This window comes from Acinetobacter lwoffii, from assembly GCF_024129355.1.
GTDB classification, from domain to species: Bacteria; Pseudomonadota; Gammaproteobacteria; order Pseudomonadales; family Moraxellaceae; genus Acinetobacter; species Acinetobacter lwoffii_I.
Genome location: NZ_JAMXXP010000011.1, coordinates 1 through 57,671, shown reverse-complemented (window position 1 = coordinate 57,671; position 57,671 = coordinate 1). Strand labels below are relative to the sequence as shown.

The following is a 57,671-nucleotide window of genomic DNA, read 5'->3' as shown; positions in this document are numbered from 1 at the left end:
TTTGAGCCATCAGATTGAGCATCATTTATTCCCAGACATGCCCGCCAATCGCTATGCGCAGGTTGCGCCAAAAATCAAAGCGCTCTGTGCAGAATATGGCATTCATTATAACGAAGCCAGCTTTATGAAACAGTTTTCTACTGTATGGGTAGGTCTCGCTAAATGTTCTCTACCGAATCACTGGACTGAGCAGGTGGTTGAAAAAACCCATGCTGCCAAATCTGTATTCAACTACTTTAAAGCGAAACTATTGTCATAATTTTTTAAGCGTTACTTATTCACCGTTTTGGTAATCCTCAATAGATTTGGATGGTCTATTGAGGAATTTTTTTTGAGTTTTATCAGATTCAATATCATTAGAATGATTCTGTTTATGAATAAAATATGGATACAGATTTCAAAAAATGACGAAAGCAAAACAGATCCAGTACTGCTGAAACGCTTTGCCTACAACAACCTGCTTCAGCCCTAAGTGCTTCTCTCTATAATGGCCGCGTCGTTACACTTAAGGTCTCGGTTTTGAAACATCTTAAATATTTTTCAGCAATTCCATTATTAGTACTTTTAACTGCTTGTAACACCACTGAAGCACCCGCACCAGATTATCAGGGCAACTGGAAAAACACCGTGGAAAATCCAAAACTTGAAAATATTCTGGTTATTTCAAAAAATGGTGAAAATTATCTGATTACCAATACGATCAAAGATAAGGAAACCGGTAAAACCGAGAAAAAGAATCCAATGCCCGCTGCAGTGAACGAAAATGGCATGCTTCAGTTGAACGCAGGTGCAGGTATGGTCGATTTCGCAATCGATGAGAAAACCGGAAATCTGGTTGGTTCTGGCTCAATCTATAAAAAAGCCAAATAGGCAGTAAGATTTTTAAGCCACAAATAGTATTCAAGATGTCATGAATAAGGATATTTCATGGCATCTTTTTTAGTGGATGTTTTTATTGAATGAAACTCAATAATTCAGCAAAATCCTCGACAAAATAATTCGCTTTGGCTTTGATCAAATCTATTTCATGAGCGGAGTGCTGATCATAAATTGCCACCACCTCGATGCCTGCATGATTTGCTGCTTCTACACCGACCAAAGAGTCTTCAATAATTAGACATTCCTCAGGTCGAAGGTTAAACACTTGCAAAACATTCAGGTAAACCTCGGGATGAGGTTTAATGTTCTGGACATTTTCACGGGTGAGAATCAAGGCAAAATTATCCTCAAAGCTGATTTTAGAATTAATATTTCGATTGTTATCCTGATAGCGCTGTACATTGAATAAACTGGTGGTGGTGGTCAAAGCCAGAGATATCTGTTGCTGTTTTAAAGCCTGAATCAGGAGATCTGCCTGAGGTTTTAACTCGACGATATCATCCAGAAAATGTCGGGAAATTGTATAACGGCGATTTTTTACCTCTTCTTTAGCTGGTTTAAAACCGTATTGTTCTTTTAAAAATCCACAATATTCCAGATAAGGATCTGACATATGTCTCAAGGCGGTAAGCTGAAGATCGCGCTGTTGCTGAATCTCATGTAAATCGACTTTTCTGTTGGAGAGCTCATCAATCAGGGCTGCATCGACCTGATTCCAGATGCCCACAGAATCAATCAACGTACCATCCAGATCAAAACAGACCAGTTTTTTACCCTGAAACATAGAAGATTTCTCTGTATTTTTACCATTTATTCAGTGCGGCTGAGTATATCGCATACGATTTAAATGTTTAACTGACCTGAGCAAACCGGGCTGGAAATTTTACACTAAGGTACTTTTTAATGGATTTATTCATCTGGCAAAAGTATTTATTTACGGAAAATTACAGCGAGTTTAATCCTGAAAATAGTTGCGAAGTGTTATATTTTAATCTGAACCTCAATAGACTTATGCGGATGAAAGACCTGTCCGAATGATGAGAAAGTTAAAGGAAATGTATTTCTGTGTTTGAACTTGACTGTAAATTGCTCAGTATTTTTTATTATGTCTATAAATTTAAAAACGTATCCCAGGCAGCCGATCATTTAGATATGAGCCAGCCTGCGGTGAGCAATCTGCTGAATAAAATTCGCCAGCATTATGGTGATCCTTTATTTTTACGTATTGGCAATGAAATGCTGCCGACAGACCTGTCCAAACAGCTCTTTCCCTTGGTCAGTGAAGCACTGAGCAAAGTTGAAGCAATCAATAATTTTACGATCAATTTTGATCAGGTCACTTCACAGCAGCGCTTTACACTGGCGATGACCGATGTATCGCATCTGGTGTTATTGCCAAAAATTTCACAGTATCTGAAGCAGCATGCATCCCATATCCGTCTGAATGTGCGTCCGATTACCTCTGAAACCAGTTATCAGATGGCCAATGGCGAGATTGATCTGGCTTTAGGCTTCTTGCCAAATCTGGAGAATGGCTTTTATCAGCAGAAACTGTTTGAACAGTATTATGTGGTGATCGCGGCGAAAGACCATCCGCGACTAACGGGTGACTGCATCACGACCGAAGAGTATTTACGTGAAACCCATATCGATATTGATGCCGGGATGGGGCATTACCATATTGAAAATGAATTGCTGAATCTGGAACTCAAGCGTGACATTTTGATGCGTCTGCCCAGTTATCTGGGGGTAGGGCTGGTGGTACAAGAAACCGATGCAATTGCGACTGTACCTTATTATTTGAGCGAAGTATTACTATCGCGTGGCAATCTCAAGATTTTTAATGCACCAATTGCGTTCCCGACCTATTCTGTGAAGCAGTACTGGCATATGTCTTGTCATCATAAAACCAGTCATCAATGGTTACGTAATATGCTGCATGAGATTTTAAGTAAATAGCTCTACCGCTTAAATAGTTTGATTGAGTTCTCATCTCTAGATTTTACAATTCCCGGTTCAAGCCGGGATTTTTTTATTTTGGTACATCTTGATGCCTTTTTCAGAGCCTTGCACCTGAATTGATCAGCTCCAACTCAAAAAAAGTATTACGAATATAAAAAATAGTATTACCAGTTTGGCACGTCCTTTGCATCTATCTACTCAATCATAAAGTGATCTAGGGTTCCGATACATGAAGATTCATGTAGGTCTGCGACCGAGAGTTCACGGCGAAAGGAAACACCGCTCGCTACACGGAGGGATAAAAGCCCGGGAGGTAAACCGTAAAGATTGGGATCGATGCATATGAGCACAATAACTTATCACGAAGATCAAGTCCTCTGGACTGAACGTTTACCGGGTGGCCATCACTGGTCAGCACGCATTCAGCGTGGCGCAGTTTTACAACTCAAATCTTTAGGCGCGAATGCCAATGTTTCACTGTTTTGTGTAAATAGCGAAGACAAGCTTGAAGCCTATAACATGCCAGACAGCTTAAAAGCACAACACACGGCATTTTTAAGTACAGGGCATATTTTAGCGTCTGATTTAGGACGTGCGATGATTTCTATTGTTAAAGATGATCATGGTTGGAATGATACGTTTTGTGCGCCAAGTACAGTACAACAAATTGAAGCGCAATTTGGCACCCAAACTTTCCAAGATGCGCGTAATGACATGTACCGCAATGGCAAAGACAGTCTGCTTTTAGAGATGACCAAATTTGGCTTATCTGCGACGGATCTTAGCAATACTTTAAATTTATTCTCTAAAGTTCAGCCAGATGACAACGGCAACTTATCTTATGTGAAGTCTGACAATACCAATCAAGTGATTGAACTACGCTTTGAAATGGATTGTTTGGTGTTTTTATCCAGCGCACCACATGCGCTAGATAACAGTCATGAATATGCGCCTGCCAATATTCAACTCTCACTGTTTAAAGCACTGCCTTTAGCCGACACCGATGTCTGCCGTGATTCATGCCCGCAAAATCAGCGAGCGTTTCAAAATAATAACCGCTACTACGCTTTAACTGCTTAAGGGGAATGATCATGACTGCACTCGTAAATATAGAAAAATCAGTACTTAGCGAAGTTTGTCCTGCCGGTGAAGCATGGATGTGTGAAGTCAAAAAAGGCCAGTATTTCCGTATTGTTGATCTTGAAGGTAATCAAGCGGTGGATACTTTGTTTATTTCCGCACATAACCCTGAAGAGCGTTATAGCGCAACCGATACTTTGGCGATGAACGGTCAAATTTATCTAGAAAAAGGTATGACTTTATATACCAACTTTGGCAATAAAATTGCGAGTATTCATGATGACAACTGCGGTCGCCACGATACTTTAGGCGGTGCATGTTCATGTGAAAGTAACACGGTTCGTTATGCGCATGATAAATATCCAATGCACAGTTGCCGTAACAATTTCATGATTGCATTGTCACAACATCCGATTGCGAAAAAGCATGGTCTGAATGTGCGCCATATCGGTCCAAATATTAATTTTTTTATGAATGTACCTGTAACTTCAGATGGTCACCTGAAATTTGATGATGGGATTTCTGCACCGGGCAAATATGTGGAAATTAAAGCTGAGATGGATTTGATTGTGTTGATCTCAAACTGCCCACAACTAAATAACCCATGTAATGCCTATAACCCAACAAAAATTCAACTGATTGTCCGTGAAGGCGAGGTATAAGACTATGACTTTAAAATATGGGTTTAATAAAGTTCTCATCGCCAACCGTGGTGCAATTGCTTGTCGTGTCATCCGTACCCTTAAAAAATTAGGCATCCAATCGGTTGCGGTGTATTCGGAAGCAGATCGTGATTCCTTGCATGTGACTTTAGCTGATGAAGCGGTCTTTATTGGTGATGCACCTGCAAGCCAAAGCTATCTGAATGTCGATAAAATCTTAGAAGTGGCCAAACATACCGGTGCGCAAGCGATTCATCCGGGCTATGGATTCCTGTCTGAAAATGCCGAATTCTGTAATCTCTGTGAAGCACAAGGCATTGTGTTCTTGGGCCCAAATGCCGAGCAAATGAAAGCATTTGGTCTGAAACACACTGCACGTGAATTGGCGATTCAAGCCAATGTACCGTTATTGCCAGGTAGCCAATTATTGGCTGATGAAGCTGAAGCCCTGCTTGAGGCTGAGCGTATTGGCTATCCTGTGATGCTGAAAAGTACCGCAGGTGGTGGTGGTATTGGCATGCGTTTGGTGTGGAATGCGGAGGAGCTGAAAGAAGCTTATGCAACCGTGTCTTATTTAGCGCAAGCCAACTTTAAAGATGCAGGCCTTTACTTAGAAAAATTCGTACAAAATGCTCGTCATATCGAAGTGCAAATCTTTGGTGATGGCAACGGTTTAGTTCTAGCACTGGGCGAGCGTGATTGTTCGGTGCAACGTCGTAACCAAAAAGTCATTGAGGAAACGCCTGCACCACACTTAAACGATACGCAACGTGCCTACATCCAAAATGTTGCGATTCAATTGATGCAATCGGTGAATTACCGTTCGGCAGGTACGGTTGAATTTGTGATGGATACTGACACACAAGAATTCTACTTTTTGGAAGTGAATACCCGTCTACAAGTGGAACATGGCGTTACTGAACAAGTCTTTGGTGTCGATCTTGTGGAATGGATGGTGACTTTAGGCAGTGGCGATTGGGTTGCACCAACATCAAAATTTGAGTCACAAGGACATTCAATTCAAGTGCGTCTTTATGCCGAAGATCCAATCAAAAACTTCCAACCAAGTGCAGGACTTTTGACGCATGTTGAGTTCGATGCCAATGCGCGTAATGAAACTTGGGTAGAAACAGGTTCAAATGTCTCATCATTCTATGACCCGATGATTGCCAAAATCATTGTCACAGCAGATGATCGTGAATCAGCAATTCAAGCCATGACCGAAACATTGGCTAAAACCCAAGTTGCCGGCATTGAAACCAATCTTGAATATCTACAAAACATTATCGACTGCGATGTATTTAAAGCAGGCACGCAAACTACACGCTTTTTGAATACATTCGAGTGGAAAACCCAAAAAATTGAAGTGTTACAAGCGGGTATTCAAACCGCTGTGCAAGATGTCACAGGTCGTTTGGGCTATTGGGATGTCGGTGTGCCACCATCCGGTGCGATTGATCCACTGTCTTTAAATGTGGCGAACCAATTGCTCGGCAATGCACCCAATACCGCAGGTTTAGAATGTACACTCCAAGGACCAAGTTTAAAATTCCATTGCGATAGCCAAATTGTCTTGGCAGGTGGCGATATGCCATCGACGTTGGATGGTGTTGCTGTCCCAATGTGGCAAACTGTGAATGTGCGTAAAGGTCAGATGCTGAAATGTGGCAAGATCGCCACAGGTTGCCGTACTTATATCGGGATTAAAGGTGGTCTGAATGTGCCTGAATATTTAGGCTCACAAGCGACTTTTACCTTGGGTCAGTTTGGCGGTCATGCGGGGCGTAATTTATTGATTGGCGATATGCTTCCAATCACAGCATTTACATCCAATGAAGTGAACGCATTAAGCGAAGATCAAATCCCGATATTCTCAAATACATGGGAAATTGCGGTGATGTATGGTCCACATGGCGCACCTGATTTCTTTACCAAAAACGATATTGATACTTTCTTTGCCAACGAGTTTGAAATTCACTTTAACTCAAGCCGTACCGGTATCCGTTTGATTGGTCCAAAACCTGAATGGGCACGTCAAGACGGTGGCGAAGCAGGTCTGCATCCATCGAATATTCATGACAATGCCTATGCCATTGGGGCAATTGATTTTACAGGTGATATGCCAATTATCTTGGGGCCAGATGGTCCAAGCCTAGGCGGTTTCGTGTGTCCCGCGGTGGTGATCAATTCTGAGCTTTGGAAATTGGGTCAGCTTAAAGCAGGTGATAAAGTCAAATTTGTGCCTGTCAGCTATCATCAAGCGAAATTGCTGAATGAAAAATATCATGCGCAATTAACTGCTGAAGATACGCAAGCTGTGGCATTTGATGAGTCGTTCTATCCTGAAATCAGCACCTTAAAATCTGCCATTTTAGATACTTTAAAAGGTCAAAATGGTACGCCTGATGTGGTGTATCGTCCTGCCGGTAATAATTATATGTTGGTGGAATATGGCGAACTGGTTTTAGATTTAAACTTGCGTTTCCGTATTCATGCACTGATGCAATGGGTCAAAGAGCAAAATATTCCAGGCATTATTGACCTCACACCGGGTATTCGTTCACTGCAAATCCATTTTGATTCGACCCAGCTCGATCAAATTGATTTATTGCGTATGCTTCAAGTGGCTGAAGAGCAATTGCCTGATGTGACGGAATTGCAAGTGCCATCACGTACTGTGTATTTACCGCTTGCGTGGGAAGATTCACAAACTCAACTTGCCACTGAACGTTATATGCAAACTGTGCGCCCTGATGCACCGTGGTGTCCGGACAATATCGAATTTATCCGTCGTATTAATGGCTTAAAAGATAAACAAGCGGTTAAAGATGTGGTCTATAACGCCAGTTATTTGGTGATGGGCTTGGGCGATGTATATTTGGGTGCGCCTGTGGCAACGCCACTTGATCCGCGTCAGCGTTTGGTGACAACTAAATATAACCCTGCACGTACTTGGACACCTGAAAATGCCGTCGGTATTGGCGGTGCGTATATGTGTGTGTATGGGATGGAAGGTCCGGGTGGTTATCAGTTTGTCGGTCGTACTTCGCAAATGTGGTCACGCTACCGTAAAAACCCAGACTTTGAACAAGGTATGCCGTGGTTACTGCGCTTCTTTGACCAAATTAAGTTTTATGAAGTGTCTGAGTCCGAGTTGATGCACATGCGTGAGGACTTTAAAGCAGGTCGTTTAAAACTACGCATTGAAGACGGTGTACTCAACCTTAAAGAGTACAATGATTTCTTAAATGAAAATCAAGAGTCCATTTCTGCTTTTAAAGCGGTTCAACAAGCCAACTTTGATGCAGAGCGCCGTCGCTGGCATGAAGCAGGTCTTGCGGAATATGTGTCTGAAAGTTTAGATGCTGTGGATGATGGTGAAGGTGTAGAAGTGCCTGAAGGTGGTTGTGCGGTGGAATCACATATGCCGGGTTCGATTTGGAAAATTGAATGTCAGTCAGGCGATATTGTGGAAGAAGGTGCGACCTTAGCTGTGATTGAAGCGATGAAGATTGAGATACCAATTATTGCACCTGAGCGTATGCGTGTGGATGCAATTACCATTGAAAAAGGGCAGACGGTAAAAACGGGGCAGGTGTTGTTTACGTTGGCACCAGTGGCTTGATGAATTAATAATAAAAAAGACCGCTTAGGCGGTCTTTTTTATTTATGAAGCTAGATTATATTTTTGTTCTCGTAATTTAAAGGCTCTATCTCCACCTTCAAGAATTTCACATATATGTGACTTAATTGTTTTCTGATTCAAGGTAGACGTGCATGTTGGATCAAAATCAAGTGACTCAATACTTCCAAATTTATATTGAAACTTATGCTTATTCATATTTGGACTATGAGTCCCATGTTGGTTGGCAACAATAATTAGCTCACTATCTGCATTTACCACGACATTAGCGTTGTGAGTCACAAGAATAATTTGTCTTTCCTTTTTCTTTTGTTTTAGAAAAGCTACCAATTCAGAGTATATTGCACGATTATCTAAGTCATCTTCAGGTTGGTCGATGATAATAGGGCACTTACTTTCACTACAATCTAAAGTCATTTTTAACACTACAAAAGCTTTTTTGCCTTGTGACATTTCATTGTAGTTGTCATCATCATAGATCACGTCAAATTTTATTTTAAACCATGAATTATCAAAGAATTCTTTAGTAAATGTTTCTAAAGTAGTACCACCTCTAAAACGAACTTCTCCTTCTTCTAAGGATTCTACTATTTCATGGTATTTATCTAATAGTTCTATTTGAGAAGTAACTTGCATTTCAGCAAATAGCTTGGCTTTTTCAGGCTGTTGGTTAATTGTTTTTTTGATAAATTCATTGAACTTGAATTTATCAAATATATTCGTTGCAATTATTTGTAGATCTTGGCTGATTGTAATTGATGATATAGCCTGTATTAATTCGGAAGCTACATTGGACATTGATAACCAAATTGTACGTTGAAACTCAGTTGTCAGACTTTCCAAAGATTTTTTTAATTCAGCAATTTTTTCTAAAATATCATCAATTTCTTGAATCTTAGCTTTTTCAATATTTAGCCTTTCTAATAATGGTTTTATAGCGTCAGAAGACCTTAGATAGACTTCGACTTTTTGAAATATGTTAGTACTTTTGATACTTAAAATTTCTTGTTCAACTTTTAGGATCTGATCAGAAATAGTTTTCTGGGATAGCTTTTTGAATTGCTCAAATTGAGTAGCTGTAAATTTTTCTATTTCACTTGCAAAAGATTCAAAGTGTGATTTTACTAGCACATAATTTAAACTAAGTTCAAATGGGTTTAACAGTTGATAGAAATCAGAACTGTGCTTATCTTCAAGTAGTTCTTTAAAAGTAATAAGACCTTCAAGATTTTTATTAAGAATTGTCAAAGTTTCATTCGAAGTATTAAAACTTGCCATTTCTTCTTGAGTTATATTTCCAATATCATTATTTTGGATTTGTATGGATAATTCATTAACTTGATTTTGAATATCATCCTTATTACCTTTCTGTGTCAATTGTGATTGATAGTCAGTTAAAGAGCTTAAAATTGAAAAATAAGTAGATACTTTTCCTGAAATTTCATGTCGTAAAAAATCACTTTGTTCTTTAAATTTAGAGAAAAGCTTATTGTCTTTTTGCTGTATCAAGTCTTTAACTATATCTTCAATACCTTGATCTTTTGACTTTGAATACATATGTCCTTGGTAAAAATATTCAATGGGTCTACTATAATCCTCCTTACCATCTTGCCAAATAATTCTAAAATTTGAACAAAGCTCATCAATATGCTGAGATTGTTCAAGGGAGTTTAGTGCGGTAGGTTTTAATTTATTTGCTAGACATTGTAATAGGGTGGACTTACCTGATGATCGCCCACCGATGATAGAAGTTAAATTACCATTAAAGTAAATTTTTTCGTTTGCAACATTAGTATTATTTAACTCGATATAATCTATTACTTCATATGAGTTTTTTATTTCAGGGCAATGTTGTCCGATATGAACACGACTTTCAGGTTCGTGAATAATTTGCTTTAAACCTTCAAAAGTTGGTTCAGCTTTAATCCAGCAATATTTTTGATCTGTTGGTTCAAATAAAGTATCTAGATCGTGAGCATCACTTCCATGTATACATGGCTTATAAGTACCATAATTATCAAGAAAGATAGATTGATCTGCAGTATTTTTCCCTAGAAAAAAGGGTTTATCAGTCAGAGTTGAAGAAAAAATGATGTCTGAAACTTTATATAGAGATTCTCTTAGTACCTTTAAAGTGGCTCCATCTTGTTGGCTATTCAAGAACTTTTCGTGACCTTGAAATGCAGAGGCGCCATCTTTATTTGAATTAGCTACCGCAACCAAACAATTTTTTCTGAAATTTGGATATTTTTTAAATGCTTTAATAATATCACTAGAATTAAGAACAAAAGAGGAAATACCATTCCTATATGCAGATTCATCACTGATATATTCTATGACTCCTTTCCTTCCTAATCGTTTAAGGTCATAAGGTGTTAGCTTGTATTGTTCTTCTTCAGTAACTGTAAATGTCAATGCATCACAGTACTGGTTTTCAAAATCTTCAATAATTTCTGGATTTAGTAGAAAATGCATATTTATAGCACTGCCTTTATCCGTGCTAGGTATAATTCTTAACTCTATATTCGGGATCAAAAGAATTTCACAAATCCTTTCTTTTTTTATTTTGTCGAAATCTGTTCTAGTATGAATTTGATCTTGAAAGTCTTTTACTTTTTTATAATTTTCAATACTAAAATAATCAGTGATGCCAATAGCTTTGATATTACATTCTACAGCTTTGTTGAAAAGTTGAATGCAGTAATCTTCAAAAGAAATATTGCCAAATTTATCGCTTTTTGCTGTACCTTTTGTATGTACGTGTAGATCCCAACGTCCCCACTCAGAGCCACGGCTCATCACTTTTCCCCTTAATATAGTTTTAAAGAACAATTGTTTAATTATTAGATTAATTGTAGATAAATATTGTTTGGAAAAGAACCTGTATGGAGGGTTTTTCTCAATTTAAATATATTTTCCGCCGAACAGTTAAATTCTCAATACTATGTAGCTAGAAACTATAAGCCTCAAACTAAATTGATATACATCAAAAGTGGTAAACTTATTGGGCAAGTTCAAAAAGCAAATCTAGCCACACTTTGATGCACAATCGAACCCCAATGGTGCAAAATGGCCTATTTTTTAGGCATCCTTAAAAAATAAATCATTGTTGTTTTGCCTTATTTTACATATGTAATTAATTTTCCACGTATTCTGCTTAAATCTATTCTATTTTATATTGTGGCATGCTTTATGCTTTTATTTATATACAACATAAATAGAGGAGAGTAATAAACTTGATCACTCATAATCACAAACATCGGTTAACCATTCATGTATAAAAAGAATAGCAAGGACATGAGCAATCAAAATGGAATAAACCGGTGAAATACAAAACTTACTTTTGCTTTAGAACAAGCCCCATCTCACTGTTATGGGGCTTTTTTTCGCCTTTTTATATCATTTCATTTATCACGTCCAAATAAACAAAACTGGCACGCTTTCTGCATTTTCCTAAGTAATACGAAATTTTGGTTTTGTAATATCCACAGGAGATGCACATGAACAATCCGACATCAAATAAAAAAATGCATCCATGGCTTCACTTTTTGGTTGAGCTGCTCAGCGTACGCGCAGGCTTTCACATTAAACAGTCTTCCCAATACCAACCCAAGGATCAACATCGTGCCTAAACAAAAATTGGCACGGATCAGTATTACCGTGCCAGAAACAACGCTACATGCGATGGATCAAAAAATTGTCGAGCAGCACTATGAAAGCCGTTCGCAGGCTATTGTCGACATGATTAACCGTCACCTGATTGATGATCTGGTGATTCGCGATGAAGTCATGGTTGGCACACTTACCTTGCTCTATGACGTCAGTCTGAAACCGCTGCGCAGTCAACTGGTCGATCTGCAACAGCAGTATCTGGCACAAGTGATCAATTCACTGCATATCCAGCTGGATGATGAAAAAATTCTGCAAGTCATGCTGATGCAGGGCGCGAGCAGTGACCTGAAAGAAATTAGCGAACAATTTATTGCACTGAAAGGCGTGATTAAAGGGCATCTCGAACTGATGGATGCCGTCATGCCGCCTATTCCACAAAATACCGAACACACTTAAGGAGAACAGCTGTGCACAACTTATGGACTGTACAGGACTGGCAACACGCCTACCAGAATAACAATATCCAGCTCAGTGACCTGATTGAGTATGTTGCCGGGTTGAATAATGACGATTATGCCTGGATTTCAATTGCGACGGCAGCCCAATTACAGGCACAAATTGATGCATTGACTGGTGCAGATAGTGCTAGCTTGCCACTTTATGGGGTGCCATTTGCGGTCAAGGACAATATTGATGTTGCAGGGTTCTATACCACAGCAGCATGTAAAGAGGCAGCTTATCTGGCGACTTCCGATGCAACAGCAGTCGCCAAATTAAAAGCTGCCGGCGCGATTGTCGTGGGTAAAACCAATCTGGACCAGTTTGCCACAGGCTTAGTCGGTGTGCGCTCTCCATACGGCGCGGTGAAGAACAGCTTTAATCCTGAATATATCAGTGGTGGTTCGAGTTCCGGTTCAAGTGTTGCTGTGGCAAATGGACAAGTGCCATTCAGTCTGGGTACAGATACTGCAGGTTCAGGACGTGTACCGGCAGGGCACAATAACATTGTCGGACTCAAACCAACCAAAGGCTGGTTCTCGACTTCAGGCCTGATTCCGGCTTGCCGCACCATCGATGTGATTTCGGTTTTTGCTTTGACTGTGGATGACGCCTGGCAGGTAGCGCAAGTTATGCAAGGCTATGATGCCAGCGATGATTATTCCAGAATGCATCCTCAGAATGAACCGAGCCAATTTTCAAAAGGGAAAATTGCCATTCCGGATACACTGGAATTTTATGGCGATGCTGAAACTGAAAAAGCATTCCAGCTGGCGATCGCACGTGTACAAAGCTTGGGTTATACGGTTGAGCCGATTGATTTTGTTCCATTTCAACAGCTGGCGACTGCACTTTACAACCGCTCTTGGGTGGCTGAACGTACCAGTGCCGTGGAAAGAATGGTGCAACGTGAGCAGACCCATCCGGTAATTGGCCAGATTATAGCGCAGGCAGACCGGTTCAGTGCGGTCGATGCCATGCAGGATGAATATGAACGCGCCCGCCTGAGCCGTGTTATTCAAAATACACTGGCAGATTATGATGCCTTGATGGTGCCTACTGCACCCACCATTTATCGCATTGCAGAAGTAGAAGCGGATCCTCTGGTCAAAAACAGCCATATGGGCGCTTATACCAATTTTGTCAATTTTGCCGATCTGTCGGCTTTGGCGCTACCAAATAGCATTCGTGCTGATGGTTTGCCAACGGGCGTGACCTTTCTTGCGTCAGCCTGGATGGATGAAGCACTGGCCAAATTCGGGCAAAAATGGCAGCAAGCAAGCCAGTTAAAGCTAGGTACCTCTGAACTTACTTATGAAAAAACAACTGAAATCTCATCGGGGCACAGCGTCAAACTGGCTGTCGTCGGAGCACATCTGACCGGTATGCCACTGAATTTTCAGCTGACCACACGCAGTGGCACCCTGATCAAGCAGACCCGGACTGCTTCGCATTACAAACTCTATGCTTTAAAAAATACCACACCGCCAAAACCTGGCCTGCAATACAACGCGAAAGGTTTTTCAATTGAAGTAGAGGTCTGGGACATTCCGCGTGCACTGTTCGGAGACATTGTTGCAGAAGTTCCGGCACCTTTGGGGATCGGCAATGTCCAGCTGATTGATGGCACTTGGGTCAAAGGCTTTATCTGTGAAGGCTATGTACTTGAAGATGCAACAGATATCAGTCATTTCGGTGGCTGGCGTGAATTTATGAAATCTAAACAACTTTCAAATACCAAATTTAAATGTGAATGCATAGGGGAAGTCGCAAAATGATCAAAAAAGCACTGATGTCCGTTTCCGTACTGTCTGCAATCCTTTTTAGTGGCTGTGACAATACCGCTAAAGTACCTGAACCAAATGCCAAGGCAGCAGGGAGTGTGAATACTCAGCCCATCCGGATTGGTTATAGTGACTGGCCGGGATTTGTGGCCTGGCAAGTGGCGATTGAAAAAGGCTGGCTAAAAGAAGCAGGGGTAAATGCCAATTTCGAATGGTTTGACTATTCGGCTTCACTCTCTGCTTTTGCCGCCAACCAGCTAGATGCCGTCATGGTCACTAATGGTGATAATCTGGTCACTGGCTCTGGCGGGACCAAGGGTGTGATGATCATGGCGACTGATTATTCAGCTGGAAATGACGTAATTATTGCCAAGAATGGCATTAATTCGATTCAGGATCTGCGCGGTAAAACAGTTGCGACTGAAAAAGGCCTGGTCGATCACTTATTGCTGTCCACTGCACTGGATGATGCCAAGGTTAAACTGAATGAAGTTAAACTGGTTAATACCATGACCAATGAATTGCCACAGGTTTTTGCCACTCCCGATATTGATGCGATTGCAGTATGGCAGCCAGTGGCAAATCAGGCTCTATCTGCAGTGGCCGGTTCCAAGATTATTTTCACCTCTAAAGACAAGCCGGGATTAATCTACGATACCTTGACCGTGAATCCAGCCCATCTGGAAGCCAATAAAGAGCAATGGAAAAAGGTGATTCAGGTTTGGGATAAAACCGTCAAATACATCAATGATCCGGCGACTCGTGAAGATGCTGCACAGATTATGTCCAAACGGGTTGGTGTCGATGCGAAAACCTATATGCAGTTCATTGATGGCACCCATTTACTGGATCTGGCCGCCAACAAGAAAGTCTTTACCAAAGGTAATGGTTTCGACTCGATCTATGGTTCTAGCTATCATGTGAACAAGTTCAATGTGGCTAACGGCATTTATACGACTGAAATGAACGTGGATGGCGTGATTGTTCCAACGCTGGTACAAGAGCTGCAATAAAGCCTGATCTCTTGCATAAAAAATCCCCGGTCTGGGGATTTTTTACTATCAGATGAATATTAAAAAATTAAAGCTGCGTACTTTTGGAAAAGACATTGATAAAAATAATGCCAATAATCATAAATGCCAGACCGATCAGTGCGGGAAGATCCAGTTGCTGTTTAAACACCAAGAGGCCAACCGTTGAAATCAGGATAATGCCGGCACCAGACCAGATTGCATAGGCAATGCCCATCGGAATGGTTTTCATGGTCAGTGACAGGAAAAACAGGGCAACGGCATAACCGGCAATTGTGGCAAGTGAAGGCCAGAGCACGCTAAAACCATTGGAAGCTTTCAATGCAGAAGTGGCAATGACTTCTGCAATAATGGCAATCGAAAGATATAAAAAAGACATATTTCTCCCTATAACACCCGTTCTGCATGCTGCATCAGGTGATCCTGTTCTGACTTCAGCCAGCTTTCAGCTTGTATAGTCGTGGGGGTCGCATATTGAAATTGGTAATCCGGCTGGTATATATCCAGCTCAAAAATCAGGTCGATTTCATGGTCATCGAGAACCACGTGCTGAACCAGACTGTTTTCATTGAGAACTTCAAAATTTTCCAGATTAAAGGTTTTGCCTGTCTCACTGCTGCGCGTGCTGTAAGTTTTAGCTTGACCATCAGCCCCGATAGAAACCTCAAAACTTTCCACCAAGGCAAACACGGTCAGATCGACAGCTTTCAAATCCATTTGAGCTACTGCACTTTGCACTTTCGGCAAACGCGTTAGGGCATAAGCAATATGATCAGCACAAATAATCAGACCACCATCCATTTCCAGTGTCTGACCAGATTGAACATCAATCGCAGATTGCAGTCGCAGCCCTAAAAATAAACCGTGTTGTACCTGCTGGCGCCAGTCTTCGACATAGACATTGCTTGGAGAAAATTCCAGAATGCAGTTGCCAATCGCATGTAACCTGGCTGGTTCCGGCCACTGCACATGATTCTGGTAATTGGCGTAGTCTTTCACGTCCCAGGACAATAGATGGTTGTCGTTATCCCAAAGTGTATTGCCAATCCAGCCTTGGCGTTCCTGAACAGCAGTTCCTGTCTGGCTTTTTAGACGAAGATCAATGGTAAAACTGCGCGACTGGAACCAGTACACAATGGTATTTTCATCGGTCAGGCCATTATAAAAACTGATACTTTTACGCCGGAAAGCACCGTATAAAAAGCCTGGAATAATCTCTGGCTGAGGGATAGTGGGCTTTAAAGTCTTAATCACTTCAAACAGATTCATGATGCTGTCTCCGCCTGTTCTTCAAGTCCAAAAGAGGAAAGTGGTACAGCATTTTTTAAGACCAGCTTACCGCTAGCGACGCGCTGTTTTAAATATTGAAAGGTCTGGGCGGTCTGATTAAACAGATGCTCACCCCCGATCAGGGCAGAATATTTGGAATTTTCAGTGTGAATAACCGGTTCAATAACGGTGTCATAATTGCAGGCGCAAAACAGCGGGAATGAATAACGTTCTTCCGAGACCTTTTTCACGCGGTGCTTGGTGGCGAGATATTTACCATTCGACAGAATTTCCATCATGTCACCGATATTCATCACCAGGGTATTTTCAATCAGAGGAATGTCGATCCATTCGCCGGTTTTATTTAAAACCTGTAAGCCGGGCGCGGTTGGTAACAGCAAGGTAAAGCATTCGTAATCGGTATGTGCGCCAATGCCTTCGGCATCTTGCACTTCCGGATTATAGGGATAATGAATCAAGCGTAGCTGACTTGGTGCATCAGTAATTTTGCTTTCAAAAAAGTCCTCACGAACGCCCAACGCCAGTGCAAAGGCAGAAAAAATCTGCCGGCTGATCTCACGCAGATGACTATAGTATTGGCTGACAATAGACTTGAAATCCGGATGGTCTGGCCATAAGGTGGGCCCAAGTAAAGGACAGTCTTTTCTTACCCCCTGATAATCATAATTGACATCATAGGCTTCTTTTAAGTCATAACTGTTACCGGCAAACTGTTCTTCGCCAATCGGCACATAGCCACTATGGTTTTTTGATTTACCAATATAGTGCTGCATTTTGGTGTCCAGATCCTGAGAAAAATAGGACTGGGCCATTTCAATCAGGGCTTTGGCGTAATCAAAATTAAACTGGCTACCTTGTAGATAGAGAAATCCGACTTCTTTACAAGCCTGATCCAGAGCATTTGCTACTTCAATACGATCGGCTAAATCCGGACTTTGCAGTTTAGAAATATCAACAAGGGGTAGTACATATTGCGCTTGCATGGCAATCACCTCTAATGTTGGTCGTCCAACACAGCGATTCAAACCTTCGGGTCGTCCCAAAGGTATTTTGGATAAGATTATTTATTGCTGCTAACCTTGGTCATACGCGGAATGACCGGTAGTTCTGCCAGTGCCGGATCCAATTCATCTTCTTCAGCATGCACCAGATAATCGACACGCTGTCTTAACTGCTTAAATTCAGGGCTAAGCATGACGTCTGGATGGCGTGGACGAGGTAAATCGACCTCGATGATTTCCTTGATTTCACCCGGATTGGCTTTCAGTGCCACAATCCGGTCGGCCAAAAGAATGGCTTCATCCATATCGTGGGTGACAAAAATGATGGTGATGTCGATATTTTGCCAAAGATCCATCAGATGACGCTGCATTTTTTGCCGGGTATGCGGATCGAGTGCTCCAAAGGGTTCATCCATCAACAGGATCTTCGGTTCATTGACCAAAGCCCGGGCAATCGCGACACGCTGTTTCATCCCGCCAGACAGCTCATGCGGATACTGGTTTTCATACTTTTCCAGACCAATGATATTGATCCATTCACGTGCCTGCGCTTCGGCCGCTGCACTACTTTGGCCTTTCATGCACGGGCCAAACATGACATTTTCCTTGACGGTTTTCCATGGAAACAGGGTATAGCCCTGGAACACCATGCCACGCTCTGGACTTGGGCCGGTAATCGGCTGGCCATCCACCAGAATCTCACCACTGCTATAAGGATCCAGACCGGCGACTACACGGCTAAAGGTTGACTTGCCGCAACCGGAAGGCCCAATCACACAGATGAACTCCCGCTTATGAATTTTCAAATCAAGGGCATTTAAAACCGTACGCTCGGTTTTGCCATGACTGAATGATTGGGTCAGCTGTTTGGCTTCCAGAATCACCGGACGGCTATAAATCTTGTCAAAGTATTCGCGGGTATTAAATTCAGTGTTTTGCATCAGTTAGCTCCCGGTTTCCATTTAAATAAGCGTTGTCCCAGTTTCATTAAGATCACATCACACAGCAGACCAATCACCCCGATAATCAGGATGGCGGCAAAGACATTATCAAAGTTCTGATAGCGGGCTTGCTGGGTAATAAACCATGTGATTCCTGAGGTACTGCCGATTAGTTCTGCTACGATCAGGTAAGTCCATGCCCAGCCCAGCAACACACGCAGATTGCGGTAAATTTCAGGCAGGGCGGCAGGAATCACCACATGTAACAGACTTTTGAGTTTATTTGTGCCCAGAGTAAAACCGGCTTCAATCAGGCTGCGATCCACCAGACGTGTGGTATTGGCAATAATCAGGATTTGCTGGAACAGGGTTCCAATCACAATAATGGCAATTTTGGGTGCATCATTGATTCCGAGAATTGCGACTGCCAGTGCACCAAAGGCCGGAGCAGGCAAATAACGAAAAAATTCGACAAAGGGCTCGGTCAGCTGGGAAATTTTATTGGAAAACCCGCATAAAATACCGAGTGGAATACCAACCAAGGAAGAAATAAAGAACGCAGTAAATACCAGTTTGATACTGTGCCACAGGCTTTCATGAAACCAGGGCGCATTGGCCTGAGCCGGCTCCGTGGTAAAAGCTGTGATCAGTGCAATTGCCACTTGATGCGGTGCAGGCAGATAAATCGGGTTGACCAGAATACCCTGCGGGGGAGCCAGACCTTGATCTACTGCAGATTGCGCAGCAGAAAAAAACTGGTCTTTATCAATACGACTCTCGACCTGTAAATAGGCAACACTACCGGAATCAGTAATCTGGACTTGTGGATGCCAAATAAATGGCAAGTAGCTGACTGCACACCAAATTAAAATTGGTATTAAAAAAGACCCCAAGCCAAACAGTAATTTATTTCTTTGACTGAGTTCACGTGCAACGTAACTCATAGTGTTGCCCCTCAATATTACAAATTTTATAAAACGTAATACTGAATAAGCAAAATGGATGCCATTTCATACCAAATCATGAAATGACTCTTAAAAGGATTTATTTTTTAGAAAAAATTAGCAGACAACTCTTAATCATATTTAAGAAGTTAGATCAGAATGCAGAGATTTTTAATCATTTTCTGGAAAATAGACTCAATAAAAAAGACCCGAAAAATCAGGCCTCTTTTTTCAGTAGCATCATTTAGCCAATAATGTCTGCATGCTGGTTTTGCAAGCTATAGATGCACTGCTGCGCAAGCTGTTTTTTCTCGGCTGCGGTCATTTCAATATCTTCCCATTTCTGCATCTGCTGCAGGAGCCAGATAAAATCATCGACTTTCGGTTCGGCACTTTCCCCAACAAAATTCCGGATGATATTCTTGATCTTGTAAAAGTCATAGACATGCCGCTGGGCGGAACATTCAAACTGAATAATCTGATAGTCTACCAGCATGTCCCATACTTCTGATAAATCACTGCGCTGCTTTAAATCATCCTGCGCTTTTTGTACTGCCTTGACCACTGCCTCTACAGTAAATGGATGCTGTTCTGCCCATTCCTGGGTCATGGCCAAGACTTTATCGGCAACTTTTGGAATGACATTCTGGCTTGCCGCGACGATAAAACTATAGCCTTCAAGTTTGGCCTGAATATTCCAGGGTTCTCCCACGCAAAAGCCATCGAATACCTGTTCCGCGATTCCTTTTACCATGGAAGGCGGTGGAGAGGTCATCAGCTGGATATTCTTGGCCAGTTGTGGATCAGTCAGCGCCAGCCATTCTTTTAAACAGTAATGGTGAATCGAATATTTATAAACATAGGCCAGATTGATGGAATGATTCTGTTGTAAAGCCTGTACCAGTTTCTTTGAGGTATTCTGTTCATCATCCCCAGGCTGGATGCCGAGTTCATAGCACAAATCCTGGCGCAGGCTAATAAAAGCCTGATTCACGCTCAGTACTAGAGGGGTTTGCAAAGCCACCTGTAACTGGTCTGTACCCAGGGCAGCAGCGGGCAGCATGGCAGACAAGCAATGTGCAGCATCCAGAAAGCCATAGGCCAGACGGTCACGCAAACTAGACCAGGAGGCTTCATGGATTAAATTGATGGTTAATCCTTGCTCAGCAAAATACCCCTGTTTTTCGGCCCAGAGAATGGCAACACAATCAAGTAAAGGAATATAGCCAATATTGAGTTCAGTTTTTTCTAATGTGGACATATGCTTTTCCTTATTGGCCCAATAACAGCTTCTGTGCATCCAGTAAGCGTCTGGCCATTTCACCAATGGTAATCCGGTGACTCATGGCATTTTTACGCAATAAAGCAAAAGCTTGCTCTTCCGTTAATGCATGCAGCTGGATGAGCAACGCTTTGGCTTTATCGATATCTTTACGGTCAATCAGTTTGTCCTGGGTTTCTTTTAAATCATTCAGCAGCTTTTTATGCTTGCGAAACTGTTCAATTGAAATTTCCAGAATGCTTTCTAGTTTGGTGGGATCAATACCATCGACAATATAAGCCGTGATTCCGGCATCAATCGCACTTTTGATGGTGTCTTTATTGGAGTTCTGGGTAAACAGCACGGTCGGAAGTTCATATTGGCTGACACAGCTTTCAATAATATCCCGATGCGGATGATCCATATTCAGCAGGATCACATCTGCATGAATACCCTTAACATGTACCATATTCAGGTCATTCAGGATTAAACAGGCCACCACCTGAAAATCATGTGAAAGTAAGGATTCCTGGATGAATTGGGCGCGCTCCAGATCATCATCAATAAGAGCAATTCGTAATTTGGACATGGAATATTTTCAAGTAAGGCCTAAGGAATATTCAAACAGGAGTAAAGCAAAAAACATGCCATTAAATTGGTGCATAAAATTCTATTTTTCTGTTCAATTTAGTGCATAGCTTTAGGGATTTCAGCTGATGGCTGATCAAAATGAAGCGTTTAGGTAGATCATCTGCCTGAAATAAGGCGTTTTCTTATTGGAAAAGTTGGCACGATTTCTGCATTTATTAAATCGTCAAAGATGACTTTCAATACTAACAACGGCCAACGATGTCCGTTCTGATCGTAATTGCACTTTCAAGGAGTGTGATTGGTATTTCGTTCAGCACAGGATAAATGACATGGTCAGTTGTTCAGCAATACAAAACGCACAAGCGTTTCAACCCTTCCTCCAGCATTACAAAGCGCTGGGTTGCGGTATTTACAACATATTCAATCAGCAGACATATCAATGCCTAGACGTGATATGCGGCTTTTTATCATCTTTAAAAAAACAATAGTTGGAGTGCAGATATGAAAATTCTCATGATTGGGCATGGCATGGTGGGGCATAAATTCATCGAATCTGTACTGGAACAGGCCGGTGATGACATTGAGCTGACCATTTTGGCAGAAGAGCCACATTTAGCTTATGACCGGGTACATTTGACTGAATATTTCAGCGGCAAGTCGGTCAAGGATCTGAGTCTGTGTCGTAGTGATTTTGCCGATGCCTATGGCATTGATTTGCGTCTTAATACCAAAGCAGTTGAAATTGATCAGCTCAATAAAACCGTCACCACCAACCAGGGTGATGTGCTGAGTTTTGACAAGTTGATTCTTGCTACCGGCTCTTATGCCTTTGTACCGCCAATCCCGGGTAATGACCGTCAGAATTGCTTTGTTTATCGTACCATTGAAGATCTGGATGCCATTCGCGCAGCCAGTCTGAATGCAAAAACTGGCGTGGTGATTGGCGGCGGCTTGCTAGGACTGGAAGCAGCGAAAGCCCTGCGAGATCTGAATCTGGAAACCCATGTTGTAGAATTTGCTCCGCGCTTGATGGCGGTGCAGATTGATGATCTGGGCGGCCGGGTACTGCGCTCTAAAATTGAAGACCTGGGTGTCAAGGTGCATACTCAAAAGGCCACGTCGAGTATTGAAGATGGTGACAGCGCTCAGCATGTAATGAAGTTCGGAGATGGTTCGGTGCTTGAAACCGATATCATCCTGTTCTCGGCCGGCATTCGTCCGCGTGATGAACTGGCGCGCCAAAGTGGTTTACTGATTGGTGAGCGTGGCGGCATCATCATTAATGATTATTGCCAGACCTCACATCCGGACATTTATGCCATTGGTGAATGTGCACTTTGGGACAATAAAATTTATGGTCTGGTTGCACCAGGCTATGACATGGCGCGGATCGCGGCAAAACATGTCCTAGGCCAAGAAAGTCATGCATTCGCTGGTGCGGACATGAGTACCAAGCTCAAACTGATGGGCGTGGATGTTGCTTCTATTGGTGATGCACATGCCATGTCCCCAGGTGCTTTGAGCTATTTCTATGCTGATGAAGCCGCGCAGGTTTATAAAAAAATCGTGGTGTCAGCAGATAAGACCAAGCTGCTGGGCGCGGTGCTGGTGGGCTGTGCCAAAGAATATAGCGATCTTCTACAAATGATGCTGAATGGTCTGGCTGTACCGGAACAACCGGAAAGCCTGATCATGCCGGGCTTTGATCAGTCGACCTCCAAATCGGGTGGCAGTGGCATCGATTTGTTGCCTGACAGTGCGACCATCTGTTCCTGTAATAATGTTTCCAAAGCTGATATCTGTTCAGCCATTGATGGCGGTGCAACTTCATTGGGTGCACTGAAAAAATGCACGCAGGCTGCAACAGCGTGCGGTGGCTGTGCGCCATTGGTGACGCAGGTTCTCAAATCTGAATTACAGCGTCAGGGTGTCACGGTGAACAATCACCTGTGCGAACATTTTGCCTATTCACGTCAGGAACTATATCACCTGGTTCGTGTGCATGAAATCAAGACTTTCTCTGACCTGATCCAGCAACATGGTCATGGGATGGGCTGTGATATCTGCAAACCGACTGTAGCCAATATTCTGGCATCCTGCTGGAATGACTTTGTCCTAAAACCTAGCCATGCCGGTTTGCAGGATAGCAACGACTACTACCTCGGCAATATCCAGAAAGATGGTTCCTATTCGATTGTGCCACGTGTGGCAGGCGGCGAGATTACTCCGGATGGTCTGATTACCATCGGTCAGATTGCCAAAGATTATGGCCTATATACCAAAATCACAGGCGGACAACGAATTGACATGTTTGGTGCGCAGGTACATCAACTGCCTGAAATCTGGGAAAAGCTGATTAATGCCGGTTTCGAGTCCGGACATGCTTACGGCAAATCCTTACGTACGGTGAAATCTTGTGTGGGTAGTACCTGGTGCCGTTTTGGAGTCGATGATTCTGTCGGCTTGGCGATTTTCCTGGAAAATCGTTATAAAGGCCTGCGTTCACCCCATAAAACCAAAATGGCAGTATCCGGCTGTACCCGTGAATGTGCAGAAGCACAGAGCAAGGATGTCGGTGTCATTGCCACGGAAAAAGGCTGGAATCTATATGTATGCGGCAATGGCGGCATGAAACCGCGCCATGCTGAACTGCTCGCCTCGGATCTGGATACTCCCACACTCATCAAATATATCGACCGCTTCTTTATGTTCTATATCCAGACAGCAGACCGTCTGCAGCGCACCAGTGTGTGGCGTGACAATATGGAAGGTGGACTGGACTATCTGAAAGATGTCATTGTGCATGATTCGCTCGGCATTGCCGCTGAACTGGAAAGCCGTATGCAGCATGTGATTGGCACTTATCAGGATGAATGGCGCACTGCGATTGAAGATCCTGAAGTGCGCAAACGCTTTAAGACTTTTATTAATGCCAAAGTAGCCGAGCAGAATGACCCGCATATTCAGTTTGCGCCTGTACGTGGCCAGATTCGTCCAAAGACAGAAGCTGAACGTGATTTAAACCGTATTCCAGTGGTTGAAGCCTAAATACCACAGTCAGGGAGAATGAAAATGACAATTTTAAAAGACATGAACGAACTGAACTGGTACGAAGTCTGCAATCTGGATGAGATCACTCCGAATACCGGTGTGGCAGCCCTGATTGAAGATCAGCAGATTGCAATTTTTCGCGTGGGTCAGGAACAGCGGGTTTATGCACTCAGCAATCAGGATCCGTTTAGTCTGGCCAATGTCATGGCACGTGGCATTCTGGGTGATCTGCAAGGTGAGCGTGTAGTCGCATCCCCAATTTACAAGCAGCATTTCAGTCTGGTGACCGGTCGTTGTCTGGAAGAACAAGAGCAGAAATTACTGGTATTTCCAACCCGAATTGAAAATGGCAAAGTTCTGGTGAGTCCGACTCCACAAAAAACTTATATTTCCAGTAATGGTCAAAACACAGAGCGCTTAAAACTGGTACTGATCGGGAATGGACTGGCGGGTATGCGTTGTCTGGAAGACTTGCTGGATATGGCGCCAGATCGTTATGACATTACCGTGATTGGGGAAGAGCCATGGGGCAATTACAACCGGATCATGTTGTCACCGGTATTGTCTGGTGAGAAAAGCTTTGCCGAAATTATGCTGCATTCAGCCGACTGGTATGCTGAAAAAGGCATTCGATTCATTGCTGGAGATGCTGCGATCGCTATCGACCGTTCGCGTAAACAGGTCCACACCCAAAAAGGCGAAGTCGTTGCTTATGATCGTCTGATTCTCGCCACTGGTTCCAAACCCTTCATGCCACCTATTCCGGGTGCTGAACTTGAAGGCGTGATTAGCTTCCGGGATATTCAGGATGTTAACCGCATGCTGGATTACTGCAAAACCAAGCAAAATGCCGTCGTGATTGGAGGTGGGTTGCTGGGTCTAGAAGCAGCTTATGGACTGAAGCAGCAGGGGATGAATGTAACTGTGCTGCATCTGATGGACCGTATTATGGATCGTCAACTGGATATGAAAGCCAGTCAAATGCTGAAAAAATCAATTGAAGATAAAGGCATCCGAATCATCACTGAAGCCAACACCGAAGAGCTGCTCGGTATTGATGGTCACGTGACTCAACTGCGACTAAAAGACGGGACAGTGCTGGATGCCGATTTGGTGGTCTTCGCCGTCGGGATTCGACCAAATAAAACCCTGGCTGAACAGGCTGGTCTGCGCTGCAATCGTGGGGTGCTGGTGAATGACACCATGCAAACCTATGACCCGAGTATTTATGCAGTGGGTGAATGCATTGAGCATCGTGGCCAGACCTTTGGACTGGTTGAGCCATTATGGGGACAGGCCTTTATCTGCGCGACGCATCTGGCTGAACATGGCCGACTGACCTTTAAGGCACCGACTGTTCCGACCCAACTCAAGGTTAGCGGATGTGATGTCTTCTCAGCCGGAAATTTTGAACCTCAGGATGATTTTGAAGATATCGTGCTGAATGATGAAAAACGTCAAATCTATAAACGCATCATCATTCAGCAGGACAAGGTCATTGGTGCGGTGCTATTTGGCGATACCGAAGATGGAGCTTGGTATGCAGAACTGATTGCAGATCAGACACCGATTAGTAATATCCGCAGCAAACTGCTTTTTGGTCGGGATTTTGCATTAAAAAAGGCAGGGTAATCGGATCAATCTCCCAACCCCTCTTTAAACAAGAGGGGAACCTCTCTCCTTTATTAAAGGAGGGTTGGTGAGGATTAAAACTTTTGAGACATAGAAAAAATTTAAATCAAACCTGTAAAAGCTAGATATCAGAGATTTGGTGAAACAAGTGAATTTGGATGATTAAGGAGCGCAGCAGCAATGAATAGTATTCCGGTTATGGAACTACATAGCTCTACTGAATCCCAAATAAAAACCACTCAGACGACCTGTCCTTATTGTGGAGTAGGCTGTGGTGTCATCGCGCACGTAAGCCAAACCTCGATGGGTGAAAAGGTTCAGATTGAAGGCGATGTTCAGCATCCTGCGAACTTGGGCAAGTTGTGTATTAAAGGCAGTCATCTTGCCGATACACTTGGCTTAAAAACCCGGCTTCTGCATCCGATGACAGGTCGAAAAGAGCAGCGGCAAATAAGCACTTGGGATCATGCCATTTCAAGTATTGCCAATAAATTTCAGCAATGTATTGATCAGTATGGACGTGACAGCATCGCCTTTTATGTCTCCGGCCAGCTTTTGACTGAAGACTATTATGTGGTGAACAAGTTTGTAAAAGGCTATCTGGGTACTGCCAATATTGATACCAATTCAAGACTGTGTATGTCTTCTGCTGTGGCGGCACATAAACGGGCTTTCGGCGAAGATCTGGTGCCGGCCAGCTATACAGATTTTGAGCAGACAGAAATGGTGGTCTTGGTCGGATCCAATACCGCCTGGTGCCATCCGGTGCTTTATCAGCGCATCATGCAAGCTAAAGAAGAGCGGGATTTATTTGTGGTAGTGATTGATCCACGCTTTACTGCAACCTGTGAAGCGGCAGATTTACACTTGCCGATTTTACCAGGTCAGGATGTCGCGCTGTTTAATGGCTTGTTGCAATATCTTCAGCAACATGGCCATGCTGATCTGGATTTTGTTACCCAACATACTCAAGGTCTGGAGCAGGCACTTGCCAGCAGTTTGACAGAGTCATCACTTGAAAGCGTGGCAAAGCGTACTGGTATTGCTATTAAAAAATTAACCTTATTTTTTGAGAAATTTGCCCAGACCGAAAAAATCATGAGCCTGTTTTCCATGGGCGTAAACCAATCCTCTCAAGGAGTAGACAAGGCCAACAGCATTATCAACTGTCATTTATTAACAGGAAAAATAGGCAAACCCGGTTCAGCACCTTTTTCCATGACCGGACAGCCGAATGCGATGGGCGGACGGGAAGTCGGTGGGCTGGCCAATATGCTGGCCAGTCATCTGGATTTGGATAATCCGCAACATCAGCAACTGGTGCAGGATTTCTGGCAAAGCCCGGTCATCGCGCGGCAGCCCGGATTAAAAGCAGTCGATTTATTTCAAGCGGTGGAAAGCGGGAAAATCAAAGCCATCTGGATTATGGCCACCAATCCGATCGTGAGTTTGCCCGATGCAGATCAGGTTAAACGCGCTCTGGAGAAGTGTGAATTTGTGGTGGTCTCCGATATTTGTCTCAACACCGATACCACGCAATATGCCGATGTACTGTTACCGGCACTGGGTTGGGGCGAAAAAGATGGCACAGTCACCAATTCGGAGCGCTGTATTTCCCGGCAAAAGGCTTTTTTGCCGGCTCCGGGTGAAGCTAAAGCAGACTGGTGGGCCATTTCCCGGGTGGCTCAGGTCTTAGGTTTTCGCGGTTTTGACTTTAACAACAGTCATGACATTTTTCTGGAACATGCCCGTTTATCTGCCTATCAGAATAGTTCGCTTTCGCAACGTGAAGATACACCGAATTTTCGCTATTTCAACCTGCAAGGTTTAACTCATCTCGGTTTTGCGGAATATCAGAATCTAACACCGATTCAGTGGCCAGTCTGGGATAAGCAAGAAGTTTATCAGGTTGATCAACTATTTAGTCAAGGCCAGTTTAGCCATGCAGATGGCAAAGCCAGATTGGTGCCAACAGTTGCAGCCGATCCGCTACATGCTATTTCTGCTGAATATCCTCTGATCCTGAATACTGGACGCATTCGCGATCAATGGCACACCATGAGCCGTACCGGATTATCTGCCAGTTTGTCCCAGCATCGTGCCGAGCCTTATTGCGAGCTGCATCCGCAAGATGCACTGAAGTATGGCCTGAAAGATGCCGAGCTGGTCGAGGTGAAATCCGCTTGGGGAAGTTGTGTACTCCGTGTGCAATTTTCACAAAATATACGACGTGGCCAGATTTTTGCACCGATTCACTGGAACGACCAGTTTGCATCCGATGCGCGGATTGGCAAAGTGGTGAATCCGGTGGTTGACCCGATTTCCGGCGAGCCAGAATTTAAGCATACTCCGGTGATGATCCAGCCATTTTATACCCAGTGGCAGGGCGTGCTGTATGTACGGGAAGGCTTTGAGCAGAAAATCCAGACCATGATTAAAAATACGGTGTGGTGGAGCAAAACTCAAACCACTCAGGCCATCCGGTATGAACTGGCAGACCGGCGCAGGTTTTCTGACATCACCGGGCAGATCAAGAGTCTCTTAAACTTTAATGATGCAAGCTTTGAATGGCTGAATCTCGAAGATCAAACGGCGCACATCAGTCATATTGTGGTTCTTCAGGATGGCCAGTTAATTGCCAGTTTTTATATCGCACCGGCGGCACTATTGCCAGATCGTGACTGGGTGGCAAGCCTGTTTAGACGTGAACGTCTGAGTGCATTGCATCGTAAAGCATTGCTGGCAGGTCAGGCCATGTCGATGGGAAATAGTGAAGGTCCATTGGTCTGTAGCTGTTTTAAAGTTGGCAAGAACCGAATTATCCAAACCATTAAAGATAAAAATATCACGCATGAAAAACAGGTGACTGCATGTCTAAAAGCCGGAGGAAATTGCGGTTCGTGTTTGCCAGAAATTAGAGGCCTGATTAAAGCCTGCCAGACGGAGTGCATAGAATGAAAAGAAGAGTGATGAAAACGGTGTCTTATCCGGAAACCGATGTGGTGATCCTGGCCGGCGGTTTAGCGCGGCGCATGAATGGCATCAATAAATTGCTGCACAAATTTGATGATGAAATCCAGCTCATTAAAATCCATCATCAATTGAAGTCCCGGGCAAGCAAAGTTTGGGTCAATAGTCATCGGGATCATTCCATTTATAAACGGATGATTCCTTCGATTGATTTTTATCAGGACGATGAACCCGGCTTTCAGGGACCATTGATGGGCATGAAGAGTGCCTGGTCACATGTGGAATCTGATTATGTGCTGTTCGTGCCTTGTGATGTGACCTATATCCCCAAAAAGGTCATTTCACGTTTACATCAGGCCTTGCAACGACATCCTTTATCTGAAGTGGCGGTAGTTGAAATCAATGAAAAGGCATTGTTTCCATTCTGTCTGATGAAACGCAGCAGCTTCCCCACGCTTATCCAACACCTTGAAAATGATCAGCACAGTTTAAAACTCTGTTTTGCTAACATGCACATGCAGCGGGCAAGTTTTAAAAATCGTGCCCTGTTTTTCCACAGCATTAATTCATTTGACGAGCTACAGCAGCATCAACAGCTTAACTTTCTTTAGCATTTAAAATGCTAAAAGCCGAATCATCATATTCTGGCTCACCAAAATATTGCTTTTTTTATTTTTCGAACAAAATTTCGGACTAAAAAAGAACAAATATTATCCATTAATATTATTTAAAAATAAATTTGTGCAAAGTTGGAACACTTATTGCTCATTCATTGTGAAGAAATAGGGCAGTAAATCAAGACTGTTAAATAACCGTGCAGATCTCATCATGGACCGCAGCAATGAACAGCATGAAAGTTTTAGCATCTCGCAGTATCTTTCAGGATCAGTTTGGACGCCAGAAACGTAAGTTGCGAATATCAGTGACTGACCGCTGTAATTTCAAATGCAGCTATTGCATGCCTGAACATCCGGAATGGATGAATAAAAAAGATTTGCTCAGTTTTGAAGCCCTGTATGCTTTTTGCGAGTTTATGGTGCGACACGGGATTGAGCAGATCCGGGTGACGGGGGGCGAACCGTTGATGCGCCAAGGCATCGTTCATTTTATTGCCCGCTTACAGACGCTGAAAGCCTTTGGCCTTAAACGTATTTCCATGACCAGCAATGGCCATTATTTAAAAGATTATGCCCAGCCGCTTAAACAGGCAGGACTGGACGACCTGAATATCAGTCTGGACAGTCTTGATCCAAAGCAGTTTCAGCAACTGACCCAAAAACAGTTACAGCCTGTACTTCAAGGTATTTCTGCCGCGCAGCAGGCAGGGTTGTCCGTCAAGATAAATAGTGTGCTCATCAAAGGCATCAATGACAATCAGATTATTCCTCTCGTAAAATGGGCACAGCATCAGGCTGTAGAACTGCGTTTTATTGAGTTTATGCCCCTCGATGGCGATCAGAAATGGAATCCGTATGATGTCATCAGTGAGCAAGATATCTTGGATCAACTGAAAACCGAATTTGATGTCCGGGTATCTCAAGGTCAAGGTGCTAATCCGGCACGCTGTTATCTGGTCAATGGGCAGCCTTTGGGGATTATTTCCACCATTACCCATTCATTTTGCGGTGATTGTGATCGTCTACGCCTCAATGCCCAAGGCGAATTTTATAACTGTTTATTTGCCAGACAAGGCCTGAACCTTAAGGCAGATATCGAACAACTGGCGCTGGATCATTTCGCCACACAGACATTCCAGCACAAGCTTCACGCTTATATCTGGCATAAAGAAGCCGGCTTCCATGCGATCCAGCAATCACCAATACAAAAGCCGATCCGAAAAATCAGTATGCACAGCATTGGAGGATAAATATGTCACTCACTCAGCAAAAATTAATTCATATCAAAATAGAAGCCTTCGGTGCGATTGAACGACAAATTCCCGCAGATTTAAATTTGCAATGCGAGTCTGAAATTCATGTTTCTGAAGTCCTGAACCAGTTGCTATCCCTCTATCCCGATATACAGCCCATGCTGGAACGTTGTGCCTGTGCAATCGGTGAAGACATTATTTCCAGACAGAATGTTTTAAATCGGGACAGTACGCTGGTGCTGTTATCGCCGGTAGCAGGAGGCTGAGATGCAACTCAAGTCACTAAAACAATTTGCCCGAATCCAGCAGACTGCTTTTAGTCTGGAGGATTTTGATGGTATTCAGCACTTTCCGGAATGTGGTGGAATCGGCATCTTTGTCGGAACAGTACGTAACCATCATCAGGGGAAAGCTGTGCGTGCCCTGAAATATACCGCCTATGCGCCTGTGGCTGAAAAAATGATTCGTGAAATTGAACAGCAGATCCAGATCAAATACCAGGTGTCTTATGTGCGGGTAGTACACCGTATTGGTGAGCTGGAGGTTGGGGAAACAGCCATTATTGCTATGGCTTATGCGGCCCATCGTCGTGAGGCCTTCGCTGCCTGTGAGGAGGCTGTGGAACGGGTGAAGCATGAGGTTCCGGTCTGGAAAGAAGAGTTTTATCTGGATGGTAGCAGCCAGTATGTGGAAGGCTGTTGTATCCGAAAAGATCATGGACCTGAAACGGATCATTCTCATCATACAGAAGATCTGCATTGTCAGCATCACCATGTAGCACCACATGCTTGCCAATCACCATCTAATTAAATGCGTCCAATGAGGATGAATAAGGTGAATCACTTTAAACAGATTTTAAAAATTAGCCTGGGATGAATCATGAAAAATGTAGGGATGAAAGCAGAAAGTTACCGTACAGCAATTGCCACTGGAATCCTGCATGCACCGCCACATTGCATTGAGTTGCTGCGTAATGGCAATACCGAAAAAGGGGATGCCCTGAAAACAGCACGTATTGCAGGCATTCTGGGTGCCAAACGGACCGATGAGCTGATTCCACTCTGCCATCCATTGCCGATTTATCGTGCCGATGTGGAATATGAACTGTTTGACGCGCATGTCGAAATTATTGCTACCGTGGAAACCATTGGACCCACTGGTGTGGAAATGGAAGCTTTGACAGCGGTCAGTCTGGCGGGTCTGACCTTGTATGACATGCTGAAACCGCATTGTGAACCGGAAGATTTGTCGCTGGATCAATGCAGGTTGCAGCAGAAAAAAGGTGGAAAATCACATTTTACCCGCGTACTTAAAGAGAGTCTTTCCGCTTCAGTTATTGTGCTGTCCGATACTGTTGCATCAAGCAAAAAGCCGGACACTGCCGGACAAAACGTACTGGAAATTTTGCAAGAGGCCAATTTTGATTCTATTAGTTATCAGGTCATTCCCGATAACCCAGAACAGCTCTTGACCCTGATTGAACAGCAGAAAAATCAGTATCCGCTGATTCTAACTGTGGGCGGTACTGGATTGGGTCCTAAAGACCTGACGGTCGAAACCCTGCAACCTTTGCTGCAACGGGAAATTCCCGGTTTGATGGAAGCTTCACGAAGTTTTGGGCAAAAACGTACCCCTTATGCGGCATTAAGCCGTGGCGTGGCTGGCTATATTGAGAACAGTCTGGTGATGACCCTGCCAGGAAGTCGGCAGGGTGCAAAAGAATCCCTGATCGCGGTACTTCCAGCGTTGGTGCACTTGTTTGATGTGCAAAAAAATATCCCACATACGGGAGGTTATCAATGAATCAGACACTATCGCATTCAGCCTGCGGTGCTGAGCCGGGACTGATTTCTGTTGATCAGGCACTACAGATGATACTTGAGCAGACGCATATGTTGGCAACTGAAAGCCTGCCGCTGGCTCAGGCTCTGAATCGCTATCTGGCAGAAGCGATTGATTCGGCCATTCCATTGCCGCTGTTTTCACAAAGTGCTGTAGATGGCTATGCGCTCTGCAGTGCAGAAAATGTTAGTGCTCACAGCACTTTTGAACTCATTGGAGAGATTCGGGCAGGGCAAAGTACTGAAATTGAACTGCGGCCAGGTCAGGCGGTCCGGATTTTTACCGGTGCCAGGATTCCAGCAGGAACTACAACGGTCGCCCGTCAGGAAATTGTCAAATGCCATGCCAATCAAATCATTATTACAACAGACCTAAAGCCTCATACGGATATACGTGATGCAGGCGAGGAAATCGCACAAGGGCAGCGTCTGGCAGATGCAGGTCAAAAACTGCATGTAGGTGCAATTGCAGCTTTGAGCATGGCAGGCGTAAAGCAGGTTTCAGTCTATCGTTATCCTAAAATTGCTGTTGTGATTACTGGAGATGAAGTCGCTTCCAGCATTGAAGACCTGAATTCCGGAAAAATCTTTGACGCCAATGCTCCACTGATTCAGGCCTGGTTTCAATCACAGGGTCAAAACGTAGATATTCTGCATGTTTCAGATAATGAGTATGAGCTGCAAACGTTAATACATCGTCTTAAAAACCAATACGACTTCATATTGACCACAGGCGGGGTTTCGGTGGGTGATTATGATTTCATTCGTCCTGTTGCCCTGGAGCAGGGTTTTGAGCAGATTTTCTGGAAAGTGAAGCAGAAGCCCGGAAAACCGATGTTATTTGCCAAGTATCGTCGAGATGATCAAGGTTACTGTTATCTCTTGGGTTTGCCGGGAAATCCGGCTGCTGTGTATGTCGGGATGCAAATCTATACGGCAACTTTACTGAATGCCTTACAAGGGCAAAAGCAGTCACCTGCATGGCTTAGTGCGGTAATGACACATGATTTGAAAGCGGATGCACGTGAACGTTTTTTAAGAATGGCTGCAGAATTTGATCAGGGTACTTTAAAGCTCAAAAGCCTGGCGAAACAGCAGTCGCATATGTTGAGTAATCTGATGCAGGCCAATTGTCTGGTACGTATTCCGGCAGCAACAGAAATCCAAGCCGGGCATGTGGTACAAGGTTTACTGATTTGAAATGCCTGTCGCAATTCTCAATATTCGAATCACATAGAATGAGAAAGATGGATTTATTCAAAGTTCTACTCACTGGCGTGCTGTTGACTAGCCCCATGCTGTATGCCGAAACAGTTAAAATATATGCCGCAGCCAGCCTGACCAATGCGATTACTGATATTTCCAGACTATATGAGCAACAGCATCGGGACATCCAGATCGTTCCGGTTTTTGCTGCGTCTTCGGTATTGGCGAAACAAATTGCGGCGGGAGCGAGCAGTGATCTATTTTTCTCTGCAGACCTAGACTGGATGAATGATCTGATCAAGAAACAAAAAATTCAGATCGGTCAGATTCGACCTATGCTTTTGAATGAACTCGTATTGATTAGTTCTATTCAGCAAAAAAATCATTTTAAAATGTCAGCTGACTTTAATTTTGCTAAAGCCTTTCAGGGTTATTTATGTACCGGACAAATGGAATCGGTGCCTGCTGGAAAATATGCCAAACAAAGCTTAACCGGGCTGGGCTGGTTGAATCAGCTTCGAGGCAGAATTGTCGGTACGGATAGCGTCCGTTCAACTCTCGCATTTGTAGAACGTGGCGAATGTCAGGTCGGTATTGTGTATAGAACTGATGCCTTGATGAGTAAAAAAGTTAAAATTTCGGGGGTGTTTCCAGCCAGAACACATCGTCCGATTGTGTATCCGATTGCTTTAACCCGGCAGGGCCAGAAAAATCAGGCAGCAGTCCAATTTTCTGAATTTATCCAGACGAGTCCAAGGGCCAGGCAGATTTTCCAGAAATATGGTTTTAAGCTTAAGGTAGGCTAACTGCTCATGCTTACACCAGAAGAACTGAGTGCCTTAGCGCTTTCAGCCAAAGTAGCGGGCTTTGCCACAGCGGTGTGTCTGCCATTTGCGATCGCCGTAGCATGGTTACTGGCGCGTTATGAATTCAGGGCCAAATTTCTCGTAGAGGCAATATTGCAGATGCCTATGGTGCTACCGCCGGTAGTACTGGGCTATCTTCTGCTCCTGCTATTTGGTCATCAGGGTATGCTGGGGCAATATCTACATAAATGGGGAATTCAGCTGATATTTAACTGGAAAGGTGCGGTACTGGCAGCAATGATTGTGGCATTTTCTTTAATGGTTCAACCAATTCGCTTGTCTTTTCAAATGATCAACCGGCAGTTAGAACAGGTGGCAGGATCTTTGGGCGCCACACCATGGCGGGTATTCTGTAGCATTAGCCTGCCTCTGGCTTTGCCTGGAATTTTAATCGGCAGCATTTTATGTTTCAGCCGCAGTCTGGGAGAATTTGGTGCCACGATTACCTTTGTTGGCAATATTCCAGAAGAAACCCGTACCATTCCCATCGCCATTTATAGCCTGTTACAACAGCCTGATGGAGAAAGTATGGCTATGCGTTTGGTCATTTTATCTTTGATTCTGGCTTTTTCAGCCTTGATTGCAAATTACTGGATCATGCAGAAGTATCAACGTAAATTGGAGGGCTAAGATGCTGAAGTGTGATTTTCAGTTTAATTACGCAAATTTCCAGCTACAGGCCAGTCTGGATATGCAGACACAATTGATTGGTATTGTGGGAGCCTCAGGAAGTGGGAAAAGCACCTTTTTAAAAAATATTGCAGGGCTATTAAAACCATCACAAGGCTTTATTCATTTTCAGCAAAAAATATTATTTGATCATCAGCAGAAACTGAATATTCCTGTTCATCAAAGAAAAATTGCCCTGATTTTTCAGCAAGCCCTACTGTTTCCGCATCTGAATGTCATGCAGAATTTGAAATATGCAGAACAGCTAAATATAAAAAATAAAGGTCAGCAGAAATTTACGTTTGAAGACATTGTGGAGTTACTCGAATTAAAGCCACTACTTCGGCATCGGGCGCATCAGCTTTCTGGTGGACAGGCACAGCGCGTTTCTATCGGTCGTGCACTTTTATCTTCTCCCGACCTATTACTTTTGGATGAGCCTTTAAATGGACTGGATCAAAAGCTGAAAAACCAGATTTTACCTTTTCTGAAAATTGTGATTCATCAAACAGATTTACCCATGATTTATGTGACTCATCATGTAGATGAAGTGGCGTATTTACAGGCACAACTGCTGCATTTTGAAAAGGGAAAAATTATTTGATTCAGCCCTGCACCGATTTAAACCAGCAATGACTCCGGGCAGGTCATCCTATCGCTGTTTTGCTCATAATTTCTCAGAAGATATCTATTTTTCTCTCTATTTTTAAGAAAGAAAAGTCTAAATTTGAAAGTGAAATAAAAATTATTTTATATAAAAGAATAGTTTATTTTATGTTAAAAATAATCTGGCATGACCTATGCATATATCTAATTAAAGTCAAAGAAGACTCTACATTTGTATGACGGCCAATGACGTCCGTTCTGATCGTTACTGATATGCCTTGTGCATCACAGTGACTTAAATACGTTCAGTTCTGGTAAGGAAATGGCTATGTCTTCAAATACAAGTCTCAATAAAGCAACAAAAATAAGTCTATTTAACTTCAGTAGTTCAGCGATGCGGGCCTTCCATATGAGTTGGCTCGCTTTTTTTGTCTGTTTCTTTGCGTGGTTTGCCTGTGCACCGTTAATGCCAGTGATTGCCGGTGAATTCAGCCTGACCAAAGAGCAGATCGCCAATATCAATATTGCCGCAGTCGCCATTACCATTCTGGTGCGTCTGATCGTAGGGCCATTGTGTGATAAATACGGTCCGCGTAAAACCTATACCGCCTTACTGATTATTGGCAGTATTCCGGTGTTTGGTGTGGCGTCGGCCAACAGTTATGAATCTTTCTTGTTTTTCCGTTTATTGATTGGCGCCATCGGTGCCAGTTTTGTCATCACTCAATATCATACCAGTATCATGTTTGCGCCGAATGTCGTGGGAACGGCAAATGCGACTACAGCAGGCTGGGGGAATGCCGGTGGCGGTGCGACTCAAGCCCTGATGCCTTTAATGCTGGCTGCTTTGGTAATGTTCGGTGTAGAACAGGCGATGGGATGGAGAATTGCGCTTCTGGTGCCGGGCATTCTGATGATAATTGTCGGTGTACTGTACTGGAAATTCACCCAAGACTGTCCACAAGGCAATTTTAAAGAACTTCGTGCGCAAGGTATTTCTGTCGGTAGCGATAAAAAAGGCGGCCTTGCCATCTTAATGCATGCCGCACGTAACTACCGTGTCTGGATTCTATTTGGGGCTTATGCTGCCTGTTTTGGTATTGAAATTTTTATCCATAATATTATTGCCTTGTACTTTGTCGACAACTTTCAGTTTGGCCTAAAAGAAGCAGGCATGGCAGCCGGGATTTTTGGTTTACTGGCATTGTTTGCCCGTGCCTTGGGAGGTATTGTTTCAGACAAAGTCGCGATTCAAAAAGGTCTGGATGGTCGAACCAAAGTCCTGTTTGCCTTGATCATGCTGGAAGGTCTGTTTCTTATTCTATTTTCGCAAATGAACAGCGCGACCTTGGCGATCATGGCGATGACTATATTTGCCTTGTTTACTCATATGGCATGTGGTGCAACCTATGCACTAGTACCCTTTATCGACCGTGATGCCTTGGGTGGTGTGGCTGGTATTATTGGAGCAGGTGGCAATGTCGGCGCGGTGGCTGCGGGGTTCCTGTTAAAAGGGATGCTGGATATTCAAACCACTTTGATGGTACTGGGTGGCTTGGTGGTGATTGCTGCAAGTTGTGTGTTGATGATCCGCTTCTCTGTCGAACATAAAGAAAAAGAACAGCTGTTATATGAACAGGCCGTGACTGAACGTCATCTGGCGGAAGTACAGCAATAACATACACGCCCTGATATAAAATGAATTGACAAAAAGGGTAGCAATATCCTTTTTGTTGTTTTTACTAACTCAATAATAAAATGATGAACTCAATATTCAGGATGGGAAAGTATTATTTAAAAAGTACAGGGTGATTGAATTCATCGAATAAAAATAAAAGTATTTATAGTTTATAAATTTAATTTTAGATGAAAAAATTATATGTCTTTTAATAATCATTCTAAATAAATTTAATAAGTGCAGATAAAATAAAAGCCATTTTAATAATGGCTTTTATGCTTATAGTGGGGGATTAATAAGTTTTATAAGGTAAAAACTTTCCGGATAATACGACATTCACCCGATCTCCGTTTGGATTATTCTCACGTTGAATATCCATACTGAAATCAATTGCACTCATAATCCCATCTCCGAATTCTTCATGGATGAGTTCTTTAATGGTCATACCATAGACGCTGACCACCTCATACCAGCGATAAATCAGCGGATCTGTCGGCACGCTAGTTGGCAGAGAACCTTTATAGGGTACGATTTGCAGCCAGGCGATGGCTTCATCAGTCAATCCAAATATTTCACCAATTTTTTCTGCCTGTTCTTTATTAAAAGCCATCTGACCCAAACATGCGGCTGTCACCCATTCTTTAGAAAGGCCTATAGCTTCAGCGACATCTGCCCATTTGATAGACTTTAAAACTTTCGCTGAAATAATCATGTCTGTCACTTGTTGACGATGGCTAATCATAATCTTCTCCAATAGCTATATTTAAAAAATGACCGTTATAGATAATGCAGAGATTGTGCCAATATAATTATTAGGATTAAATTTTAAAATAATTTATATGATTTTCATTAGACATTTAAAATATATGGCATGCTATTTGCTTTTATCTATATTAAATATGGCAACGGCGCCATGACACAATTGATCTGTTTGAATAATGCAAGGCAAAGACGCCTAGGGTTGAAATAGACCTTAGGCGTCTTTTATTTGCAAACAGGCAAGTAATTTATATAAAGGGGATAAAAATATGGCTTATCTTGCTCCTGCAGAGTTTGCAAAAAAAGTGGTCGATGCCGGTGAGGCAAAACTTCATATGGCCACGCGTGATGTTTTAATTCGTGCGTTTATGGCAGGCGCAATTCTGGCACTGGCAGCAGTATTTGCCGTGACGATTGCGGTACAAACAGGGGTGCCACTGATCGGTGCGCTGCTATTTCCAGTCGGTTTCTGCATGTTGTATCTCTTGGGCTATGACCTGCTCACTGGGGTATTTGTATTGACTCCATTAGCCTGGCTAGATAAACGTCCTGGGGTAACGTGGTCACGTATTTTAAAAAACTGGGGACTGGTTTTTTTAGGTAACTTTGCCGGATGTTTAACCGTGGCAGTGTTGATGGCCGCAGTCTATACCATGGGCTTCGCAGCTGAACCGAACGCGGTCGGGGTGAAAATTGCCCATATTGGGGAAGACCGGACTTTGGGCTATGCCGAATATGGCTTTGCTGGCTGGATGACAATTTTTATCCGCGGCATGCTGTGTAACTGGATGGTATCACTCGGGGTAATTGGTGCCATGATGTCGACCACGGTCAGCGGCAAATTCATTGCGATGTGGATGCCAATCATGCTGTTTTTCGCCATGGGCTTTGAACATTCAGTGGTGAATATGTTCCTGTTCCCATTTGCCATGATGATGGGCGGTGATTTCTCGATTACAGACTATTTCTTGTGGAATGAATTACCGGTGGCACAGGGGAATCTGGTGGGTGGTCTGGCACTGACAGGTCTGGCGCTCTATACCACGCATGTACGTACTGGCGATAAAAAAGAATTCTAATCTGAGCATGATGATTTATGCCTTGAGATTAAAGGGATCAATTCGATCCCTTTTTGAGTATTTAAAATGAATAAAAAATTAAAGATCAGCATTGGGCAATATTCTTCCGCTGGAATCAAAGCACAGAATCAGGACTTTCATGGGGTCTATATTCCGGAAGGCCATGCGCTTAGCAGTAAGGGCATTGCCTGTGCAATTGCAGACGGAATCAGCAGCAGCAATGTCAGTCATATTGCAGCAGAAACTGCTGTCAGCAGTTTTCTATCGGATTATTATTCGACTTCAGATGCATGGAGTACCCAAACTTCAGCGGCACGGGTCATTCGTGCGACCAACTCCTGGCTCTATGCACAAACCCAGCAGAGCCGCGGGCGTTTTGATAAAGACCAGGGTTATGTCTGCACCTTTAGTGCACTGATTTTGAAACAAAATAGGGCACATATCTTTCATGCTGGCGACAGCCGGATTTATCGCATTCAGGCACAAGTCATTGAACAGTTGACGGCTGATCACCGTATTTGCCTGTCATCAACAGAACATTATTTAAGTCGTGCACTGGGTGCCGACCATCGTATCGACGTCGATTATCAGCAGCTTGAATTATGTGAAGATGATTTCTTTATCTTGATGACAGATGGAGTCTATGAGTTTATTGATATGCAGCTCATATCGGAGATGCTGCAACAGCAACAACATCTGGATATCATTGCCAAGTCTATAGTCGAGCTAGCCTTTAAACGGGGCAGTGATGACAATCTCACCATTCAAATCATTAAAGTGGAACAGTTGCCTGATGAGGAATCCTTTCATATCAAGAGCCATGTTTTATTTCCGCAACAGCTGAGTCATGGCGACCTGTTTGAAGGTTATCGAATTGATAAAATCCTGCACCAAAATCATCGCAGCAGCCTCTATTTGGCGCATGATGAAGCAACACAAAATCAGCTGGTCATTAAAACCTTGTCTGTCGATGTGCAGGATGACCTGCAAGCGATGGAACAATTTCAGCTGGAAGACTGGGTATCGAAACGCTTAAAACATGAAAATCTGCTGCAATGCTATCCACATAAGGGCAGCAAGAAGTTTTTATTTCAAAGTTATGAATATTTACAAGGGGAAAGCCTAAACCGATGGCTGCACCGTCATAAAACTGCTTTAACTTTACAGCAGTTGCTTCCGATCATTGAGCAGGTGGCCAAAGCATTAAATGCCATGCACCGTCTTGAAATGCTGCACCAGGATGTACGACCAGAAAATGTCATGCTGCTCGAACCAGCCGATACCTTGAAAGTGAAACTGATTGATTATGGATCGACTGCGGTCAGAGGTCTGGTTGAACTGAATCCCAAACATGCAGATGTTCCTTTGGGAACCTTGGCCTTTATGGCACCTGAATATTTTATTGGATGCTCCCCATCAGTAAAATCAGATCAGTTCTCGCTGGCGGTGATGAGTTATTATTTATTAACCCGACAGTTGCCTTATGGGACGGACCTCGCGCGCTGCAAGACCGAAAAGGCCTTAAAGCAGGTTCGATATCATCCTCTCTATGAGTATCGACCGGATCTGCCACATGGCTTGGACGCAATCTTTAAAAAAGCGCTTTCCATTCGCCCGGAGCAGCGCTATGAAGCACTTTCAGCCTTTATATATGATCTGAAACACCCAGATATCAAATTTAAAAAATCAGTTTCACGCCCTATGCTTGAAAAGCATCCAGTCACTTTCTGGAAATCCTGCACAGCGATTCTGTTTTTGTTATTGCTCTGGGTATTTGCACTGTATTTTAGCCAATGAAAATAATCCAAATAAGCTGTTGAACGATTTTTTTGATTTAAATAAAAAATCAATAGTGATTTAAGTTGAGATGTAGTCAAAATATCTATTTATTCTTATTGCAGATTTTTATATTTTTACGATGATTGACTTTGTATTTTTGAAGATTATCCCTATAAAATAGCAAGTGCAGTTAATATCTAAATAAGCATAAAAACATTGGAATAATAATTGCTTATTTTTAATACCATTAGAATAAAAAGGCAGATGAGACATGAAAATTCAATTTTTTAAGCTGATTTTAATCTTGAGCAGCAGCATGGTGATGAGCCAAACCAGTCTCGCCGGAGATGGTGGCTTGCGTTTTGCTGAGAAAAATCAGGAAATAGCGGCACAAATTCAGGCCAAGAAAAAAACGGCAGAAATACAAGCGCAGTCCCTACAAGCAAAAGCCTCTACAGAAACGAAATAGTAAAATAGCACTCATCCAAGAAGGTGAGCTGTTCAGATTAGATCAGATGTATAAGATGTGGTGATGCGAAAAACTAGTCCCTAACTTTTTAATACTGAAAAAAAACTCCCCATCCATTTCTAAGAACGGGGAGTTTTTGTATTTTTGAATCCTTGAAAAATTTATTGATTCTGTTCTTCGTCCTGTCTTTCCTGACGCAGTTGATCACGTTGTCGCTGTGGATCATGAAGACCTAATTGACCTCGCTGGATCTCGCGATCCTGTTTTTCTTGCGGATCAAGTTGCTCTTCAGTGAGTTCATCATCATTTCGGTCGGTTGGATTGGACATAGTCTTTCATCCTCTAAAATATTTTCTACTTTTTATTGTATGAATTGAGCAAAATTATTCTGTGACTTTTATACCGAAGTTAGTTTTCTATCTTGTTGCTGCTGTAAATTTAAGCGCTATTTTATAGACAAATTTAATAAAATTAATTTAATCAATAAAATTAAATTAATAAAAATTAAGGGAATAGCAATTCAAACCTACAAACCCAATAGGTGAATATATCTCATTATTATGATTTAAAAATGAGAAAAACTAAATAAAATAAGAGAAATAGGTTATGCTTAAGACAGATCAAGTGTCATCCATCTTTTGAAATTTCCGGTATTTTCCATGATAGAACTCCGCCATTTAAGAACTTTAACTGCTCTGCGGGAGCATGGTTCTCTGGTTGCAGCAGCAAGTGATTTATGTTTAACCCCATCAGCCTTATCACATCAGCTACGTGAACTCGACCAATGGTTCGGGGTTGAAGTAGTGAATCGGCGTAGTCGTCCCGTAAGTTTTTCAAATGTTGGGGAGCGGTTGTTAAAACTGGCAGATGAAATATTACCGCAAGTTCAAATTGCACAGAGCGATATCAGCCGTATTCTGCATGGCCAGACCGGGCGAATAGTTTTCTCCTCTGAATGTCATAGCTGTTTTGACTGGTTGATGCCACTACTCAATCAATACCGGATGCAATATCCGGATGTAGACCTGGATTTTGCCTCAGGTTTTGAATCGAATCCGCATGAATTATTGCAAACTGGAGAGTTTGATCTGCTGATTACGGCTGATCCGATTGCGCTTAAAGGCATTGAATATTTTTCGATTTTTGAATACGAATCACGCTTGGTTTTATCCAACACTCATCCACTGGTACGTGCGAAAGAGATTACTGTTCAGGAACTTGCTGAAGAAACGCTGGTGACTTATCCGGTGGATAAACATCGTTTGGACATTATGTCGCGCTTGTTTATTCCCGCTAATATTTTACCCAAAGCCATTCGTACCACCGACTTGACCCAAATGCTGATTCAGCTGGTGGCAAGTGGTCGCGGGATTGGTGCATTACCTGATTGGGTGGTAAATGAATATGAGCAGAAAGGCTGGGTCACTTCACGCCGCCTCGACTGTGTGGCGCCTGAAGGCTTACGTCGAACTTTATACGCCGGCTATCGCACAGAAGAAAAACAGAAAGATTATTTTGAAGGCTTCTTGAAACAGCTGGATCGGTTTTCCAAAAAAAGACAGGTCTACTATAACTGATCAATCAATAGTTGAATGTCTATAAGCCCGTGATTCTTAAAAATCCTGCATCGTCAGGATTTTTAAAAATTGATTGTTTTTCTCTCAAGGATTTCAATTTTTCTATAAGGTGATGAGGTTAATCTTGTCTACTTTAAATCAGAAAATATACAACTTCGGCCAACTTTCGAAATTAAAGAACTGGTTTGGTCGATTATAAATTTTTCTACTTATCACATTTTGCCAAGTGGAAATACATCTGTGCAGAATTAAATTACATATTATTAAATATCAGTTACTTAAAAATTAAGTTCTTGGAACTTGTGAGGATGTGGTTTTGATCTTGCAAGTTGATTTTTAATAAAAAGATTAAATAAAATGAAAAAACATACGCTGATCAGTCAATTTTTTGGCAGAAAATAACTCCTGAAAATAACAATGTTGATCTATGCTACAGCATAATTTTTAAACTGATTTCCTCTCATAAAACGGAATCACTTATACAGGACTGTATAAAATCGCCATGCACATGACAAAAATTCCTCTCAAGAAAAGCCCGCTGAGCCTCATGATTCTGTCGATTGTCTCAGGTCATCTTTATGCTGAAACTGCCGTAGAACCGGACAATGTTCAACAGCTGAATACTATTGTGATCAGCGCTGAGCAAAATGCCAATCCGCAGCAGCAATATCAGAAAGAGCTGGCTCAGGTTTCAGGAGGAACGAATTTCATTGGTGAGCAGCTATTAGAACAGCAGCGACTTGCAACCACAGCCGATGTGTTCCGTTTACAGCCAGGAATTTATGCCCAGTCTGCAGGGAATGAAGGTGCAAAAATATCGATCCGTGGCTCAGGAATCAACCGGACTTCAGGTGCACACGCATCCGGTACGCACGTCCTGATTGACGATATTCCATTTACCGGGCCGGGCGGTACAGCGTATGAACTGCTAGAACCCTGGTGGATTGATCATGTCGGGGTTTATCGCGGAGCCAATGGCTTTAAGCAAGGCGGACTGGCCTTAGGTGGAACAATCAACTATAGAACCAAGACCGGCGCAGATCAGGATGGCTCTGAACTCAAATATGAAATGGGCAGCCATGGTTATCAAAAATATCAGTTTAGTACCGGCCGAAAGCTGGATCAGATGGATTATTATCTGGCGCTGACGAGTACCCAGTTTGATGGAATTCAGGATCATGCTGAAGGCGATGGTAAGGGTCTGGCTTTTAATTTGGGCTATCAGATCAGTCCGGATATCGAAACCCGTTTTTATGCTCGTTACCGTGAGAGCAAGCATTTAACTCCAGGACGGATTACACAAGAACAGCTCAAAAATGATCCTGAAGCAGCGAATAGCTTTAATTTAGCGGTAGATGCCAAACGGATTCAGCCGGGCAGTACTTGGCTGGCCAATACCACGACCTGGAATTTACAGGATGATGCAAAACTGACTGGCAGTCTGGCTTATCATCATTATCCGCTGGATTTACGTGAAAGCAGTTATCGTACCAATGTCGATTATGAAGATATTACAGCGCGCTTCCAGTATGAAAAACCTTACCAGTTTCTAGGTCTGGAGCATCAGGGGCGTATTGCCTTGCGCAGCACGACTCATCGTCCGGACAGTGGTGTAACGGAAACCATCCGACGTGATACGACTATTGATGGAACTTTGTATCCGGCAGATACCGTTACCCGCCGTTATACCTATCGCGGTTCAGACAACGTCCTGCAATTTGATCAGGAAACCACATTAAATGATCAGTTCAAATTAGATTTGGGACTGGCAGCGGTGTATACCCATCGGGAAAGTGAAGTAACTTATCCTGTGGCGAGTCCTGAAGTCAGCCGTTATGAATGGAATTTTGCACCACGACTTGGTTTGACCTATCAGCCGAATGAGTCTGTGCAATGGTTTGCCAATTTAAGCCGCAGCATTGAGCCAGCACATCCTTGGGCGATGGCTTGGTCTTCACCGTATTATTTTGACAGTGGTGTCGCTTCAGGCCGGGTGCGCGCGCCCATCTATTTGGACACGCAAACCGCCAATAGCTTTGAACTGGGTGGACGTGGACAATCAGTCTTTGGAGACTGGGCACTGAGCTACTATTATTCCAAAGTGAAAAATGAACTGTTAACCTCTGAAATGATTAAAACCTATGAAGATGGATCGAATCGACCTTCAGAGCCCATTGCTGTTGAATCAAATGCCACGCCAACGATTCATCAAGGGGTGGAGCTAAGTCTGGATACGCCATTGCATGAATCCGAATATGGCGAACTGCGTCTGCAACAGGCTTATACACTTAGCGATTTTCAGTACAAAAATGATCGATTGTTTGGCAAAAACCAGTTGCCGGGAATCCCTAAACATCTTTATCAGGCTCAACTGAGTTATGCCTTGAATAATGGCCTCTATATTGGTCTGAATACTGAATATGTATCCAAAATGGCGCATGATTATGCCAATAGCCGATTTAGTGACGACTATCAGATCTGGGGCATTGACCTGGGTTATGCGCCAGAGCATCAATCATGGAAAACCTGGATCAACTTTAAAAATATCACCGATGAAAAATATGCTGCGGTCGTGATTCCTGGTTTAAATGATCAAGGTGCTGATGTAGCGCGATCTTCGCCAGGTGAAGGTTTTTCTACTTATGCCGGTGTGTCATTTAAATTTTAATTATTTAAAATCAAAAAAAGAGCGGTAAAAACCGCTCTTTTTATTTATTGATAGAAAGGATTTATCAGGTTTCCAAAATTCCGGTAACGCCTGTCACAATCATATCAATGGCAATCGTACCAATCAGAAGCGCTGCAACACGACCGACAATATCGACATACAGGTCAATGTAGTTGGAATATTTATGCTGTAAATGATCATGCAGGTATTTCATCAGAATTAGCAAGCTACAGGTCAGAAACAGGGTAAAGAAAATCACCAGAATGGTTTGCATTAAACTGAGCTGAATCCCGGTAATCACGGAAGCCGAAATGGTGCCGGGACCGATCATAAACGGCATGGCAATTGTACCCGCCAGATGACTGGGCGCTCCACGCATCACACCAATCGTATCAGCACCTTGAAAGACATAACGATAGCCAATCACCAGAAAAATAATACCGCCAAAAATCTGGAAGGACTCAAACCGTACATGCAAGACTTCATTAAAGAAGGCTTCACCGGTTTTTGCAAAAATGATGAACACAATAAAGCTGATCAGACTGCCCTGAATCAATGCCATGTTGAATACTTTTGCGTCGGAATTACGGATAATTCCGAGCATATAAATACTCATCAGAAAAGGGTTGAGCAGGGAGAAAAACAGGGCAAATGCATTCAAACTTTCTGACATCATTCAGTCCTTCCGTAGTTGAGATATCCTAGATTTCACGGTCCGGGAACAGCGGACGTTTACCTGGGCTGATCCGGTTAATATGCAGATACATCATATGGCGTTCATATTTATCCAGGATGTCATTGATCACCTGTTCCTTACTATAACCGACCAGATCGTTGCCCTGAGAGCCTTCAAACAGATAACTTTCCAGACGATAGTAATAACGTTTGGTTCGTTTACCACGTGAACTGAAATTTGGCGTGTCATAGCGTACCGGCCATATTTCATAGACAAAGTTTTCTTCTTCATCGAGCTGAATGGTCAGATCCAGGTGATACAGTTCAGGTTCTTCCTCAAGCGATTTTTCCTGAATATTTACTTGAATGCCTTTGTCAATTAACTCGGTTGCAACGGCCTCAATGGCTGGTTTGCAAACATTATCCAGCATGGTCCGGGTCTGGGACAGGCTTGGATGCAGCATGACCCGGCTCAGACGCTTCTTCCAGTTCAGGATATCCACATTACCGACCACAGGCGCAGCATTCAGACTGGTACTGGCCTGCCGAAAATCCTCCAGACGCAAGGACTTATACAGTCCGGCCATCACAAAGAAAATCACGAAACTAAAAGGCAGGCCCATAATAATCGTGGTGTTCTGTAATGCTGTTACGCCATTCGCCATGAGCATTGCCAAAGTCAGCAAACCGATGGCAATGGCCCAGAACACACTCAGCCAGCGCGGTGAATCATGTTCAATATTAGTGAATTTGGTCGTGAAATTTCCCAATACCAATGCCCCTGAGTCCGCTGAGGTCACATAGAACAGTAAGCCGGTAATGGTGGCGACACCTGCAGTAAACATAAAGCCTGGATACTGCGCCAGCAGATCATAAAAACCATGTGCCGGATTTTCTAAAACTGTCGTAGCAAGTTGAGTATTACCATCAAAAATCACGCTGTATAAAGCACTGTTACCGAAAATAGACAACCAGGTCAGGGTAAATAACAGAGGAATAACCAAAGTCCCGGTGACAAATTCACGAATGGTACGACCACGGGAAATACGGGCCAGGAACAGACCGACAAAAGGTGACCAGGCGATCCACCATGCCCAGAAGAACAGGGTCCAGCTATTCATCCACTCTTTCGGTTGTTCAAAAGGAAAACTGGTTAAAGAAAGCTTCGGGAACTGGCTGATATAGTCACCAAAATTCTGAATCAAGGCGGCTAATAAAAACTCGGTATTGCCTACAAACAGAATGAATAGCAGCAGCCCAATTGATACATAGATATTAATTTCAGACAGGATCCGGATGCCTTTATTGACACCGGCAGTGACTGAAATAATAGTAATAATCACGGCAACGGCGATGAGTGCGGTTTGAATCCAGATATTTTCTGGTAAATCAAACAATACATGCAGGCCGTAATTTAATTGCACAACGCCAATCCCGCAGGTGGTGGCAATCCCGAAAATCGTGCCGAGTACTGCAGCCGTATCCACAGTATGGCCAATTGGACCATTAATTTTTTTTCCAAAAATAGGATAGAGTGCTGATCGGATGGTGAGCGGTAAATTATAGCGATAGCTGAAATAACCTAGCGCGACCCCAATCAGTGCATACATACTCCAGCCGGTTAAACCGTAGTGAAACAGGGTCCATACCATGGACTGGCGCGCAGCTTCGAAGGTTTCACCTTCGCCTACAGGCGGATTTATATAATGCGAAAGCGGTTCCGCCACTGAGAAAAACATCAGGTCAATCCCGATTCCGGCAGAAAATAGCATCGCCGACCAACTCAACAGGCTAAATTCTGGCTTGGAATGTTTGGGGCCTAATTTAATCTCGCCATAACGGGAACAGGCGATAAAGACGATAAAAACCAGATACAGCGTTGCCGCTAGCAGGTAATACCAGCTAAAGGTACGACTGACCCAGTTTAAAATATTGATAATGACTTGATTGGCTTGTTCATTAAATAAAATGGTAATGATAGAAAACAGCAGAATAAGTGTCGCCGAAAAATAAAAAACTACTTTATTCAGACCATCTTGCATCTCTTCATTTTTCTTTTGCATAAATCCATGACCATCGTTTTGTTGCCGGATGATCTACAGTGCAGTGTGATTTAAAAGCAAAAGCCTGCGGTAAAGCTTCCTTGTTTTCGTGAATTACAAACTTTTGCAAATCCAAAACAAACTGCGCTGTACATCAAGGGTGAGCTGGCACTATAATTTTTATTAATTGAACGTTCAATTAAAAAAGCGTTTATGAATTGTTACCTCATTCTGCTAATTTTTTAGCAGAGTGGCTTTCTATTGTTATATCCGTTATTCAGGTTAGTCCTATGCCAAAAGTTGGTATGCAACCGATCCGTCGTCAGCAACTGATCGATGCCACCTTAGCTGCAGTGAATGAGCTAGGTTTTGCAGAAGCGTCAATTAGTCAGATTGCTCAGAGGGCAGGTGTTTCAACTGGTATCATAAGTCATTATTTTCAAGGTAAAAATGGGCTGATTGAAGCCACAATGCGTTACTTATTGCAGCAATTGGGTAAATCTGTTGCACAGATAAAGATACAGGTTGATGACTTACCGGAGCAGCGCCTGCTGGCGATCGTACGCGGTAATTTTGCTGCTCCACAAACGGACAAAGCAGCCATGAAAGTCTGGTTGGCGTTCTGGGCTAGCAGTTTGCACCAACCTGAATTACACCGTTTACAGCAAATCAATCATTACCGTTTACATTCCAATCTCAAATATGAATTCATGAAAAAGTTGAGTAAAGACCAGGCAGAGAAATCCGCTCAAGGTCTGGCAGCATTGATTGACGGATTCTGGCTAAGAGGTGCTTTGGTAAATGGCGAAATTGACCCGGAACTGCCGATTGAACTGTGTAGTGAATATATCCGGCAACAACTCAAATAACCCACCTGCGAGGAAATTCCATTGACAACATTCAAACTGCAACGTCCTTATATTCATGGACAATATGTCGATGCAACGTCCAATAGCACGTTTCAAACGATTAATCCTGCAACAGGCGAAGTTCTGGCAGACGTGCAAGTGTGTACGCGAAAAGATATCGATCGCGCTGTTGAATCGGCACAGAAAGGACAAAAAGTCTGGGCAGAAATGACGGCGATTCAACGTTCGCGTATTTTGAACAAGGCTGTTGCCATCCTCCGTGAACGTAATGATGAGCTGGCGCGTTTAGAAAGTCTCGACAGTGGTAAAGCTTTCAGTGAAACATCCACCGTCGATATTGCGACAGGTGCAGATGTACTTGAATACTATGCAGGTATTTTGCCAGCATTAGAAGGTCAGCAAATCCCACTCAGAAGCAGTTCATTTGTCTATACCCGACGTGAACCTTTGGGTGTGGTCGCCGGGATTGGTGCATGGAATTACCCGATTCAGATCGCATTATGGAAATCTGCACCTGCACTGGCAGCAGGCAATGCCATGATCTTTAAAGCCAGTGAAATCACGCCATTAACTGCATTAAAACTGGCAGAAATTTATACAGAAGCCGGTGTGCCACATGGTGTATTTAATGTGGTGACCGGTAGTGGTGACATTGGTGGCTATCTGACTTCACATCCGGACATAGCCAAAGTTTCATTTACCGGTGGTGTCGCAACCGGCAAAAAAGTCATGGCCCAAGCTGCAAATTCCAGCCTGAAAGAAGTCACCATGGAGCTGGGCGGAAAATCCCCGCTGATTATCTGTGAAGATGCCGATCTGGATCTGGCGGCAGATATAGCCATGATGGCTAACTTCTACAGTTCTGGTCAGGTCTGTACCAATGGAACCCGGGTATTTATCCCTTTGGCCTTGAAAGCAGAATTTGAAGACAAGATTTTGCAGCGTATTCCTTATATCCGTATGGGGGATCCACTTGATCCTGAGACCAATTTTGGTCCAATGTCCAGCTTCTCTCATATGGAAAAAGTGCTGGGCTATATTGAACAGGGCAAGATCGAAGGTGCACGCTTATTGTGTGGTGGCGGCCGTGCTGAAGATGAGCAGTTTGCCCAAGGCGCTTATGTGCTACCAACGGTATTTACCGATTGCCGTGACGACATGACGATTGTCCGTGAAGAAATTTTTGGTCCAGTCATGAGTATTCTGAGTTATGACTCAGAAGAAGAGGCGATTCGTCGTGCCAATGATACCGAATATGGTTTGGCAGCTGGTGTCGTGACACCGAATCTGGCACGTGCGCATCGTATTATTCATCAAATCGAAGCCGGCATTTGCTGGATTAATACCTGGGGCGAATCACCGGCAGAAATGCCTGTCGGTGGCTATAAACATTCAGGTGTCGGTCGCGAAAACGGTATTGTCACGCTACAGCAATATACCCAGACCAAGTCGGTGCAAGTTGAACTTAGTCCTTTCCAGTCTGTATTTAGCGCATAAGGGAGGATTGGATGAATTACGACTATATTATTATCGGTGCAGGTTCGGCAGGGAATGTACTCGCAGCGCGTTTAACTGAAGATCCGGATGTGAAAGTCCTATTGCTGGAAGCAGGTGGGCCGGATTACCGTCTAGACTTCAGAACACAAATGCCTGCTGCATTGGCTTATCCATTGCAGGGACGCCGTTATAACTGGGCCTACCTGACCGACCCCGAACCACATATGAATAACCGTCGGATGGAATGCGGGCGCGGGAAAGGCCTGGGCGGTTCTTCATTAATTAACGGCATGTGCTACATTCGCGGTAATGCCATGGATCTGGAACAGTGGGCCAGCCTGAAGGGGCTTGAGCACTGGAGCTATGCCGAATGTCTGCCATATTATAAAAAAGCGGAAAGCCGTGATATTGGTGGCAATGATTATCATGGCGATTCTGGTCCGGTTTCGGTGGCAACGCCTAAACAGGGCAATAATGAACTGTTTCATGCCATGATCGAAGCAGGCGTACAGGCTGGTTATCCACGTACCGATGATCTGAACGGTTACCAGCAGGAAGGCTTCGGTCCGATGGATCGAACTGTGACGCCGCAAGGTCGCCGATCCAGTACTGCACGCGGTTATCTGGACATGGCCAAAGGTCGCGACAACCTGACGATTATTACCCATGCCATGACCAATAGAATTCTGTTTAACCAGAAACAGGCGATAGGTGTAGAGTATTTCGAGGGGCAAAATACCTTACAGCCGATTCAGGTCTTTGCGGATCGTGAAGTTTTATTATGTGGTGGTGCGATTGCCTCACCGCAAATCCTGCAACGCTCCGGTGTGGGTTCGGCTGAACTGTTAAAAAGTCTGGATATTCCTTTGGTTCAGGATTTGCCAGGCGTGGGTGAAAACCTGCAAGACCATCTGGAAATGTACCTGCAATATAAGTGCAAAAAACCGGTTAGCTTATATCCAGCACTCAAGTGGTATAACCAGCCGATGATTGGCGCTGAATGGTTGTTTTTAGGTAAAGGTATTGGAGCCAGTAACCAGTTTGAAGCTGGTGGTTTTATCCGCTCTTCAGACGAATTTGAATGGCCCAATATCCAGTATCATTTCCTGCCTGTGGCGATTAATTATAATGGCACCAATGCCATTCATGAACATGGCTTTCAGGCTCATGTGGGCTCTATGCGTTCACCGTCACGTGGCCGTGTCCGTCTGAAATCCAAAGACCCCTTTGAGCATCCAAGTATTCTGTTCAACTATATGAGTACCGAGCAGGACTGGTGTGAATTCCGCGATGCCATCCGGATTACCCGGGAAATTATGCATCAGCCGGCATTGGATCCCTATCGTGGTGAAGAAATCAGTCCGGGAAAACATCTACAAACAGATGCTGAAATTGATGAATTTGTTCGTAATCATGCAGAAACCGCGTATCATCCATCATGTAGCTGTAAAATGGGTGAGGATGACATGGCGGTTGTCGATGGTTATGGACGCGTACATGAAATGCAGGGGTTGCGTGTGATTGACGCCTCGATTATGCCTTTGATCATTACCGGTAACCTCAATGCAACTACGATTATGATCGCTGAAAAACTGGCAGACCATATTCGTGGCAAACCTGCTCTTGCGCCTTCATCTGCACCTTTTTACAAGGCGCCTCGCGCTTAAATTATGGTTTTATTCCTGCCGCCTAGCAAAGCAGGAGTAAAGCGAATTTCAATTTTGTCCCAAAGCGGAGATAAAACCTCGACTGCTTTCGGTTTTATCTCCGCTTTACTTAATACATTTATATTTTATGAAAATATTCAATCAAACAGTGCTGTTTGGCTGTGCTGCTGTTTCAAGTTTTTACTGTTATGCCGATGATGCGGAAGTAAAACAAATAGAAGCAAGCGGAAACTTGAGTGTGGTCTCCAAATACGTCTCCCGCGGTTTGACCAATGCGCCTGAAAATGACGACGTTGCTGTACAGGCTGCATTGAATCTGGCTTATGGTAATTTTTATGTCGGATATTGGGGATCTACGCTTGGATACTCTTATGCCGAAGTACAGGGGCGTCCGGGACATCGTTCAGACAAATTCGAGCATGACTTTCTGCTGGGTTATACCCATAGCAGCGAAAATTATGATTGGGATCTATGGAACGCAACCTATTATTATCCGGGCGGCAAGCATTCTACCGGAAATGAGCTGGGTTTAAATGTAAGTCGTGCGCTGAATAATCAGACCAGTATCGGGGCCAGCATATCGACCTATCTGTATGATGTGGCTTATGCCAATCAGGGCGATACTTTTTATACACTTAACCTGAGCCATCAATTGAATGATCGCCTGAATGCCAGCGTTACGGCAGCAGGGAGCTATTTTAATGATGAAGGCAAATACGAAGGCGGTGAACTGGGCGATACCGAAAAGCAGTTTGCCTTTCGTTATGCTTCTGCCGGACTCAGTTATGCGCTTTTACCTCAGGTAAGTTTGTCGGGTGAATATATCTTTGGCGGTTATGACCGCTATGATGACAAGCAGCGTAATCTTGCAGTAGTTGCACTGAGTTATGATTTTTAAAATTATGAAATCATTCAGACTAGGCGGGTGAAAATCTGCCTTATCTGCAACTTTGATTAATAGCTTAAGCCATGACTTGAAGTTGATTCATGCTCCGGCAGCTCAGGAAAGACTGAGGGTCTGGTTTAATCTGCCAGAATTTCAGACAAATATTATCAATTTCATAAAATAATTCTATAATAGCGCCCATTCTCGGCAGCGTTATCCAGACACTTAGTCAAACGGCATAACCTGACCATTTTCTATTTTTCATTCAAGTTCTCCTCCGTGAACCGGCTTGTATATTCAGATTCAGCATCTTATCTGTCCGTGACGGCACATAAGAATATTTAGGTATCCACATGGAAATTAAGGTCAATTATCTCGATAATCTTCGTCAGGAAGCCAAGTTCGATGACTTCACGGTAATCGCCGATCAGCCGATCCGCTATAAAGGTGATGGTTCAGCACCCGGCCCATTCGATTATTTTCTGGCGTCGTCGGCACTTTGTGCGGCTTATTTTGTCAAAGTCTATTGCGCAGCACGTGACATTCCGACCGATAATATCCGCCTTTCGCAAAACAATATTGTTGATCCTGAAAACCGTTATAAACAGATTTTTAAAATTCAGGTTGAACTGCCAGCTGATATTTCTGAAAAAGATCGCCAAGGCATTTTACGTTCGATCGACCGTTGTACTGTAAAAAAAGTGATTCAAACCGGTCCTGAATTTGTCATTGAGGAAGTGGAAAGTATTGATGCCGATGCTCAAGCTTTATTAATGCCAAGTCTGGCTTCTGAACATACCACGTTCATTCCGGGTAAAGACCTTCCGCTGGAAGAAACCATTGCCAATATGTCAGCCATTCTGGCAGGCCTTGGCATGAAGATTGAAATTGCGTCTTGGCGTAATATCGTGCCGAATGTCTGGTCATTGCATATTCGTGATGCCCAGTCACCAATGTGCTTTACCAACGGTAAAGGTTCGACCAAGGAAAGTGCGCTGGCATCTGCTTTGGGTGAGTTTATTGAGCGTCTGAACTGTAACTTCTTCTATAACGACCAGTTCTGGGGTGAAGATATTGCCAATGCAGAATTTGTACATTATCCAGATGAAAAATGGTTCCAGCCGGGTCCAAATGGCGAATTACCTGCAGAAGTTCTAGATGAACATACCCGTGAAATTTATGATCCTGAAGATGAGTTGTTAGGTACCCATCTTTATGATACCAACTCGGGAAACAAGGCTCGTGGTATCTGCTCACTCCCATTTGTACGTCAGTCTGATGGTGAAACCGTTTATTTTCCGTCGAATCTGATCGAAAACCTGTACTTAAGTAATGGTATGAGCGCCGGTAATACGCTGGCTGAAGCACAAGTACAGTGTCTGTCTGAAATTTTTGAGCGTGCTGTTAAACGTGAAATTCTGGAAGGTGAGCTCGCACTTCCGGATGTGCCTGAACAGGTTCTGGCAAAATATCCAAAAATTGTTGAAGGCATTAAGGGTCTGGAAGAACAGGGCTTCCCGGTTCTGGTCAAAGATGCTTCACTAGGCGGTCAGTTCCCGGTCATGTGCGTTACCTTGATGAACCCGCGTACCGGCGGTGTATTTGCCTCATTCGGTGCCCATCCTAACTTTGAAGTAGCATTAGAACGCAGTCTGACTGAACTTTTACAAGGCCGTAGTTTTGAAGGTCTGAATGATCTGCCAAAACCAACTTTTAGCAGCAATGCAGTAACTGAACCGAATAACTTCGTCGAACATTTTATTGACTCAAGCGGTGTGGTGTCTTGGCGTTTCTTCAGCGCGAAATCAGATTATGATTTTGTCGAGTGGGATTTCACCAATAACGGTCAAAACTCGAATGCGGATGAAGCTCAGGAATTATTCACAATTCTGAAAGACATGGGCCATGAAGTTTATATGGCGGTGTATCAGCATCTAGGTGCAACAGCTTGCCGTATTCTGGTACCGGGTTATTCAGAAATTTATCTGGTAGAAGATCTGGTTTGGGACAATACCAACAAGGCTTTGTTATACCGTGAAGATATCCTGAATCTGCACCGTCTGGATGATGAACAACTGGAAGCACTGGTTGAGCGTCTGGAAGAAGCAGATGAGGATGACTATACCGAGATCAAAACCTTGATCGGTATCGAATTCGATGAAAATACTGAATGGGGCCAACTGACGATTCTGGAACTGAAACTTCTGATTTATGTGGCTTTGCAGCAATTTGAAGAAGCCAAAGATCTGGTTGAGCAGTTCCTGCAGTTCAATACCAATACCGTTGAACGTGGCCTGTTCTACCAGTGCATGAATGTCGTTCTGGAAGTCATTCTGGATGATGAAATGGAACTGGATGATTATGAGCACAACTTCCGCCGTATGTTTGGTGATGCCCGTATGGATGCCGTTCTAGGTTCAATCGAAGGCACAGTTCGTTTCTATGGTTTGACCGAAACCAATATGCAGCTTGAAGGACTGGACCGTCATTTACGCCTGATTGACAGCTATAAAAAACTGCATGCAGCACGCGCCAAGTTTGTAGCAAATCAAAAATCTTAATGAATGACTAAAATTTTTCGTCATTGGTTTTAAATTTTAAAGATGGCTTAGCTCATTTTGGTTAAGCCATTTTTATATCCAGTACGCTATAAAATCTTTTCTATTATTTCTATTCTAACTTATTAATTCCAGCTCCCGAGGGAGCTGGGATTACCTAAAAAATTAAAGTGAAGTGTTAATACTAACTGCTTCAAGAGTGGGTATATGAATGTGAGAAATAGATGTATTTTTCTCATTCACAGGAATTACCTTACATATTCGGGTAATTCGGACCACCACCACCTTCCGGTGTCACCCAGGTGATGTTCTGGGACGGATCCTTGATGTCACAGGTCTTGCAGTGTACACAGTTGGCTGCATTGATCTGGAAGCGTTTTGAACCGTCATTATTTTCCATAATCTCATAGACCCCCGCCGGGCAGTAACGCTGTGCAGGCTCATCCCATGTCGGCAGGTTGACTTCCACGGGAATTGAAGCATCGGTGAGTTTCAAATGTGCTGGCTGGTTCTCTTCATGCACGGTATTCGATACAAACACTGAAGACAGACGGTCAAAGGTTAGCTTGCCATCCGGTTTTGGATAGGTCGGCTTGAAGCTTTCAGCTGCCTGGGTTTTTAGCGCAGCATGATCCTGAACCAGATCATGCAAGGTAAAAGGCACTTTAAACACGTTCTGGTCGATAAAGTTGAATGCACCCCCGATCCATTGACCGAACTTGTGCATTGCCGGGCCAAAGTTACGCGAGTTGTATAACTCTTCTTTTAGCCAGCTATGGTTGAACTTGTCGGTATAAGCAGTCAGTTCTTTGACAAAGAAATCTTCGCCTTCCACTACACGTGCCACCGCCAGATCACCGCCTTTTTCTACACCGGCAGCTATCGCTTCAAAGACCGCTTCACCGCAGAGCATGCCGGATTTCATTGCCGTATGAGAACCCTTGATCTTGGCAAAGTTCAGGAAGCCGGCATCATCACCAATCAAAGAACCACCCGGGAAGGTGAATTTTGGTAATGAGTTAAAACCACCTTTGGTCACAGCACGCGCACCATAAGAAATACGCTTACCACCTTCCAGATACTGCTTGATCAATGGATGGGTTTTCCAGCGCTGCATTTCCATGAAGGGATACATATGCGGGTTGGTGTAAGACAGATCTACGATCATGCCCAGAGTCACCTGGTTATTCTCAGCATGGTATAACCACCAGCCACCTGAAGAACCAGTTTCATTTAGTGGCCAGCCGGCACCGTGCATCACCAGACCCGGTTTATGCTTGGCAGGATCGATTTCCCAAAGCTCTTTAATGCCGATACCGTAATGTTGCGGATCCGCGTCCTTGTCCAGGTTGAACTTCTGGATCAGACGTTTACCGAGGTGACCACGGCAGCCTTCAGCAAAAATCGTGTATTTGGCATGCAGTTCATAACCCGGGGTAAAGTTATGCGTTGGTTCGCCATCTTTACCAATGCCCATGTCACCGGTTTGGATGCCTTTGACTGTGCCATCGGCATGATACAGAATTTCCGAGGCTGCAAAGCCTGGGAAGATCGACACTTCCAGTTCTTCGGCTTTCT

At 43.5% G+C, this 57,671-nt stretch carries 47 protein-coding genes and 1 riboswitch (1 of these 48 running past the window's edge); of the genes, 33 read left to right on the top strand and 14 right to left on the bottom strand.

Features of this window, described 5'->3' with window-relative positions; all coding sequences use genetic code 11:
* Together NI468_RS07790 and NI468_RS07785 are read left to right on the top strand one after the other, a co-directional pair.
* Window positions 1-259 carry the end of a fatty acid desaturase family protein gene (locus NI468_RS07790; RefSeq protein WP_253101139.1) on the top strand. 908 nt of this gene lie to the left of the window's left edge, so the window shows 259 of its 1,167 coding nt (coding positions 909-1,167); the start codon falls outside the window, past its left edge; it ends in the stop codon at window positions 257-259.
* Between the two features lie 260 nt (window positions 260-519).
* Complete coding sequence (locus NI468_RS07785; protein WP_004280391.1) at window positions 520-870, top strand: hypothetical protein; 351 nt, start codon at window positions 520-522, stop codon at window positions 868-870.
* 82 nt (window positions 871-952) lie between these two features.
* Here the strand turns inward: NI468_RS07785 and NI468_RS07780 are convergent, their stop codons facing one another.
* Complete coding sequence (locus NI468_RS07780; RefSeq protein WP_180049363.1) at window positions 953-1,663, bottom strand: HAD family hydrolase; 711 nt, start codon at window positions 1,661-1,663, stop codon at window positions 953-955.
* A 281-nt stretch (window positions 1,664-1,944) separates the two neighbouring features.
* Here NI468_RS07780 and NI468_RS07775 point away from each other — a divergent pair, with 281 nt between their 5' ends.
* The 4 genes from NI468_RS07775 to uca all read left to right on the top strand — a co-directional run bounded on the left by NI468_RS07775 (window position 1,945) and on the right by uca (window position 8,208).
* Complete coding sequence (locus NI468_RS07775; protein ID WP_005106887.1) at window positions 1,945-2,838, top strand: LysR family transcriptional regulator; 894 nt, start codon at window positions 1,945-1,947, stop codon at window positions 2,836-2,838.
* Between the two features lie 206 nt (window positions 2,839-3,044).
* Window positions 3,045-3,156: riboswitch (guanidine-I (ykkC/yxkD leader) on the top strand.
* A 27-nt stretch (window positions 3,157-3,183) separates the two neighbouring features.
* Window positions 3,184-3,921 (top strand): urea amidolyase associated protein UAAP1, encoded by a 738-nt coding sequence (locus NI468_RS07770; protein ID WP_253101136.1) that lies wholly within the window; start codon window positions 3,184-3,186, stop codon window positions 3,919-3,921.
* 11 nt (window positions 3,922-3,932) lie between these two features.
* Complete coding sequence (locus NI468_RS07765) at window positions 3,933-4,583, top strand: urea amidolyase associated protein UAAP2 (RefSeq protein WP_253101133.1); 651 nt, start codon at window positions 3,933-3,935, stop codon at window positions 4,581-4,583.
* Between the two features lie 4 nt (window positions 4,584-4,587).
* Window positions 4,588-8,208 carry an urea carboxylase gene (gene uca, locus NI468_RS07760; RefSeq protein ID WP_253101129.1) on the top strand — a complete coding sequence of 1,207 codons (3,621 nt, stop codon included), beginning with the start codon at window positions 4,588-4,590 and terminating at the stop codon, window positions 8,206-8,208.
* 42 nt (window positions 8,209-8,250) lie between these two features.
* On the opposite strand, the gene NI468_RS07755 is transcribed toward uca, so the two are convergent.
* Window positions 8,251-11,025 carry a TrlF family AAA-like ATPase gene (locus NI468_RS07755; protein WP_247143736.1) on the bottom strand — a complete coding sequence of 925 codons (2,775 nt, stop codon included), beginning with the start codon at window positions 11,023-11,025 and terminating at the stop codon, window positions 8,251-8,253.
* A gap of 701 nt (window positions 11,026-11,726) precedes the next feature.
* Here NI468_RS07755 and NI468_RS16275 point away from each other — a divergent pair.
* Genes NI468_RS16275 through NI468_RS07740 form a run of 4 tightly spaced genes read left to right on the top strand, consistent with a single transcriptional unit; the run spans window position 11,727 to window position 15,133 of the window.
* Window positions 11,727-11,858, top strand: coding sequence for a hypothetical protein (locus tag NI468_RS16275; protein WP_004647016.1), 132 nt, complete (start codon window positions 11,727-11,729; stop codon window positions 11,856-11,858).
* Complete coding sequence (locus NI468_RS07750) at window positions 11,851-12,294, top strand: CopG family ribbon-helix-helix protein (RefSeq protein WP_004280384.1); 444 nt, start codon at window positions 11,851-11,853, stop codon at window positions 12,292-12,294. Before NI468_RS16275 ends, NI468_RS07750 begins: the two co-directional genes overlap by 8 nt.
* Before the next feature lie 11 nt (window positions 12,295-12,305).
* Window positions 12,306-14,114 carry an allophanate hydrolase gene (gene atzF / locus NI468_RS07745; protein ID WP_253101126.1) on the top strand — a complete coding sequence of 603 codons (1,809 nt, stop codon included), beginning with the start codon at window positions 12,306-12,308 and terminating at the stop codon, window positions 14,112-14,114.
* Window positions 14,111-15,133: an ABC transporter substrate-binding protein gene (locus NI468_RS07740; RefSeq protein WP_253101123.1), complete on the top strand. Its 1,023-nt coding sequence runs from the start codon at window positions 14,111-14,113 to the stop codon at window positions 15,131-15,133. The genes atzF and NI468_RS07740 overlap by 4 nt, the downstream gene beginning before the upstream one ends.
* A 67-nt stretch (window positions 15,134-15,200) precedes the next feature.
* On the opposite strand, the gene NI468_RS07735 is transcribed toward NI468_RS07740, so the two are convergent.
* From NI468_RS07735 to NI468_RS07705, 7 genes are all read right to left on the bottom strand, one after another.
* Entirely contained in the window at window positions 15,201-15,530 is a 330-nt protein-coding gene (locus tag NI468_RS07735) for a DMT family transporter (RefSeq protein WP_004280373.1), read from the bottom strand.
* An 8-nt stretch (window positions 15,531-15,538) separates the two neighbouring features.
* The gene (locus NI468_RS07730) at window positions 15,539-16,420 is read right to left on the bottom strand and encodes a hypothetical protein (RefSeq protein ID WP_253101120.1); all 882 of its coding nucleotides are present in this window, start codon (window positions 16,418-16,420) and stop codon (window positions 15,539-15,541) included.
* Entirely contained in the window at window positions 16,417-17,424 is a 1,008-nt protein-coding gene (locus NI468_RS07725) for an isopenicillin N synthase family dioxygenase (protein ID WP_253101119.1), read from the bottom strand. Before NI468_RS07725 ends, NI468_RS07730 begins: the two co-directional genes overlap by 4 nt.
* Before the next feature lie 77 nt (window positions 17,425-17,501).
* The gene (locus NI468_RS07720; protein WP_253101116.1) at window positions 17,502-18,383 is read right to left on the bottom strand and encodes an ABC transporter ATP-binding protein; all 882 of its coding nucleotides are present in this window, start codon (window positions 18,381-18,383) and stop codon (window positions 17,502-17,504) included.
* Window positions 18,383-19,327, bottom strand: coding sequence for an ABC transporter permease (locus NI468_RS07715; protein WP_005100255.1), 945 nt, complete (start codon window positions 19,325-19,327; stop codon window positions 18,383-18,385). The genes NI468_RS07720 and NI468_RS07715 overlap by 1 nt, the downstream gene beginning before the upstream one ends.
* A 244-nt stretch (window positions 19,328-19,571) precedes the next feature.
* A complete protein-coding gene (locus NI468_RS07710) occupies window positions 19,572-20,588 on the bottom strand; it encodes a CmpA/NrtA family ABC transporter substrate-binding protein (RefSeq protein WP_253101113.1) in 1,017 nt (338 codons plus the stop codon).
* A 10-nt stretch (window positions 20,589-20,598) separates the two neighbouring features.
* Window positions 20,599-21,177, bottom strand: coding sequence for an ANTAR domain-containing response regulator (locus tag NI468_RS07705; protein WP_004280362.1), 579 nt, complete (start codon window positions 21,175-21,177; stop codon window positions 20,599-20,601).
* 503 nt (window positions 21,178-21,680) lie between these two features.
* Here NI468_RS07705 and nirB point away from each other — a divergent pair.
* From nirB to NI468_RS07640, 13 genes are all read left to right on the top strand, one after another.
* Complete coding sequence (gene nirB, locus NI468_RS07700; protein ID WP_253101110.1) at window positions 21,681-24,227, top strand: nitrite reductase large subunit NirB; 2,547 nt, start codon at window positions 21,681-21,683, stop codon at window positions 24,225-24,227.
* 24 nt (window positions 24,228-24,251) lie between these two features.
* Window positions 24,252-25,862 carry a nitrite reductase small subunit NirD gene (nirD, locus tag NI468_RS07695; protein ID WP_004280358.1) on the top strand — a complete coding sequence of 537 codons (1,611 nt, stop codon included), beginning with the start codon at window positions 24,252-24,254 and terminating at the stop codon, window positions 25,860-25,862.
* 180 nt (window positions 25,863-26,042) lie between these two features.
* Entirely contained in the window at window positions 26,043-28,820 is a 2,778-nt protein-coding gene (locus NI468_RS07690; protein ID WP_253101107.1) for a nitrate reductase, read from the top strand.
* Window positions 28,817-29,443, top strand: a complete 627-nt coding sequence (gene mobA, locus NI468_RS07685) for a molybdenum cofactor guanylyltransferase (protein ID WP_253101104.1) — start codon at window positions 28,817-28,819, stop codon at window positions 29,441-29,443. The genes NI468_RS07690 and mobA overlap by 4 nt, the downstream gene beginning before the upstream one ends.
* A 230-nt stretch (window positions 29,444-29,673) precedes the next feature.
* A complete protein-coding gene (gene moaA, locus NI468_RS07680) occupies window positions 29,674-30,699 on the top strand; it encodes a GTP 3',8-cyclase MoaA (RefSeq protein ID WP_253101101.1) in 1,026 nt (341 codons plus the stop codon).
* A 2-nt stretch (window positions 30,700-30,701) separates the two neighbouring features.
* Window positions 30,702-30,968 carry a MoaD/ThiS family protein gene (locus tag NI468_RS07675; protein WP_004280351.1) on the top strand — a complete coding sequence of 89 codons (267 nt, stop codon included), beginning with the start codon at window positions 30,702-30,704 and terminating at the stop codon, window positions 30,966-30,968.
* 1 nt (window position 30,969) lies between these two features.
* On the top strand, window positions 30,970-31,512 hold the full coding sequence (locus NI468_RS07670; protein WP_253101097.1) for a molybdenum cofactor biosynthesis protein MoaE: 543 nt from the start codon (window positions 30,970-30,972) through the stop codon (window positions 31,510-31,512).
* 69 nt (window positions 31,513-31,581) lie between these two features.
* The gene (gene moaCB / locus NI468_RS07665) at window positions 31,582-32,505 is read left to right on the top strand and encodes a bifunctional molybdenum cofactor biosynthesis protein MoaC/MoaB (protein WP_253101094.1); all 924 of its coding nucleotides are present in this window, start codon (window positions 31,582-31,584) and stop codon (window positions 32,503-32,505) included.
* Window positions 32,502-33,743, top strand: a complete 1,242-nt coding sequence (locus NI468_RS07660) for a molybdopterin molybdotransferase MoeA (protein ID WP_253101091.1) — start codon at window positions 32,502-32,504, stop codon at window positions 33,741-33,743. The genes moaCB and NI468_RS07660 overlap by 4 nt, the downstream gene beginning before the upstream one ends.
* Window positions 33,744-33,790: 47 nt before the next feature.
* On the top strand, window positions 33,791-34,555 hold the full coding sequence (gene modA, locus NI468_RS07655; RefSeq protein ID WP_005096930.1) for a molybdate ABC transporter substrate-binding protein: 765 nt from the start codon (window positions 33,791-33,793) through the stop codon (window positions 34,553-34,555).
* A gap of 6 nt (window positions 34,556-34,561) precedes the next feature.
* The gene (gene modB / locus NI468_RS07650; RefSeq protein WP_253101088.1) at window positions 34,562-35,245 is read left to right on the top strand and encodes a molybdate ABC transporter permease subunit; all 684 of its coding nucleotides are present in this window, start codon (window positions 34,562-34,564) and stop codon (window positions 35,243-35,245) included.
* 1 nt (window position 35,246) lies between these two features.
* A complete protein-coding gene (locus tag NI468_RS07645; protein WP_005096928.1) occupies window positions 35,247-35,888 on the top strand; it encodes an ATP-binding cassette domain-containing protein in 642 nt (213 codons plus the stop codon).
* A gap of 330 nt (window positions 35,889-36,218) precedes the next feature.
* Window positions 36,219-37,568 (top strand): MFS transporter, encoded by a 1,350-nt coding sequence (locus tag NI468_RS07640; protein ID WP_253101085.1) that lies wholly within the window; start codon window positions 36,219-36,221, stop codon window positions 37,566-37,568.
* 292 nt (window positions 37,569-37,860) lie between these two features.
* Here the strand turns inward: NI468_RS07640 and cynS are convergent, their stop codons facing one another.
* Window positions 37,861-38,310, bottom strand: a complete 450-nt coding sequence (cynS, locus tag NI468_RS07635; protein WP_253101082.1) for a cyanase — start codon at window positions 38,308-38,310, stop codon at window positions 37,861-37,863.
* 286 nt (window positions 38,311-38,596) lie between these two features.
* Between cynS and NI468_RS07630 the strand changes: the two genes are divergently transcribed.
* From NI468_RS07630 to NI468_RS07620, 3 genes are all read left to right on the top strand, one after another.
* Window positions 38,597-39,406 carry a formate/nitrite transporter family protein gene (locus NI468_RS07630; protein WP_253101079.1) on the top strand — a complete coding sequence of 270 codons (810 nt, stop codon included), beginning with the start codon at window positions 38,597-38,599 and terminating at the stop codon, window positions 39,404-39,406.
* Between the two features lie 66 nt (window positions 39,407-39,472).
* A complete protein-coding gene (locus tag NI468_RS07625) occupies window positions 39,473-41,203 on the top strand; it encodes a bifunctional protein-serine/threonine kinase/phosphatase (RefSeq protein WP_253101076.1) in 1,731 nt (576 codons plus the stop codon).
* A gap of 253 nt (window positions 41,204-41,456) precedes the next feature.
* Window positions 41,457-41,654: a hypothetical protein gene (locus NI468_RS07620; RefSeq protein WP_004646985.1), complete on the top strand. Its 198-nt coding sequence runs from the start codon at window positions 41,457-41,459 to the stop codon at window positions 41,652-41,654.
* Window positions 41,655-41,815: 161 nt separating this feature from the next.
* Here NI468_RS07620 and NI468_RS07615 read toward each other — a convergent pair whose 3' ends face one another.
* On the bottom strand, window positions 41,816-41,983 hold the full coding sequence (locus tag NI468_RS07615) for a hypothetical protein (RefSeq protein ID WP_005100295.1): 168 nt from the start codon (window positions 41,981-41,983) through the stop codon (window positions 41,816-41,818).
* Between the two features lie 330 nt (window positions 41,984-42,313).
* On the opposite strand from NI468_RS07615, the gene NI468_RS07610 reads away from it, so the two are divergent.
* Both NI468_RS07610 and NI468_RS07605 read left to right on the top strand, forming a co-directional pair.
* Window positions 42,314-43,231, top strand: coding sequence for a LysR family transcriptional regulator (locus tag NI468_RS07610; RefSeq protein WP_253101073.1), 918 nt, complete (start codon window positions 42,314-42,316; stop codon window positions 43,229-43,231).
* A gap of 502 nt (window positions 43,232-43,733) precedes the next feature.
* Window positions 43,734-45,899 carry a TonB-dependent receptor family protein gene (locus NI468_RS07605; protein WP_253101070.1) on the top strand — a complete coding sequence of 722 codons (2,166 nt, stop codon included), beginning with the start codon at window positions 43,734-43,736 and terminating at the stop codon, window positions 45,897-45,899.
* 64 nt (window positions 45,900-45,963) lie between these two features.
* On the opposite strand, the gene NI468_RS07600 is transcribed toward NI468_RS07605, so the two are convergent.
* On the bottom strand, window positions 45,964-46,572 hold the full coding sequence (locus NI468_RS07600) for a MarC family protein (protein ID WP_253101176.1): 609 nt from the start codon (window positions 46,570-46,572) through the stop codon (window positions 45,964-45,966).
* A 28-nt stretch (window positions 46,573-46,600) separates the two neighbouring features.
* Window positions 46,601-48,637: a choline transporter gene (locus tag NI468_RS07595; RefSeq protein ID WP_005246314.1), complete on the bottom strand. Its 2,037-nt coding sequence runs from the start codon at window positions 48,635-48,637 to the stop codon at window positions 46,601-46,603.
* Between the two features lie 269 nt (window positions 48,638-48,906).
* Between NI468_RS07595 and betI the strand changes: the two genes are divergently transcribed.
* The 5 genes from betI to NI468_RS07570 all read left to right on the top strand — a co-directional run bounded on the left by betI (window position 48,907) and on the right by NI468_RS07570 (window position 56,096).
* Window positions 48,907-49,485, top strand: a complete 579-nt coding sequence (gene betI, locus NI468_RS07590; protein WP_005106923.1) for a transcriptional regulator BetI — start codon at window positions 48,907-48,909, stop codon at window positions 49,483-49,485.
* A 21-nt stretch (window positions 49,486-49,506) separates the two neighbouring features.
* Entirely contained in the window at window positions 49,507-50,982 is a 1,476-nt protein-coding gene (gene betB / locus NI468_RS07585) for a betaine-aldehyde dehydrogenase (RefSeq protein WP_253101067.1), read from the top strand.
* An 11-nt stretch (window positions 50,983-50,993) separates the two neighbouring features.
* Window positions 50,994-52,649, top strand: a complete 1,656-nt coding sequence (betA, locus tag NI468_RS07580) for a choline dehydrogenase (RefSeq protein ID WP_253101063.1) — start codon at window positions 50,994-50,996, stop codon at window positions 52,647-52,649.
* A gap of 127 nt (window positions 52,650-52,776) precedes the next feature.
* The gene (locus NI468_RS07575; RefSeq protein WP_253101060.1) at window positions 52,777-53,547 is read left to right on the top strand and encodes a TorF family putative porin; all 771 of its coding nucleotides are present in this window, start codon (window positions 52,777-52,779) and stop codon (window positions 53,545-53,547) included.
* 341 nt (window positions 53,548-53,888) lie between these two features.
* Window positions 53,889-56,096 (top strand): OsmC domain/YcaO domain-containing protein, encoded by a 2,208-nt coding sequence (locus NI468_RS07570; protein ID WP_253101057.1) that lies wholly within the window; start codon window positions 53,889-53,891, stop codon window positions 56,094-56,096.
* A gap of 250 nt (window positions 56,097-56,346) precedes the next feature.
* Here the strand turns inward: NI468_RS07570 and NI468_RS07565 are convergent.
* Window positions 56,347-57,671: electron transfer flavoprotein-ubiquinone oxidoreductase (locus NI468_RS07565; protein ID WP_253101052.1), on the bottom strand; the 1,325-nt coding region annotated here is incomplete at its 5' end.

Excerpts from the sequence above, each read along its gene's own strand:
- NI468_RS07770 (WP_253101136.1), top strand. The coding sequence starts at position 3,184 with ATGAGCACAATAACTTATCACGAAGATCAAGTCCTCTGGACTGAACGT.
- NI468_RS07710 (WP_253101113.1), bottom strand. The coding sequence starts at position 20,588 with ATGTCCACATTAGAAAAAACTGAACTCAATATTGGCTATATTCCTTTA.
- NI468_RS07600 (WP_253101176.1), bottom strand. The coding sequence starts at position 46,572 with ATGTCAGAAAGTTTGAATGCATTTGCCCTGTTTTTCTCCCTGCTCAAC.
- moaCB (WP_253101094.1), top strand. The coding sequence starts at position 31,582 with ATGAAAAATGTAGGGATGAAAGCAGAAAGTTACCGTACAGCAATTGCC.
- cynS (WP_253101082.1), bottom strand. The coding sequence starts at position 38,310 with ATGATTAGCCATCGTCAACAAGTGACAGACATGATTATTTCAGCGAAA.
- NI468_RS07765 (WP_253101133.1), top strand. The coding sequence starts at position 3,933 with ATGACTGCACTCGTAAATATAGAAAAATCAGTACTTAGCGAAGTTTGT.
- NI468_RS07740 (WP_253101123.1), top strand. The coding sequence starts at position 14,111 with ATGATCAAAAAAGCACTGATGTCCGTTTCCGTACTGTCTGCAATCCTT.
- NI468_RS07675 (WP_004280351.1), top strand. The coding sequence starts at position 30,702 with ATGTCACTCACTCAGCAAAAATTAATTCATATCAAAATAGAAGCCTTC.
- NI468_RS07570 (WP_253101057.1), top strand. The coding sequence starts at position 53,889 with ATGGAAATTAAGGTCAATTATCTCGATAATCTTCGTCAGGAAGCCAAG.
- mobA (WP_253101104.1), top strand. The coding sequence starts at position 28,817 with ATGAAAAGAAGAGTGATGAAAACGGTGTCTTATCCGGAAACCGATGTG.
- betI (WP_005106923.1), top strand. The coding sequence starts at position 48,907 with ATGCCAAAAGTTGGTATGCAACCGATCCGTCGTCAGCAACTGATCGAT.
- NI468_RS07605 (WP_253101070.1), top strand. The coding sequence starts at position 43,734 with ATGCACATGACAAAAATTCCTCTCAAGAAAAGCCCGCTGAGCCTCATG.
- NI468_RS16275 (WP_004647016.1), top strand. The coding sequence starts at position 11,727 with ATGAACAATCCGACATCAAATAAAAAAATGCATCCATGGCTTCACTTT.
- modA (WP_005096930.1), top strand. The coding sequence starts at position 33,791 with ATGGATTTATTCAAAGTTCTACTCACTGGCGTGCTGTTGACTAGCCCC.
- NI468_RS07610 (WP_253101073.1), top strand. The coding sequence starts at position 42,314 with ATGATAGAACTCCGCCATTTAAGAACTTTAACTGCTCTGCGGGAGCAT.
- NI468_RS07575 (WP_253101060.1), top strand. The coding sequence starts at position 52,777 with ATGAAAATATTCAATCAAACAGTGCTGTTTGGCTGTGCTGCTGTTTCA.
- NI468_RS07755 (WP_247143736.1), bottom strand. The coding sequence starts at position 11,025 with ATGAGCCGTGGCTCTGAGTGGGGACGTTGGGATCTACACGTACATACA.
- NI468_RS07615 (WP_005100295.1), bottom strand. The coding sequence starts at position 41,983 with ATGTCCAATCCAACCGACCGAAATGATGATGAACTCACTGAAGAGCAA.
- NI468_RS07620 (WP_004646985.1), top strand. The coding sequence starts at position 41,457 with ATGAAAATTCAATTTTTTAAGCTGATTTTAATCTTGAGCAGCAGCATG.
- NI468_RS07640 (WP_253101085.1), top strand. The coding sequence starts at position 36,219 with ATGTCTTCAAATACAAGTCTCAATAAAGCAACAAAAATAAGTCTATTT.
- uca (WP_253101129.1), top strand. The coding sequence starts at position 4,588 with ATGACTTTAAAATATGGGTTTAATAAAGTTCTCATCGCCAACCGTGGT.
- NI468_RS07645 (WP_005096928.1), top strand. The coding sequence starts at position 35,247 with ATGCTGAAGTGTGATTTTCAGTTTAATTACGCAAATTTCCAGCTACAG.
- nirD (WP_004280358.1), top strand. The coding sequence starts at position 24,252 with ATGACAATTTTAAAAGACATGAACGAACTGAACTGGTACGAAGTCTGC.
- NI468_RS07715 (WP_005100255.1), bottom strand. The coding sequence starts at position 19,327 with ATGAGTTACGTTGCACGTGAACTCAGTCAAAGAAATAAATTACTGTTT.
- NI468_RS07595 (WP_005246314.1), bottom strand. The coding sequence starts at position 48,637 with ATGCAAAAGAAAAATGAAGAGATGCAAGATGGTCTGAATAAAGTAGTT.
- NI468_RS07630 (WP_253101079.1), top strand. The coding sequence starts at position 38,597 with ATGGCTTATCTTGCTCCTGCAGAGTTTGCAAAAAAAGTGGTCGATGCC.
- NI468_RS07725 (WP_253101119.1), bottom strand. The coding sequence starts at position 17,424 with ATGCAAGCGCAATATGTACTACCCCTTGTTGATATTTCTAAACTGCAA.
- modB (WP_253101088.1), top strand. The coding sequence starts at position 34,562 with ATGCTTACACCAGAAGAACTGAGTGCCTTAGCGCTTTCAGCCAAAGTA.
- NI468_RS07705 (WP_004280362.1), bottom strand. The coding sequence starts at position 21,177 with ATGTCCAAATTACGAATTGCTCTTATTGATGATGATCTGGAGCGCGCC.
- NI468_RS07625 (WP_253101076.1), top strand. The coding sequence starts at position 39,473 with ATGAATAAAAAATTAAAGATCAGCATTGGGCAATATTCTTCCGCTGGA.
- NI468_RS07670 (WP_253101097.1), top strand. The coding sequence starts at position 30,970 with ATGCAACTCAAGTCACTAAAACAATTTGCCCGAATCCAGCAGACTGCT.
- NI468_RS07780 (WP_180049363.1), bottom strand. The coding sequence starts at position 1,663 with ATGTTTCAGGGTAAAAAACTGGTCTGTTTTGATCTGGATGGTACGTTG.
- moaA (WP_253101101.1), top strand. The coding sequence starts at position 29,674 with ATGAACAGCATGAAAGTTTTAGCATCTCGCAGTATCTTTCAGGATCAG.
- NI468_RS07660 (WP_253101091.1), top strand. The coding sequence starts at position 32,502 with ATGAATCAGACACTATCGCATTCAGCCTGCGGTGCTGAGCCGGGACTG.
- NI468_RS07730 (WP_253101120.1), bottom strand. The coding sequence starts at position 16,420 with ATGAATCTGTTTGAAGTGATTAAGACTTTAAAGCCCACTATCCCTCAG.
- NI468_RS07720 (WP_253101116.1), bottom strand. The coding sequence starts at position 18,383 with ATGCAAAACACTGAATTTAATACCCGCGAATACTTTGACAAGATTTAT.
- NI468_RS07735 (WP_004280373.1), bottom strand. The coding sequence starts at position 15,530 with ATGTCTTTTTTATATCTTTCGATTGCCATTATTGCAGAAGTCATTGCC.
- betA (WP_253101063.1), top strand. The coding sequence starts at position 50,994 with ATGAATTACGACTATATTATTATCGGTGCAGGTTCGGCAGGGAATGTA.
- NI468_RS07690 (WP_253101107.1), top strand. The coding sequence starts at position 26,043 with ATGAATAGTATTCCGGTTATGGAACTACATAGCTCTACTGAATCCCAA.
- nirB (WP_253101110.1), top strand. The coding sequence starts at position 21,681 with ATGAAAATTCTCATGATTGGGCATGGCATGGTGGGGCATAAATTCATC.